This window comes from Pseudomonas arsenicoxydans (assembly GCF_900103875.1).
GTDB classification, from domain to species: Bacteria; Pseudomonadota; Gammaproteobacteria; order Pseudomonadales; family Pseudomonadaceae; genus Aquipseudomonas; species Aquipseudomonas arsenicoxydans.
In genome coordinates this window covers 5805615-5861518 of the sequence record NZ_LT629705.1, presented here as the reverse complement: position 1 = coordinate 5861518, position 55904 = coordinate 5805615, and the positions used below count along the sequence as shown (strand labels likewise).

Annotated in this window: 52 protein-coding genes, 4 tRNA genes and 1 pseudogene (2 of these 57 cut by a window edge); 39 read left to right on the top strand and 18 right to left on the bottom strand. The window is 60.1% G+C overall.

Translation table 11 applies throughout. The annotated features are described in order from the left end of the window. The 4 genes from rlmD to BLQ41_RS27420 all read left to right on the top strand — a co-directional run. A protein-coding gene (rlmD, locus tag BLQ41_RS27435) for a 23S rRNA (uracil(1939)-C(5))-methyltransferase RlmD (protein WP_090186919.1) crosses the window boundary here: on the top strand, positions 1-566 show its 3' portion. The gene continues 787 nt to the left of window position 1, outside the view; the window shows 566 of its 1353 coding nt (coding positions 788-1353); its start codon lies beyond the left edge, outside the window; it ends in the stop codon at positions 564-566. 122 nt (positions 567-688) lie between these two features. Then, complete coding sequence (gene relA / locus BLQ41_RS27430; RefSeq protein WP_090186916.1) at positions 689-2932, top strand: GTP diphosphokinase; 2244 nt, start codon at positions 689-691, stop codon at positions 2930-2932. Between the two features lie 121 nt (positions 2933-3053). Continuing rightward, the gene (gene mazG, locus BLQ41_RS27425) at positions 3054-3887 is read left to right on the top strand and encodes a nucleoside triphosphate pyrophosphohydrolase (protein WP_090188863.1); all 834 of its coding nucleotides are present in this window, start codon (positions 3054-3056) and stop codon (positions 3885-3887) included. A 28-nt stretch (positions 3888-3915) separates the two neighbouring features. Then, positions 3916-4458 (top strand): DUF2058 domain-containing protein, encoded by a 543-nt coding sequence (locus BLQ41_RS27420; RefSeq protein ID WP_090186913.1) that lies wholly within the window; start codon positions 3916-3918, stop codon positions 4456-4458. A gap of 70 nt (positions 4459-4528) precedes the next feature. Here BLQ41_RS27420 and BLQ41_RS27415 read toward each other — a convergent pair whose 3' ends face one another. From BLQ41_RS27415 to BLQ41_RS27390, 6 genes are all read right to left on the bottom strand, one after another. Then, complete coding sequence (locus BLQ41_RS27415) at positions 4529-4717, bottom strand: hypothetical protein (RefSeq protein WP_090186910.1); 189 nt, start codon at positions 4715-4717, stop codon at positions 4529-4531. Between the two features lie 311 nt (positions 4718-5028). Further along, entirely contained in the window at positions 5029-6249 is a 1221-nt protein-coding gene (fabB, locus tag BLQ41_RS27410) for a beta-ketoacyl-ACP synthase I (protein WP_090186907.1), read from the bottom strand. Between the two features lie 11 nt (positions 6250-6260). Continuing rightward, complete coding sequence (fabA, locus tag BLQ41_RS27405) at positions 6261-6776, bottom strand: 3-hydroxyacyl-[acyl-carrier-protein] dehydratase FabA (RefSeq protein ID WP_008148022.1); 516 nt, start codon at positions 6774-6776, stop codon at positions 6261-6263. A 248-nt stretch (positions 6777-7024) separates the two neighbouring features. Further along, positions 7025-8926, bottom strand: coding sequence for an ATP-binding protein (locus BLQ41_RS27400; RefSeq protein ID WP_090186904.1), 1902 nt, complete (start codon positions 8924-8926; stop codon positions 7025-7027). Then, positions 8923-9855, bottom strand: a complete 933-nt coding sequence (locus BLQ41_RS27395; RefSeq protein ID WP_090186900.1) for an ABC transporter substrate-binding protein — start codon at positions 9853-9855, stop codon at positions 8923-8925. Before BLQ41_RS27395 ends, BLQ41_RS27400 begins: the two co-directional genes overlap by 4 nt. Next, a complete protein-coding gene (locus BLQ41_RS27390; RefSeq protein ID WP_090186898.1) occupies positions 9856-11979 on the bottom strand; it encodes a TonB-dependent receptor plug domain-containing protein in 2124 nt (707 codons plus the stop codon). A 196-nt stretch (positions 11980-12175) separates the two neighbouring features. On the opposite strand from BLQ41_RS27390, the gene BLQ41_RS27385 reads away from it, so the two are divergent. The 10 genes from BLQ41_RS27385 to BLQ41_RS27340 all read left to right on the top strand — a co-directional run bounded on the left by BLQ41_RS27385 (position 12176) and on the right by BLQ41_RS27340 (position 20864). Beyond that, the gene (locus BLQ41_RS27385) at positions 12176-13201 is read left to right on the top strand and encodes an NAD(P)H-dependent glycerol-3-phosphate dehydrogenase (RefSeq protein ID WP_090186895.1); all 1026 of its coding nucleotides are present in this window, start codon (positions 12176-12178) and stop codon (positions 13199-13201) included. 31 nt (positions 13202-13232) lie between these two features. Beyond that, on the top strand, positions 13233-13580 hold the full coding sequence (locus tag BLQ41_RS27380) for a DUF4389 domain-containing protein (RefSeq protein ID WP_090186893.1): 348 nt from the start codon (positions 13233-13235) through the stop codon (positions 13578-13580). Next, complete coding sequence (gene sixA, locus BLQ41_RS27375; RefSeq protein ID WP_090186890.1) at positions 13577-14029, top strand: phosphohistidine phosphatase SixA; 453 nt, start codon at positions 13577-13579, stop codon at positions 14027-14029. The genes BLQ41_RS27380 and sixA overlap by 4 nt, the downstream gene beginning before the upstream one ends. A 181-nt stretch (positions 14030-14210) precedes the next feature. Continuing rightward, positions 14211-15878, top strand: a complete 1668-nt coding sequence (locus BLQ41_RS27370; protein WP_090186887.1) for an AMP-binding protein — start codon at positions 14211-14213, stop codon at positions 15876-15878. A 33-nt stretch (positions 15879-15911) separates the two neighbouring features. After that, on the top strand, positions 15912-16355 hold the full coding sequence (locus BLQ41_RS27365) for a hotdog fold thioesterase (RefSeq protein ID WP_090186884.1): 444 nt from the start codon (positions 15912-15914) through the stop codon (positions 16353-16355). Positions 16356-16557: 202 nt separating this feature from the next. Continuing rightward, positions 16558-17364: an alpha/beta fold hydrolase gene (locus BLQ41_RS27360; protein WP_090186881.1), complete on the top strand. Its 807-nt coding sequence runs from the start codon at positions 16558-16560 to the stop codon at positions 17362-17364. Next, on the top strand, positions 17361-18215 hold the full coding sequence (locus BLQ41_RS27355; RefSeq protein ID WP_090186877.1) for an alpha/beta hydrolase: 855 nt from the start codon (positions 17361-17363) through the stop codon (positions 18213-18215). The genes BLQ41_RS27360 and BLQ41_RS27355 overlap by 4 nt, the downstream gene beginning before the upstream one ends. Positions 18216-18265: 50 nt before the next feature. Beyond that, positions 18266-18925 (top strand): glutathione S-transferase family protein, encoded by a 660-nt coding sequence (locus BLQ41_RS27350; RefSeq protein WP_090186874.1) that lies wholly within the window; start codon positions 18266-18268, stop codon positions 18923-18925. 8 nt (positions 18926-18933) lie between these two features. After that, on the top strand, positions 18934-19740 hold the full coding sequence (locus BLQ41_RS27345) for a DUF4892 domain-containing protein (RefSeq protein ID WP_090186872.1): 807 nt from the start codon (positions 18934-18936) through the stop codon (positions 19738-19740). Between the two features lie 68 nt (positions 19741-19808). Next, positions 19809-20864, top strand: a complete 1056-nt coding sequence (locus tag BLQ41_RS27340; protein ID WP_090186869.1) for an AI-2E family transporter — start codon at positions 19809-19811, stop codon at positions 20862-20864. A gap of 127 nt (positions 20865-20991) precedes the next feature. On the opposite strand, the gene xopAW is transcribed toward BLQ41_RS27340, so the two are convergent. The 3 genes from xopAW to BLQ41_RS27325 form a co-directional block, all read right to left on the bottom strand. Next, positions 20992-21840 (bottom strand): EF-hand domain-containing protein, encoded by an 849-nt coding sequence (gene xopAW / locus BLQ41_RS27335; protein ID WP_090186867.1) that lies wholly within the window; start codon positions 21838-21840, stop codon positions 20992-20994. 235 nt (positions 21841-22075) lie between these two features. Further along, positions 22076-23125: a sensor histidine kinase gene (locus BLQ41_RS27330; RefSeq protein WP_090186864.1), complete on the bottom strand. Its 1050-nt coding sequence runs from the start codon at positions 23123-23125 to the stop codon at positions 22076-22078. Continuing rightward, positions 23125-23883 (bottom strand): response regulator, encoded by a 759-nt coding sequence (locus tag BLQ41_RS27325; protein WP_090186861.1) that lies wholly within the window; start codon positions 23881-23883, stop codon positions 23125-23127. The genes BLQ41_RS27330 and BLQ41_RS27325 overlap by 1 nt, the downstream gene beginning before the upstream one ends. Positions 23884-24176: 293 nt before the next feature. On the opposite strand from BLQ41_RS27325, the gene pyrF reads away from it, so the two are divergent. Beyond that, positions 24177-24875 (top strand): orotidine-5'-phosphate decarboxylase, encoded by a 699-nt coding sequence (gene pyrF, locus BLQ41_RS27320; RefSeq protein WP_167360510.1) that lies wholly within the window; start codon positions 24177-24179, stop codon positions 24873-24875. 130 nt (positions 24876-25005) lie between these two features. On the opposite strand, the gene BLQ41_RS27315 is transcribed toward pyrF, so the two are convergent. Further along, entirely contained in the window at positions 25006-26010 is a 1005-nt protein-coding gene (locus tag BLQ41_RS27315) for an NADP-dependent oxidoreductase (protein ID WP_090186855.1), read from the bottom strand. Positions 26011-26244: 234 nt separating this feature from the next. Here BLQ41_RS27315 and BLQ41_RS27310 point away from each other — a divergent pair, with 234 nt between their 5' ends. The 4 genes and pseudogenes from BLQ41_RS27310 (at position 26245) to BLQ41_RS31490 (ending at position 30655) form a co-directional block, all read left to right on the top strand. Then, complete coding sequence (locus tag BLQ41_RS27310; protein WP_090186852.1) at positions 26245-27006, top strand: SDR family oxidoreductase; 762 nt, start codon at positions 26245-26247, stop codon at positions 27004-27006. Positions 27007-27190: 184 nt separating this feature from the next. Beyond that, on the top strand, positions 27191-28573 hold the full coding sequence (locus tag BLQ41_RS27305; RefSeq protein WP_090186850.1) for an aminotransferase-like domain-containing protein: 1383 nt from the start codon (positions 27191-27193) through the stop codon (positions 28571-28573). Positions 28574-28690: 117 nt separating this feature from the next. Further along, positions 28691-29794, top strand: a pseudogene (locus BLQ41_RS31495) (HAMP domain-containing protein); the annotation flags it as partial. Further along, positions 29774-30655, top strand: a complete 882-nt coding sequence (locus BLQ41_RS31490) for a methyl-accepting chemotaxis protein (RefSeq protein WP_408003524.1) — start codon at positions 29774-29776, stop codon at positions 30653-30655. The pseudogene BLQ41_RS31495 and the gene BLQ41_RS31490, both read left to right, overlap by 21 nt. 612 nt (positions 30656-31267) lie before the next feature. Here the strand turns inward: BLQ41_RS31490 and BLQ41_RS27290 are convergent. Further along, positions 31268-32038: a hypothetical protein gene (locus tag BLQ41_RS27290; RefSeq protein WP_090186845.1), complete on the bottom strand. Its 771-nt coding sequence runs from the start codon at positions 32036-32038 to the stop codon at positions 31268-31270. Positions 32039-32417: 379 nt separating this feature from the next. Between BLQ41_RS27290 and BLQ41_RS27285 the strand changes: the two genes are divergently transcribed. The 4 genes from BLQ41_RS27285 to BLQ41_RS27270 all read left to right on the top strand — a co-directional run bounded on the left by BLQ41_RS27285 (position 32418) and on the right by BLQ41_RS27270 (position 32831). Then, positions 32418-32493, top strand: a tRNA-Glu gene (locus BLQ41_RS27285). Positions 32494-32495: 2 nt separating this feature from the next. Continuing rightward, a tRNA-Gly gene (locus BLQ41_RS27280) sits at positions 32496-32571 on the top strand. Between the two features lie 105 nt (positions 32572-32676). Further along, positions 32677-32752: transfer RNA gene (locus tag BLQ41_RS27275), tRNA-Glu, on the top strand. A gap of 3 nt (positions 32753-32755) precedes the next feature. Continuing rightward, positions 32756-32831, top strand: a tRNA-Gly gene (locus tag BLQ41_RS27270). A gap of 135 nt (positions 32832-32966) precedes the next feature. Here BLQ41_RS27270 and BLQ41_RS27265 read toward each other — a convergent pair. The 4 genes from BLQ41_RS27265 to BLQ41_RS27250 all read right to left on the bottom strand — a co-directional run bounded on the left by BLQ41_RS27265 (position 32967) and on the right by BLQ41_RS27250 (position 37031). Then, complete coding sequence (locus tag BLQ41_RS27265) at positions 32967-34706, bottom strand: dipeptidase (RefSeq protein WP_090186842.1); 1740 nt, start codon at positions 34704-34706, stop codon at positions 32967-32969. A gap of 196 nt (positions 34707-34902) precedes the next feature. Next, positions 34903-35541 carry a LysE family translocator gene (locus BLQ41_RS27260; protein ID WP_090186839.1) on the bottom strand — a complete coding sequence of 213 codons (639 nt, stop codon included), beginning with the start codon at positions 35539-35541 and terminating at the stop codon, positions 34903-34905. A 1-nt stretch (position 35542) separates the two neighbouring features. Beyond that, on the bottom strand, positions 35543-36313 hold the full coding sequence (locus BLQ41_RS27255) for a 2OG-Fe(II) oxygenase (protein WP_090186836.1): 771 nt from the start codon (positions 36311-36313) through the stop codon (positions 35543-35545). A gap of 91 nt (positions 36314-36404) precedes the next feature. Continuing rightward, positions 36405-37031, bottom strand: coding sequence for an alanyl-tRNA editing protein (locus tag BLQ41_RS27250; protein WP_090186834.1), 627 nt, complete (start codon positions 37029-37031; stop codon positions 36405-36407). A gap of 90 nt (positions 37032-37121) precedes the next feature. On the opposite strand from BLQ41_RS27250, the gene BLQ41_RS27245 reads away from it, so the two are divergent. Then, the gene (locus tag BLQ41_RS27245) at positions 37122-38120 is read left to right on the top strand and encodes a LysR family transcriptional regulator (RefSeq protein ID WP_090186831.1); all 999 of its coding nucleotides are present in this window, start codon (positions 37122-37124) and stop codon (positions 38118-38120) included. A gap of 174 nt (positions 38121-38294) precedes the next feature. On the opposite strand, the gene BLQ41_RS27240 is transcribed toward BLQ41_RS27245, so the two are convergent. Beyond that, on the bottom strand, positions 38295-38702 hold the full coding sequence (locus BLQ41_RS27240) for a PA2817 family protein (protein ID WP_010461909.1): 408 nt from the start codon (positions 38700-38702) through the stop codon (positions 38295-38297). 77 nt (positions 38703-38779) lie between these two features. After that, positions 38780-41227: an acyl-CoA dehydrogenase gene (locus tag BLQ41_RS27235; RefSeq protein WP_090186829.1), complete on the bottom strand. Its 2448-nt coding sequence runs from the start codon at positions 41225-41227 to the stop codon at positions 38780-38782. A 249-nt stretch (positions 41228-41476) separates the two neighbouring features. On the opposite strand from BLQ41_RS27235, the gene BLQ41_RS27230 reads away from it, so the two are divergent. The 4 genes from BLQ41_RS27230 to BLQ41_RS27215 all read left to right on the top strand — a co-directional run bounded on the left by BLQ41_RS27230 (position 41477) and on the right by BLQ41_RS27215 (position 44644). After that, positions 41477-42136 (top strand): transglutaminase-like domain-containing protein, encoded by a 660-nt coding sequence (locus BLQ41_RS27230; RefSeq protein WP_090186827.1) that lies wholly within the window; start codon positions 41477-41479, stop codon positions 42134-42136. A gap of 43 nt (positions 42137-42179) precedes the next feature. After that, a complete protein-coding gene (locus BLQ41_RS27225; RefSeq protein WP_090186825.1) occupies positions 42180-42803 on the top strand; it encodes a glutathione S-transferase family protein in 624 nt (207 codons plus the stop codon). Between the two features lie 132 nt (positions 42804-42935). Beyond that, entirely contained in the window at positions 42936-43868 is a 933-nt protein-coding gene (locus BLQ41_RS27220) for an ABC transporter ATP-binding protein (protein ID WP_090186822.1), read from the top strand. Further along, positions 43865-44644, top strand: coding sequence for an ABC transporter permease (locus BLQ41_RS27215; RefSeq protein ID WP_090186819.1), 780 nt, complete (start codon positions 43865-43867; stop codon positions 44642-44644). Before BLQ41_RS27220 ends, BLQ41_RS27215 begins: the two co-directional genes overlap by 4 nt. A 68-nt stretch (positions 44645-44712) precedes the next feature. Here BLQ41_RS27215 and BLQ41_RS27210 read toward each other — a convergent pair whose 3' ends face one another. After that, complete coding sequence (locus BLQ41_RS27210; protein WP_090186817.1) at positions 44713-45228, bottom strand: DUF2062 domain-containing protein; 516 nt, start codon at positions 45226-45228, stop codon at positions 44713-44715. Between the two features lie 136 nt (positions 45229-45364). On the opposite strand from BLQ41_RS27210, the gene BLQ41_RS27205 reads away from it, so the two are divergent. The 11 genes from BLQ41_RS27205 to BLQ41_RS27155 form a co-directional block, all read left to right on the top strand. Further along, the gene (locus BLQ41_RS27205) at positions 45365-47599 is read left to right on the top strand and encodes a DNA internalization-related competence protein ComEC/Rec2 (protein WP_090186814.1); all 2235 of its coding nucleotides are present in this window, start codon (positions 45365-45367) and stop codon (positions 47597-47599) included. A gap of 98 nt (positions 47600-47697) precedes the next feature. Continuing rightward, a complete protein-coding gene (locus BLQ41_RS27200; RefSeq protein WP_167360509.1) occupies positions 47698-48336 on the top strand; it encodes a MotA/TolQ/ExbB proton channel family protein in 639 nt (212 codons plus the stop codon). Then, entirely contained in the window at positions 48333-48761 is a 429-nt protein-coding gene (locus BLQ41_RS27195) for an ExbD/TolR family protein (protein ID WP_090186809.1), read from the top strand. Before BLQ41_RS27200 ends, BLQ41_RS27195 begins: the two co-directional genes overlap by 4 nt. Beyond that, the gene (gene lpxK / locus BLQ41_RS27190; protein WP_090186805.1) at positions 48761-49771 is read left to right on the top strand and encodes a tetraacyldisaccharide 4'-kinase; all 1011 of its coding nucleotides are present in this window, start codon (positions 48761-48763) and stop codon (positions 49769-49771) included. The genes BLQ41_RS27195 and lpxK overlap by 1 nt, the downstream gene beginning before the upstream one ends. A 23-nt stretch (positions 49772-49794) precedes the next feature. After that, positions 49795-49980 carry a Trm112 family protein gene (locus BLQ41_RS27185; protein WP_090186803.1) on the top strand — a complete coding sequence of 62 codons (186 nt, stop codon included), beginning with the start codon at positions 49795-49797 and terminating at the stop codon, positions 49978-49980. After that, positions 49977-50741 carry a 3-deoxy-manno-octulosonate cytidylyltransferase gene (kdsB, locus tag BLQ41_RS27180; protein WP_090186800.1) on the top strand — a complete coding sequence of 255 codons (765 nt, stop codon included), beginning with the start codon at positions 49977-49979 and terminating at the stop codon, positions 50739-50741. Before BLQ41_RS27185 ends, kdsB begins: the two co-directional genes overlap by 4 nt. Further along, positions 50741-51205, top strand: a complete 465-nt coding sequence (locus BLQ41_RS27175; RefSeq protein WP_090186798.1) for a low molecular weight protein-tyrosine-phosphatase — start codon at positions 50741-50743, stop codon at positions 51203-51205. Before kdsB ends, BLQ41_RS27175 begins: the two co-directional genes overlap by 1 nt. After that, positions 51202-52221 carry a UDP-N-acetylmuramate dehydrogenase gene (gene murB / locus BLQ41_RS27170; protein ID WP_090186795.1) on the top strand — a complete coding sequence of 340 codons (1020 nt, stop codon included), beginning with the start codon at positions 51202-51204 and terminating at the stop codon, positions 52219-52221. Before BLQ41_RS27175 ends, murB begins: the two co-directional genes overlap by 4 nt. A 246-nt stretch (positions 52222-52467) precedes the next feature. After that, on the top strand, positions 52468-52938 hold the full coding sequence (locus BLQ41_RS27165; protein ID WP_090186792.1) for a (2Fe-2S)-binding protein: 471 nt from the start codon (positions 52468-52470) through the stop codon (positions 52936-52938). Further along, positions 52935-55256, top strand: coding sequence for a xanthine dehydrogenase family protein molybdopterin-binding subunit (locus BLQ41_RS27160; protein WP_090186789.1), 2322 nt, complete (start codon positions 52935-52937; stop codon positions 55254-55256). The genes BLQ41_RS27165 and BLQ41_RS27160 overlap by 4 nt, the downstream gene beginning before the upstream one ends. After that, positions 55256-55904 carry the 5' portion of an XdhC family protein gene (locus tag BLQ41_RS27155; RefSeq protein WP_090186788.1) on the top strand. It continues 335 nt past the right edge of the window, so only the first 649 of its 984 coding nucleotides appear in the window; it begins with the start codon at positions 55256-55258; its stop codon lies off the right edge, out of view. Before BLQ41_RS27160 ends, BLQ41_RS27155 begins: the two co-directional genes overlap by 1 nt.

The following is a 55904-nucleotide window of genomic DNA, read 5'->3' as shown; positions in this document are numbered from 1 at the left end:
TGGGTTATCGCCTTGAGCAGTGGGACTTGAACCTGGCGTACCGGCCAGGAGATTTCATTCAGGTCAACGCCGGCGTCAACGAAGCGATGGTTGCCCAGGCACTGGACTGGTTGAAGCCGACATCGCAGGAGCGGGTTCTCGATCTATTCTGTGGATTAGGCAACTTCGCCTTGCCGCTGGCCAAAGCGGTTCGCGAAGTGGTGGCGGTCGAAGGCGTGCAAGCGATGGTCGAGCGGGCGGCCGAAAATGCGGCTAGCAATAATCTGCATAATGCGCATTTTTTTCAGGCCGATTTATCCCTGCCTTTGACCGATGCCGAGTGGGCGCGCGAAGGCTTTTGTGCGGTACTCTTGGACCCACCGCGTGACGGTGCTTTCGAGGTCGTGCGCACGCTGGCATCGCTGGGTGCCAAACGGTTGGTGTACGTGTCGTGCAACCCGGCAACTCTGGCGCGCGACACGGTCGAATTGATCAAGCAGGGCTACCGGTTAAAACGTGCCGGGATTCTCGATATGTTTCCTCAGACGGCACATGTCGAGGCCATGGCGTTATTTGAAGCGAGCTAGGACGGCTCGTCTGGTCCGACTGGCCGCCCGTGCAGCTCTCGCATTAGCCCCGTGAGGGCAATCGGGCAATGAAGGTCAGCGAATTGACGCATTGAATCTGCGTCGTAGGGAAGGTAAGCAAGATGGTACAGGTGAGAGCACACCAGCCGATCAACACCGACGGCAGTATCAATCTCGAGGCTTGGCTCGATCATGCGGTCAGTGTCGATCTGGCACTGGATCGCGAAGCCTTGAAGGAAGCGTGCGAGTTCGCTCGTACGTCTGAACAACAGGCCAATGCGGCGAAAAACCTGTGGTCCGAAGGGACCTCCAGTTTCCGCACGGGCCTTGAGATCGCCGAGATTCTCGCCGACCTCAAACTTGATCAGGATTCGTTGGTCGCAGCGGTCCTGTACCGCGGCGTGCGCGAAGGCCAGATCGAACTGCCGGCCGTGAGCCAGCGCTTCGGTCCGGTGGTCGCCAAACTCATCGACGGCGTGTTGCGCATGGCGGCGATCAGCGCCAGCCTGAGCCCCCGTCAATCGCTGGTGCTGGGCACTCAGGGCCAGGTCGAAAACCTACGCAAGATGCTCGTGGCCATGGTCGACGACGTACGCGTCGCGCTGATCAAACTGGCCGAACGCACCTGCGCGATCCGTGCGGTTAAAACCGCTGACGATGAAAAGCGCAATCGCGTGGCCCGTGAAGTCTTCGACATCTACGCGCCGCTGGCTCACCGTCTCGGTATCGGTCACATCAAGTGGGAGCTGGAGGACTTGTCCTTCCGTTACCTCGAGCCCGATCAGTACAAGCAGATCGCCAAGTTGCTCCACGAGCGGCGACTGGATCGCGAGCGCTTCATCGCCGATGTGATGAGCCAGCTGAAGAATGAGCTGACCGCGACCGGCGTCGACGCCGACATCAGTGGCCGGGCCAAACACATCTATTCGATCTGGCGCAAAATGCAGCGCAAGGGTCTGGAGTTCAGCCAGATCTACGACGTGCGTGCCGTGCGCGTGCTGGTGCCGGAAATGCGCGATTGCTACACCGCGCTCGGCATCGTCCACACCTTGTGGCGGCACATCCCGAAAGAATTCGACGACTACATCGCCAACCCGAAAGAGAACGGCTACCGCTCGCTGCACACCGCGGTGATCGGCCCTGAAGGCAAGGTGCTGGAGGTGCAGATCCGCACCCACGCCATGCACGAGGAAGCCGAGCTGGGCGTTTGCGCGCACTGGCGCTACAAGGGCACCGACGTCAAGTCCGGCTCCAATCACTACGAAGAGAAAATCTCCTGGCTGCGTCAGGTGCTCGAGTGGCATGAAGAGCTGGGCGATATCGGTGGTCTAGCCGAGCAACTGCGTGTCGATATCGAACCAGACCGTGTCTACATCTTCACCCCGGACGGTCACGCGATCGACTTGCCCAAGGGCGCGACACCGCTGGACTTCGCCTACCGCGTGCACACCGAAATCGGTCACAACTGCCGTGGCGCGAAAATCAACGGGCGCATCGTTCCGCTCAACTACAGCCTGCAAACCGGTGAACAGGTCGAGATCATCACCAGCAAGCACGGCACGCCGAGTCGCGACTGGCTGAACCCGAACCTGGGTTACATCACCACCTCGCGGGCGCGGGCGAAGATCGTTCACTGGTTCAAATTGCAGGCTCGCGATCAGAACGTCGCAGCCGGCAAAACCTTGCTCGAACGTGAGCTGAGTCGCCTCGGTCTGCCGGCGGTGGACTTCGACAAGCTGGCCGACAAGGCCAACATGAAGACCGCCGAGGACATGTACGCGGCGTTGGGCGCCGGCGATTTGCGCCTGGCGCAACTGGTGAACCTGGCGCAACAACTGGTCGAGCCGGAACGCGGCAACGAACAGCTGGAACTGATCCCGCGCAAAGCCACCGGTTACAAGCCGGGCAAACGTGGCGACATTCAGATCCAGGGCGTCGGCAACCTGATGACGCAAATGGCCGGCTGCTGCCAGCCGTTGCCGGGCGATGCGATCGTCGGTTACATCACCCAGGGTCGCGGCGTGAGCATTCACCGTCAGGACTGCGCCTCGGTGCTGCAACTGGCCGGGCGCGAGCCCGAGCGGATCATCCAGGTCAGCTGGGGGCCGGTGCCGGTGCTCACCTATCCGGTGGACATCATCATCCGCGCCTACGACCGTTCCGGTTTGCTGCGTGACGTGTCGCAGGTGCTGCTCAACGAGCGGATCAACGTGCTGGCGGTCAACACCCGCTCGAATAAAGAGGACAACACGGCGTTGATGTCCCTGACCATCGAGATTCCCGGGCTGGATGCACTGGGGCGGTTGCTGGGGCGGATTTCCCAGTTGCCGAACATCATCGAAACCCGGCGTAACCGGACACCTTGAAGATGTACCCGTGTGGGAGCTGGCCTGCCAGCGATACAGGCGCCTCGGTCTTCCATTAAAGTCGAGGTGATGCCATCGCTGGCAGGCCAGCTCCCACAGGTTTTGTGATGAGACATGAATGATGTACAGCCTTGAAGACTTGCTGCACCTGATGAGCCGCTTGCGCGACCCGCAATTCGGTTGCCCGTGGGACATCAAGCAAACCTACGCCACCATCGTCCCGCACACCCTTGAGGAAGCCTACGAGGTCGCCGATGCCATCGAGCGCGGTGACTTCGATCACTTGCAGGGTGAACTTGGCGATTTACTGTTCCAGGTGGTTTATTACAGCCAGCTGGCTCGGGAAGAAGGGCGCTTCGAATTCGCCGGCGTGATCGACAGCATTACGCGCAAGCTGATCCGTCGTCATCCTCATGTGTTTCCGACAGGCGATCTGTACGCGCCACTGGATGTCCCGCGCCTGAGTGAAGAACAGGTCAAGCAGCGCTGGGAAGAGATCAAGGCCGAAGAACGTGCCGAGAAATCTGTCGCGCCGCAGCAGCTGTCATTGCTCGACGACGTGCCTGCCGCATTGCCAGCGTTGTCTCGTTCGGCCAAATTGCAAAAGCGCGCAGGGCAGGTCGGTTTCGACTGGCCGCACGCCTTGCCGGTGCTGGACAAGGTTCGCGAAGAGCTCGATGAAATACTCGAAGCCATGGCCGATAACGATCCGGTAGCGATTGCCGATGAAGTCGGCGACTTGCTGTTTTCCGTGGTCAATCTGGCGCGTCATCTGAAGGTCGATCCGGAAACTGCATTGCGTGGCGCCAACAGCAAGTTCGAAAGACGCTTCCGTTTTATCGAACAGGCATTGCGCGATACCCATCGTCCCATGGAAGATTGCACCCTCGAAGAGTTGGACGCCTTGTGGGGCGAAGCCAAACGTCAGGAAAAGAATGTGTCCAGCTGCGGTTGAGCAGTGGCCTAAGTGAGAAATAAGCACCATGAGCATTTCCCTTCGCGACCAGTTGCTCAAAGCAGGGCTGGTCAACCAGAAGCAGGCCAAACAGGTCGGCAAAGAAAAGCAGAAGCAGCAGCGCCTGGCCCATAAAGGTCAGATCGAACTCGATGACTCGCAGCAGCGTGCGGCCCAGGAAGCGATGGCCGAGAAGGTCAAGCGTGACCAGGAGCTGAACCGTCAGCAACAGGAGAAAGCCGAGGCGAAGGCCCGTGCGGCCCAGGTCAAGCAATTGATCGAAGTCTCGCGCCTGCCGAAGCTGACCACCGAGGACTACTACAACTTCGTCGATGACAAGAAGGTCAAGCGCATCTGCGTCAATACCTTGATGCGCAACAAGCTCAGCAATGGTTCGCTGGCGATCGTGCACCATGCCGGCGGCTATGAAGTGATCCCGCGTGAAGCCGCCCTGAAGATTCAGGAGCGCGATCCGCAGCGCATCGTGCAGATGAACGTGAAGACCGAAGAAGTCGCCGCCGAGGACGATCCATACGCGGCCTATCAGATTCCTGATGATCTGATGTGGTAAGGCCGTAGAGGCTGCAATAAAGACAAACCCCGCTCATGGCGGGGTTTGTCGTTTTCAATGCTGTCATTGCTTATGCGGATCGGAGCTCTCGTTGTTGCTCCAGTTTTTCAAGTTCGGCCTTGTAGCTGTGGGCATCGGTCTCGGAGTGGAACATCCCCACCAGCATGTCTTGTTGGTGCACGTCCCAGATGCGGATACCGGCGGCTACGCCTTCATGGGATTTATGTGAATCGTCGCGTTCAGTTACTTTTACAGTCATCTGCTAGCTCCAATCTCTGTTATCTGCAGCAAGGCGTGTGCAGGACTCCGTTATATGTTTTGTTAGCCTGCTAAGTAAATAACCGAGTTTTGTAACGGACAATTGCCGATTCTGCAAAAGTCCTGCAGCCCTTCAAGACCGCGGCATTCGGTCGCAGGGCGTTGAGTATCCTGACAAAAGCTTCATGTTCGCATTGAAGAAAATGTCTGGCTTCACGCAAACCTGTGGGAGTGGTGTTCTCCATTATTCAGGCACAAAAAAAAACGCCCCGAACCAGTCGGGGCGTTTTTTGTGCTGCGAGACGGCGGGTATTACTTGCCGGTCCAGCGCTTCAGTACCAGTGTGGCGTTGGTGCCACCGAAGCCGAAGCTGTTGCTCATCACGGTGTTGATGGTGGCGTCTTCGCGCGTCTTGGTCAGGATCGGCATGTCTGCCACTTCCGGGTCCAGTTCGTCGATGTTGGCGGAACCCGCCATGAAGTTGCCTTCCATCATCAGCATGCAGTAGATCGCTTCGTGAACGCCGGCGGCGCCCAGGGAGTGACCCGACAGGCTCTTGGTAGAACTGATGGCTGGAGCCTTGTCGCCGAACACTTCACGCACACCTTTCATTTCCATGACGTCGCCGACCGGAGTCGAGGTGCCGTGGGTGTTCAGGTAGTCGATTGGAGTGTCAACGGTGGACATGGCCATCTGCATGCAGCGGATGGCGCCTTCGCCGCTTGGAGCGACCATGTCGTAGCCGTCGGAGGTCGCGCCGTAGCCAACGATTTCCGCGTAGATCTTCGCGCCGCGAGCCAGAGCGTGTTCCAGCTCCTCGACCACGACCATGCCGCCACCGCCGGCGATGACGAAACCGTCACGGTCGGCGTCGTAGGCGCGGGAGGCTTTTTCCGGGGTGTCGTTGCGCTTGCTGGACAGTGCGCCCATGGCGTCGAACAGGAACGATTGGCTCCAATGTTCTTCTTCACCGCCGCCGGCGAACACGACGTCCTGCTTGCCCATCTGGATCTGCTCCATGGCGTTGCCGATGCAGTGAGCACTGGTAGCGCAGGCAGAAGCGATGGAGTAGTTCAGGCCCTTGATCTTGAACGGGGTGGCCAGGCAAGCGGAAACAGTGCTGCTCATGGTCCGCGTGACGCGGTATGGGCCAACGCGCTTCACGCCTTTCTCGCGCAGGATGTCCAGCGCTTCCATCTGGTTCAGCGTGGAGGCGCCACCGGAACCGGCGATCAGGCCGGTACGCGGGTTGGAGACTTGCTCCTCGGTCAGACCGGAGTCGGCGATGGCGTCTTTCATGGCCAGATAGGCGTAAGCCGCCGCGTGGCCGACGAAGCGATAGATCTTGCGATCGATCAGCTCTTCGAGTGGAAGGTCGATGGAGCCGGAAACCTGGCTACGCAGACCCATTTCAGCATATTCCGGGTTGAACCGGATGCCAGGGCGGCTTGCACGCAGGTTAGCGGAGACGGTCTCTTTGTCATTGCCCAGGCACGAAACGATGCCCAGACCAGTGATAACGACGCGGCGCATGCGGATAACCCTTAGAAGTTGTCAGTGGAGGTGAAAACGCCGACCCGAAGGCCTTCGGCGGTGTAGATCTCGCGGCCGTCGACACTGACCGAACCATCGGCGATGGCCAGGTTCAGCTTGCCCTTGAGCACGCGCTTGATCTGAATGTTATAGGTGACTTTCTTGGCGGTTGGCAGGACCTGGCCGAAGAATTTCACTTCGCCCGAACCCAGCGCACGGCCACGGCCCGGCAGACCTTGCCAGCCGAGGAAGAAGCCGACCAGTTGCCACATGGCGTCGAGGCCCAGGCAGCCTGGCATCACCGGATCACCTTCGAAGTGGCAGGCGAAAAACCACAGGTCCGGAGTGATATCCAGCTCGGCGACCAATTCACCTTTGCCGTACTTGCCACCCTCGGCACTGATATGGGTGATGCGATCCACCATCAGCATGTTCGGGGCGGGCAGTTGTGCGTTACCTGGGCCGAACAGCTCACCGCGACTGCAGCGCAGCAGGTCTTCCCGAGTAAAGGCGTTTTGTTGGGTCATGCGAGCTCCTCAATAGTCCCATGCGGCAGGGTGGGGCAAATCTTCCCGGCCGATCGAGGCGTTCATGCCTCGAGTCAGCAGCCTACTCATAGACTATTGCGTTGTGGTGAAAGTCACAGCACCAAGGACATGAATGTACACTTGTGCACTGAAATTATTATTCAAGCCCCTTTTCGGGCTTGTTCGGGTGCCTAAGACTGCCGCACTTTCGACTTTCACGCCAGTCGCAGATGGTCGAAAGGCCTGCACTACTGCACCCAGCGCTGCAGAATTTGTTGCAGATCCGTGCGTTTGAACGGCTTGGCCAGGTAATCGTTCATTCCTGCCGATAAACATGCTTCCCGGTCGCCCTGCAAAGCGTTGGCGGTCAGGGCGATGATCGGCAGGTCCGCGCAGCCCGGCAATTGGCGAATCTGGCGAGTGGCTTCATAGCCATCAATGATCGGCAGCCGGCAGTCCATCAGAATCGCTTCGAAAATCAGGCTTTCGGCACTGCGCACCGCTTGCGCGCCATCGTTGGCGACGCTGACAGTAAAGCCCAGGCTGCGCAACATTGTTTCGATGACGGTCTGGTTGACTGGGTTATCTTCCACCAGCAGCACATTGCGACCCTCGCCATGGCCGTCTCCGCTCAGGGCACGCGGCAACCGTTCCGGCAACGACTGCTTATAAAGCGCCAACGGAATTTCCAGGGTGAACACCGACCCCACGCCTTCTTCGCTCTGCGCACGCAAGGTGCCGCCCATGCGTTCGGCCAGGGTGCGGGCAATCGGCAGCCCCAGGCCGGTGCCGCCGTAACGCCTTGAAATAGAGCTGTCGGCCTGCTGGAACGCGTCGAACATCAATTCCAGGCTTTCGGCCGAGATGCCAATCCCGCTGTCGCGCACGGTGCAGGTGAACCACAGCAATTCATGATCCAGCGATTGCCACTTCGGCTCGATGCTGACTCGGCCGTGCTCGGTGAATTTCAGCGCATTGCCCACCAGGTTGACTAGAATCTGCCTGATTCGTGTCGGATCGCCCTGGACCTGCAACGCACGCATGTCCTCGGGGATCGTCAACGCCAGGTCGAGCCCGCGTTGCGCCGCGCCATGCGAGAACGATTGGGCGCAGCTGCTGATCAGGTCCGCGAGGTTGAACGGAATGTGTTCAAGCTCCAGTTCCGAGCGCTCGATGCGCGAGAAGTCGAGAATGTCATTGATGACTTTGAGCAAGTGTTCGGTCGACTCTGAAGCCAGTGCCGCGTATTCCACCTGCTCCTCGGTCATGTCGGTGGTTTCCAGCAGTTGCAGCATGCCGAGCACGCCGTTCATCGGGGTGCGCAGTTCGTGGCTCATCATCGCGAGGAAGTCGGATTTGGCGTTGTTGGCTTTTTCCGCTTCTTCACGCGTCTTGATCAACTGTGCCATGGCCTGATGCTGCTCGCGGCTGGCTTGTTCGAGGCCGTGGGCAAGGTTATTGATGTGTTGTGACAGCGCGCCCAATTCAGTGTCGTCGACTATCGGCAGCGGCGTCTTGTAGTCGCCCTCCTGAATCGCTTTCACGGCGTGGCCGATGTCGCGGATCGGCTGCGACAAACTGCCGGCCAGGCGTCGGGCCACCAGAAAGGTGAACAGCAGGGCGAACAGGGCGAGGATCCCGGCCTTGAACAGGATTTCCTGCTGGCGCTGGCTGAAGGCGTCGTTGGACAGGCCGACAATCACCCGGCCCAGATAGTCCTCGGGCGGCGCGGTATTGGCCACTTTACTGCCCTGGAAGAAATCAGTGTTCAGGGCGATCCGTTGCAGCCGTACCGGTGCCTGAAACACTTCGACCTGGTGCGAACGCGTGTGGGTTTCCGACGGTTGCTCGACGTACACCAGAATGCGGTTGGCACTGTCCTGGACTTCCAGAAAGCGCACGTTGGGCGTGGCCAGTGTCGCCTTGAGCAAGCTTTCGAGGACGTCGTTGTTGCCTGAAATCACCCCGTATTCCGTGGCCGGTGCCAGTTGGTTGGCGATTAGCTGACCGGTGTGATTGAGTTCCTGACGCAGGTCCTGAAGGCGCACGAAGGTGAAGAAGCTGATCAGCAACAACGTCAGCAGCAGGGCAGGGCCGAGGCTGATCATCTGGGTGCGGGTGTTGATGTCCCAACGGCGTCGGAAGGTCATGGACGGTTTTCTCCTTCAGCCAGCTGGGTGGCGACAGTCGCTTCATTCATCTGCTCAATACCTAATGAACGAGCCACCTGCGGGTTGCTCAAGACTTTGAAGTGTTGCGGATAGAACATGCGTGGCCAACTGCTGGTCGGGCGGTCGAGCAATTCGTTGAGCACTGCCAGCCAATCCTGTTGATCGCTGTAGGTGCTGGTCAGGCTGCCGGCCTTGACGAAGGCGGCGTTGGGGCCGATCAGCGCCAGTTGCCGCGCATAGCTGCTCAGCAACAGGTTTTTCGCGGTTTTGGGGTTGTATACATCGGGGTCGTCGAGCCCCAGCAGCACGTCGCTGCTTTTCAGCAGAGTCTGCAAGGGGCGACTGTCGCTGGTGTTATCCCAGCGCTCGCTGACCAGTTCAAGTCCCAAAGTCTGGGCGGCCTGATGCAATTCTTGCAAAAGGAATTCACTGTGACTGTCGTACAGCACGCCGACCCGGTGGGCCTGAGGCAGGATGAGCCGGATCAGGCGCAATTGCCGATCCAGTGGCGGATCACTCCAGAGCAGGCTCAAGTGCGGCGGCAGGTGGGTGCCGAAGCGTTGGTGAGCCTGCAAGCGGCTGATGCGCAAGACCAGCGTCGCCGGGCCTTGGGCGTCTTGCAGGCGCCAGTCGAGACTCGGCAGGTCGAGCAGGATCAGCCGGGTGCCGGCGGGCAGCTTGCCGGGGACCGGAAGACTCGCCAAGGCCTGGAAACGCACGGTGTCGGCGGGGCGCAGTTCGCTCAGTGCGTGGACGAAGGCTTGCACGCCGGGACTGTCTTCGGCTCCGGTCAGCAGAATGTCGGCGGCTTGTGCTGGCAGGCAGCCAATCAGGCCGGTCAGGAACAGGCACAACCCTGCCAGCAGGCTGCCAAGGCTTGGCGACTTCCGTGACAGGCGATGCGCCATTTAAAACGTCAGCTCCGCGCTGAAGTAGAGCACCCGACGCTCGTCGTAGTTGTTGTCGACGAACGTGGTGGGTTGATCGTCGAGATGCTGCTGAAGAATCCCGGCCAGTTCCAGGCTGGCCTTGCCCAACCCGATGCGTTTGGCGATGCGCGTGTCGACACGCTCGAAGCGGTAGCCGTTGAGGGCGTCGTCACCATAGTAGAAGAGGGCGCTGTTCCAGCCCTGGCCCCAGTCGCGCAACCAGCCGGCGGAACCGCTGTTGCGTGCGGTCAGTTGCTCATCAGGCGGATTGCTCGCCTCGGCGTCGACGTAGGCGTAGGTCAGGCGCAGGCGATCGGCGCTGCCGAGACGCCAGTCCAGCTGGGTTTCCGTGCCCTTGAAGCGCGCGTTATTGGAGTTGCTGGCGATGTACTGATTGTTGCGCAGCGGCTCGCTGATCATGCCGGTGATTTCGTCGTAGAACAGCTTTACGTCGACCGTCAGGCCCGGTCCTGCGAAGTAGCCGTTGTAGCCCAGTTCGCGCGAGCGCATGCGTTCCTGTTCGAGGTCGCCGGGGCCGCGAGTCTTGACGAAATAACGGGCGCTGGTCTGGCCGTACGCACTGGGTCGCAGGTTTTTCACCTGGTAACTCCAGTTGACGTTGTTCTCGAACATGTCCGGCGAGCGGATGGCTTCCGAGTACACGGCGCGCAAGCCGTGGCGTGGGGTGATCAGATAGTTGACGGCGACCCGCGGGGTCAGTGAGCTGCCAGTCAATTGCGTGTCTTCGAACATTGCTCCGCCCTGCAGCAGCCAGTGTTCGGTGGCACGCCACTCGAGTTGGCCGAAGGTTCGCCAGGTGGTGTCGTCGAGGGTGCCATTAAAGTAGGTCTCGGAATCTGCCCGGTCGTAACGATAGTTCATACCGCTGACCAGTCGCAGACTGTCAGTCAGGCTAAGAGTGTCCTGCAACTCGAGGTCGTAACGCGACTCCCGGGCGCTCTGGTCGATGTCGCCACAAAGCGTTTGCCGGGCGCCGTTGCGCCATTGTTCCAGGGCTTGATTGCCCAGCGCTTGTTCCGCCGCCGTGCCCGCCGGTGCGCCGGGGCCTGCGTAGCGCTCCATGTTGCGCGCCAGGCGTTCGGTGTAGTTCGGATTGAGCTGCCAGAGTTCGGTCAGTTGCGGACTGAACGAGACCTCGGCGTCGCAGGCGCGCCAGGTCTGCTGACGGTCCCAATGCTGCGCGGAGCCCTGGATATAAAGGCTGTGATCTGGATTGATGTCCAGATTCCAGCGCAACGAGCCGGCGTAGTCCTTGGCCGTGACGTCGGAATTATTCCCCGCAGCGGTAATCCCGGGGAACACTGGGTGGTAGGTGTAAGGCCGCTGGTTGGTGCCGTCCTTGGCGTTCAATTGCCAGTCGATGCTCTGATTGTCATTGAGCGTCTGGCTGACGGCGAGGTTTAAACGGTTCAAACGGCGACTGTCACGATAGTCGTCCCCGAACTGGTTCGAATCGAAGCCGTCGTCTTGCTGGCCGGACAGTGACAGGCGCAAGTCACCGTCGTCCCAGCCCACACCCTGGCTGGCATAAAAGTCGTCGATGCCGCGTTGGCCACGGGTGACTTTCATTCGAGTGCCGTGGCTGTCGGCGGGGTGGCGGGTGATGATGTTGACCACCGCCATCAGCGCATTGGCGCCGTAGCTGACGGTGTTCGGGCCACGGAAAACCTCGATGCGTTCGATGTCTTCCATGGCCACCGGAATATCACTCCAGTCCACCGTGGCCAGGCCGGCGCGATAGACCGAGCGGCCATCGATCAGCACTTGCATGCGCCGCGCCTCGGTGGCGTTGGTGCCGTGGTAGTTCACGGCCGCCTGATTGCCGCTGATATTGCCGACCATCATGCCCGGCACCAGCCGCAGCAATTCGCTGATGTCCCGCGCACCGCTGGCATTGATCAGTTCGCTGTCAATCACGGTCATGCTTCCCGGAACCGCAGCCGGCGATTGCTTGAGGCGAGTGGCCGTCAGCACTTGCGGCAAGGGTTTGTTGTCGAGGAACAAGTCGTCGGGCAGCGCTGGCGAGCTGAAAATCAGTGCCAGGACCAGCGGCGAGCGAGGTGAAGGAGCGCCAAACGACACGAAACATCCCTGATAGCGATTAGTTGGCGCGCATGTTAACCGAGCGCTACGACTTTTGAAGTCACGATGAAGGCATTTTCCTCGGATTTGTTGGTCTTCTTCCTACATATGCCGGTAATTGACGCGGGGACTGGCCGCCACTGGGCCGCTCCGTATAATGCCGACATCGCCACTGGTATGGATTAACGGATTACATATGACTGAACAGCGCCCAATTGCGGTCCTGGGAGGCGGAAGTTTTGGTACCGCCGTGGCCAATCTACTGGCCGAGAACGGGCATCAGGTCCGGCAGTGGATGCGTGACCCTGAACAGGCCGAGTCCATTCGGGTCAATCGCGAGAACCCGCGTTACCTCAAAGGCATCAAGATTCTGCCGGCCGTGGAGCCGGTGACCGACTTGCAGGCAACCCTGCAAGCCTGCGACCTGTGTTTTGTCGCGCTGCCGTCCAGCGCGCTGCGCTCGGTGCTGGCGCCGCATGCCGAGCTTTTGAGCGGCAAATTGCTGGTGAGCCTGACCAAAGGCATCGAAGCCCACACCTTCAAGCTGATGAGCGAGATTCTCGAAGAGATCGCACCGCAAGCGCGCATCGGCGTGTTGTCGGGGCCGAACCTGGCCCGTGAAATCGCCGAACACGCGCTGACCGCCACGGTGGTTGCCAGCGAAGATGAAGAATTGTGCCAGCGGGTCCAGGAAGCGCTGCACGGCCGCACCTTTCGTGTCTACGCCAGTGCCGACCGCTTTGGCGTGGAGTTGGGCGGGGCGTTGAAGAATGTCTACGCGATCATCGCCGGCATGGCGGTGGCGCTGGGCATGGGTGAAAACACCAAGAGCATGCTGATCACCCGCGCGCTGGCGGAAATGACCCGATTCGCGGTCAATCAGGGCGCCAACCCGATGACATTCCTGGGGCTCGCCGGTGTCGGTGACCTGATCGTGACCTGCTCCTCGCCCAAAAGCCGAAATTATCAGGTCGGTTATGCCCTCGGTCAGGGCTTGAGTCTTGAGGAGGCGGTGACCCGCCTGGGCGAAGTGGCCGAAGGCGTGAATACGCTGAAAGTGCTCAAGGCCAAGGCTCAGGAAGTCGGCGTCTACATGCCGCTGGTCGCCGGATTGCACGCGATCCTGTTCGAAGGGCGCACGCTTAATCAAGTGATTGAGCTGTTGATGCGCGGCGAACCGAAAACTGACGTCGACTTTATTTCGACCAGCGGTTTCAACTGAGCACGCTTTCCAAAAGGAGCAGGAGATAGCTATGAACGATCCGAAAACAGAATCCGGTTACGAATCCATCTTGCTGCGTGTGCTGTGGATGATCGTCTTCTTGCTGGTCTGGCAAGTGGCGCAGTTCATCCTTGGCGCGGTGGTGCTGGTCCAACTGATCTATCGTTTGATTTATGGCGCCCCGAGCGCCAGCCTGATGAACTTCGGCGACAGCCTGAGCCAGTTTTTGGCGCAGATCGGTCGTTTCGGCAGCTTTCACAGCGACCAGAAACCCTGGCCGTTCGCCGACTGGCCGACGCCGCGTACTCCGGAAGGTGAAGCGCCGCACGTCGTGGCGCCTGCGCCACATCCGGTCCGAGATGAGGAGCCCAAGCTATGAAACTCTGGGTATTGCGTCATGGTGAAGCCGAGCCACACGGTTCCCGTCCAGACTCCGAACGAGCACTGACCCCCCACGGTCGCGAAGAAGTGTTGCGCACCGCTGCCGAGTTGCTCGGCAAGCCGATTACCGCGATTTATGCCAGTCCTTTCCTGCGAGCGCAGGAGACCGCGCAGCTGGTGCGTGAGGCGCTGGGCTTCCAGCCAGAGATTCGAACCGTCGAATGGCTGACCCCCGACAATCGCCCGCAAGCGGTGGCCGAGCAGTTGGTGTCTGTCGATCACGCGCTGCTGGTCAGCCATAACCCGCTGGTGGGCAATTTGCTGGGTTACCTGCAGCATGGCCATGTGCAGGATCCGGAAGCGGTAAAAACCGCCGGCCTCGCAGAACTTGAGGGTGAAGGCCCGCTGGCTGGCGCGATGAAACTTAAAGGCATCAAGCACCCTTAAAGGCAAAAAGATCGCAGCCTCGTTGCACTCGACAGCTCCTACAAGGAACACAAAACCGTGTAGGAGCTGTCGAGTGCAACGAGGCTGCGATCTTTCGATCTTGTTTTTGCAATAAATAGTCAACCAAGCAACCGCTTGGTTGACTACGCTTGCTCCAGACCAAAAAAAAGGAGCGAGTCGCATGCCTGCTGCTGTTCGTTTGCCGCTGGACGTCTTTTACGAGCGTGAAGCCCGTCATCCCCGCCAGCGTTTTCTGGTCCAACCCACGGGCGGCGGACACGTCGAAACCCTGACCTGGGCTGACGTCGGCCATCAGGCCCGCTGTGCTGCGCACTGGCTGCGAGCCCGTGAACTGCCACAAGGCAGCCACATCGCCCTGATCTCGAAAAACTGTGCCCACTGGATCATCGCCGACCTGGCGATCTGGATGGCCGGCCACGTTTCGGTACCGCTGTACCCCAACCTCACCGCCGAGTCCGTGGCGCAAGTGCTCGAACACTCCGAAGCGGCGCTGGCGTTCATCGGCAAGCTCGATGATTGGCCGAGCATGTCCCGCGGTGTCAGCCCTGATCTGCCGACGATCAGCCTGCCGTTGCACCCGCCCGGGCGCTTCGATTTCAGTTGGGACGATCTGCAAAAAAGCTCGCCGATCCAGGACGACCCCAAACCGTCGGCCGATCAGTTGGCAACCATCATCTACACCTCAGGCACCACCGGGTTGCCCAAGGGCGTGATGCACAGTTTCGGCAATCTGGGATTCGCCACCACGCATGGCACCCAGTTGTTTGGCCTCAATGAATCGGACCGTTTGTTGTCCTACCTGCCACTGTGCCACGTCGCGGAGCGCATGTTCGTCGAACTGGCGTCGATCTACACCGGCCAAACCGTGTTTTTTGCCGAAAGCCTCGACACCTTCCTTACCGACTTGCAGCGCGCCCGCCCGACCGCGTTGTTCGGTGTGCCGCGCATCTGGACCAAGTTCCAGATGGGCGTGTACAGCAAGATCCCGGCGAAACGCCTCGACTTCCTGCTCGGCCTGCCCTTCATCGGCAAGCGGGTAGGGCACAAAGTGCTTGCCGGGTTGGGGCTGGATGCGTTGCGCGTCGCCTTGTCCGGCGCCGCGCCCGTGCCGCAGACCTTGTTGCTGTGGTACCGCAAACTGGGGCTGGATGTGCTGGAGGTCTACGGCATGACCGAGAGCTGCGGTTACTCCCATATCTGCCGCCCTGGCGAGAACAAACCCGGCTGGATCGGTAAGCCCTGCCCGGAGGTCGAAGTGCGGATCGCCGAATCCGGCGAGGTTATGGTGCGCAGTGGCGCGACCATGCTCGGCTATTTCAAGGAACCCGAGAAAACCGCTGAAACCATCACCGAGGATGGCTTCCTGCGCACCGGCGATAAGGGCGAGCAAGATGCCGAGGGCAACCTGCGACTGACCGGGCGGCTGAAGGAAATCTTCAAGACCAGCAAAGGCAAATACGTTGCCCCGGCGCCGATCGAAAACCGTCTGGCGGTGCATTCGCGAATCGAACAGGTGTGCGTGGTTGGCGACGGCTTGAGTGCGCCGCTGGGGCTGTGCGTGCTGTCGGCGGTCGGCCAGCAGGATGCCAGTGGAACGGCGCGGGCGGGGCTGCATTCAAGCCTGGAAAAACTGCTGGAGGAGGTCAACGGTGTGCTCGACAAGCACGAACGCCTGCGCCGGTTGGTGGTGGTCAAGGACAGTTGGGCGGTGGAAAACGGCTTTCTGACGCCGACGCTGAAGATCAAGCGCAACGTGATCGAGGCGGCTTACGGCGCGCGCTTCGAAGAATGGAGCGAGCGCAGCGAGGCGGTGCTGTGGCAGGATTGAGCCACGAACAAAATCCAATAAAGGAAAGCAACGATGAGTCTGTGGCGTACTACTCCCAACATCGAGCAGTTGAACGCAATCCAGAAAAACACCATCGGCGAAGTGCTGGATATTCGCTTCGAAGCCTTCGACGAAGAGTCTCTGACCGCCAGCATGGTCATCGACCACCGTACTCACCAGCCTTACGGGTTGCTGCACGGCGGCGCGTCGGTGGTGCTGGCCGAGTCGGTCGGTTCAATGGCCAGCTACCTGTGCATCGATGCGAGCAAGTTCTATTGCGTGGGCCTGGAAATCAACGCCAACCATTTACGCGGATTGCGCAGCGGGCGGGTGACCGCGGTGGCCAAGGCGATTCACATCGGGCGCACGACGCATGTCTGGGATATTCGCCTGACCAGCGATGAGGGCAAGGCCAGTTGCGTGTCGCGGCTGACCATGGCGGTGGTGCCGCTGGGTGAGAATCCGCCGGCGCGTTGATGTTTATTAATTAAAAGATCGCAGCCTCGTTGCACTCGACAGCTCCTACACATTTCCCTGTAGGAGCTGTCGAGTGCAACGAGGCTGCGATCTTTTGATCTGCGCGATATCTCCTACCACCATTCCTGGCAGTTATGGTCATTGCTGTAGGACGTGGTCTTACGGACAATCAGCCTTTGTTTTCGTTGATGGATCGACCGGTATGTCGCAACAGATCTTTTTCGCCCACGCCAATGGCTTTCCTTCAGGAACCTACGGCAAGTTGTTCGCGGCGCTGGCGCCCGAGTACCAGGTGACGCACCTGGAACAGCACGCCCACGACCCGCGTTTTCCGGCGGACGATAACTGGCACAACCTGGTGGACGAACTGATCCATCACCTCAAGCAACAACCGGAACCGGTGTGGGGCGTCGGCCATTCCTTCGGTGGCGTGTTGCACCTGCACGCGGCGTTGCGTTGCCCAGAGTTGTACCGGGGTGTGGTGATGCTCGATTCGCCGGTGCTGACCCGCGCCGATCAATGGGTGATTCGCGCCGCCAAGCGCTTCGGTTTTATTGATCGCCTGACGCCCGCTGGCCGCACGCTGGGGCGGCGGGAAGAATTCGCTGACCTGGAAGCGGCGCGACTCTATTTCGCCGGCAAAACCCTGTTCCGTGGCTTTGATCCCGAGTGCTTCGACGCCTACCTGCAACACGGTTTGCAAAAGGTCGGCGACAAGCTGCGCCTGCGCTTCGACCCGGCCACGGAAATCAGCATCTACCGCGGCGTGCCGCACACCAGTCCCGGCCGTGCCCGACAGTTGAAAGTGCCGCTGGCGGTGGTTCGCGGGCACAAGAGCCGCGTGGTGATGCGCCATCACGCAAGCTCCGTCGGGCGCATGCCGCTGGGTGAGTCCTTGACGATGCCCGGCGGCCACATGTTTCCCCTCGAACGTCCACAGGACACCGCCACGCTGCTGAAAAACCTGTTCAGCCGCTGGGAAGGTCGTCGTCAGCAGGATTGCGCATGAACCACGTCGTCGAAGAAGTTCGCCTGAGCCTGCCGCACATCGAACTGGCGGCGCACTTGTTCGGCCCCGAAGACGGTTTGCCGGTGATTGCCTTGCACGGCTGGCTGGACAACGCCAATAGCTTCGCCCGGTTGGCGCCAAAGCTCAAAGGCCTGCGCATCATCGCGCTGGACATGGCCGGCCACGGTCATTCCGGGCATCGACCGCCCGGTGCCGGTTACGCGATGTGGGACTACGCCCATGACGTGCTGCAAGTCGCCGAACAGCTTGGACTGAAGCGATTTGCCCTGATGGGGCATTCCATGGGCGCGATCGCTTCGTTGATCATCGCCGGGTCGATGCCGGAGCGCGTTACGCACCTGGCGTTGATCGACGGAGTCATTCCTCCTACAGACAAAGGCGAAAATGCCGCTGAACGCATGGGCATGGCCCTGCAGGCGCAACTGGATCTCCAGGAGAAGCGCAAACCGGTTTACACCACGCTGGACCGTGCCATCGAGGCGCGCATGAAAGGTCTGGTGGCGGTCAGTCGCGAGGCTGCCGAACTGTTGGCCCAGCGCGGATTGATGCCCGTGCCGGGCGGTTACACCTGGCGCACCGACAACCGCCTCACGCTGCCATCGCCGCTGCGTCTGACAACCGAACAGGCCATGGCCTTCGTCCAGCGGGTCAGTTGTCCTGCGCTGTTGGTGGTTGCAGCCGACGGCATGCTCGCCAAGCATCCTGAATTGCTGGAGCGTCTACCCTTTAGCCGTGAACAGCTGCCAGGCGGCCATCATTTGCACCTCAATGATGAACCCGGCGCCGACCTTGTCGCAGACTGTTTCAATCGGTTCTTCGCCGTTCCTTGACTTGCGCCGGGCAACTGTCGAGGCTGGGCGGGTTGAAATGGGAGACAACCATGATAGATCTCTACACCGCTGCGACCCCGAATGGCCACAAGGTCTCTATCGTGCTCGAGGAACTCGGCCTGCCCTACACGGTGCATGCCTTGAGTTTCGACAAAAAGGAACAGAAGTCCGAGGATTTCCTCAAGATCAATCCCAATGGCCGGATTCCGGCGATTGTTGACCGCGACAACGGCGATTTTGCCGTGTTCGAATCCGGCGCCATCCTGATTTACCTCGCAGAACTCAGCGGCAAGCTGATGCCCCAGGACCCCAAAGGGCGCTCGGTGGTGTTGCAGTGGCTGATGTTCCAGATGGGCGGGATCGGTCCGATGCAGGGCCAGGCCAATGTGTTTTTCCGCTATTTCCCGGAAAAGCTCCAGGGCGCCATTGATCGTTATCAACATGAAACCCGTCGCCTCTATGAAGTGCTCGACACGCGCCTGCAAGCCGTGGAGTTTCTGGCCGGCGAGTACAGCATTGCCGACATCGCCACCTTCCCGTGGGTCCGCGGCCATGAGTGGTCCGGTGTCTCGGTGGAGGGCCTGACGGCCTTGCAACGCTGGATGGCGACCCTGGAGGCGCGTCCGGCGGTGCAGCGTGGTTTGCTGGTGCCGGAGCGTACCGATGACGCCAGTATCATCAAGGGTGCCCAGGCCATGCTGATCCGATGAGTCCATTCATGCGTTCATTCAGTGTGTTGGCGCTGTGTTGTTTCAGTCCCTTGTTGTTTGCCGCCGATGTCCCGGGCAGTCAGGACTTGCCGATCGTGCCGCGTCTGGCCGATGCGCAGATCGTCGACTATCGTCCGGCGGTGGAACTCGAGCGGATCTATCCGCTGGGCTCGATCCGCAAGATCAGCGGCCAGCTGCGTTTCGACGGTCAGGTCAGCGCCCGGGGGCAAACCACGTCGGTGACCTACGAGCTGCCGGCGGAACACACCTCCACGGAAGCCTTTACGGCCGCCCGCGAAGCCTTGCAAAAGCAGGGCGCCGAGCTGCTGTTCTGGTGCCAGGCGCGCGATTGCGGCGAAAGCAGCCTGTGGGCCAATGAAGTGTTCACCAACGCCAAACTCTATGGTGCCGACGACCAGCAGGCGTACTTGCTGCTGCGTCTGGCCGCGCCAAAGGACAACACGCTCGTCGCGCTTTACGGCATCACGCGCGGCAATCGCAAAGCGTATCTGCATGTCGAACAATTCGACGCCGCAGCGCCGCTGGGTGATTTGCAGCCGACCTCGGCAACCTTGCTGCGACAGCTCAAAAGCACGGGTGAACTCGATTTTCCCAAGCTGAGTGCCGATCCTGATGAGACCTGGTTGCGTTTGATTTCCCGTGGGTTGAACCTGGACACCACGTTGCGCATCAGTGTTTCAGGGGCCAAGGCCGAAGCCTGGCGACAAGCGCTGATCGGGCAGGGCGTGCGTGCGGCGCGCATGGAAACCGGTAGCGCCGAAGGCTCTGGCCTGCACATCGAACTGTTGCGATAAGCTTGATAGGCGAACGCGCACCCCGCGTTCGCTTACTTTTGATTGACTGACTTTTCTTGAGACTTTACATGCCCAATAACGATCGGCTGTTGGTGCAGATTCTGCTCCTGGTGCTGTTTGGCGCGAGCTTCTGGGTGATGGCGCCGTTTTGGTCGGCGCTGTTCTGGGGCGCGGTGCTGGCGTTTGCCAGTTGGCCGTTGATGCGTTTGCTGACCCGCTGGCTCAACGGTCGAGAGTCCCTGGCGGCGGCGCTGCTGACCCTCGGCTGGATGTTGCTGGTGGCGGTGCCGCTGGTATGGCTGGGCTTCAACCTGGCAGACCATGTGCGCGATGCCACGGCATTCATCAAGGATGTACAGGTCGACGGTCTGCCTGAAGCACCGGTCTGGCTGGGCAGCGTTCCCTTGGTCGGCGCACGGCTGGTGGTGATCTGGAACAGTATCGACCAGCAGGGCGCGGCGGCGATGGTGGCCGTCAAACCTTATCTGGGGCAGGTCGGCAACTGGTTGCTGGCGCGCAGTGCACAGATCGGTGGCGGGATTCTCGAGCTGACGCTGAGCATTGTTTTCGTGTTCTTTTTCTACCGGGACGGGCCACGGTTGGCGGCATTTGTTCATGGCTTGCTGGAACGGCTGATCGGTGACCGCGCCGGTTATTACATCGAATTGGTGGCGGGGACGGTGCAGCGGGTGGTGAACGGGGTGATCGGGACAGCCGCGGCGCAGGCGCTGCTCGCGTTGATCGGGTTCCTGATTGCCGGGGTGCCCGGGGCTCTGGTGCTAGGCATCGTGACGTTCTTGCTGAGCCTGATTCCGATGGGGCCACCCCTGGTCTGGATTCCGGCCACCGCGTGGCTGGCCTGGAAGGGCGAATACGGAATGGCGGTGTTCCTCGGGATTTGGGGGACATTCATCATCAGCGGCGTCGACAACGTGCTGAAGCCGTACCTGATCAGCCGGGGCGGAAATTTGCCGCTGGTGATCGTATTGCTTGGCGTGTTTGGCGGGTTGATTGCTTTCGGGTTTATCGGGTTGTTCATCGGGCCGACGTTACTGGCGGTTGCGTACAGTCTGTTGACTGACTGGAGCAAAAGTCAGGCGCGGGTCGAAGATCGCCGACCTTAAGGTTTTTCGTTGAGGCTCAGGGCCTCATCGCGGGCAAGCCCGCTCCCACAGTATTGCGCGGTGTTCACACGTTATGTGTTTTCATCCGGATTCCTGTGGGAGCGGGTTTGCCCGCGGTGCTTTTGATTCAGGTCGACATGTTCAGGTACTTGCCCACACTCGCCACGTTATCGAGCGAATACTGCTTGCTCAGATTGGCGATCATCTTGTTCAGCGCTTCATTGACGTTGAACTGACCGGTGGAACTGTCGCTGGTTTTCTCGCGACCTGCTTGCAATGCAGCTTTGAGTTCATCGCTGCTGACGCCACCGCTGCTGTCACTGTCCAGCGCTTTGAGTAACGCCGTGCTGGTGTCGGTGCTGGTCGATGACGTGCTGTTGCTCGCCTGCAACGCGCTGCTCAGTTCAGTGGCGGTCACGCTGCCATCGCTGTCGGTATCGAGCTGGCTGAACAGTGCGTCGCTGGAGACCTGTTGCGGCGGTGGAGGCGGCGTCAGGCTGGCGGTCAGCTCATCCTTGCTGACGGTGCCGTCTTCGTTCTTGTCCAGGGCCGAGAAGATGTCTTTGCTGTTGGCACTGCTACCGGCGTTGCTCAGGCCGTTGCTCAGTTCGTCGCTGCTGATGGCACCGTCACCGTTGGCGTCCAGGGCGCTGATCAGTGTGTCGGCCAGTTCAGTGCTCGGTGGCTGGTCATGCTGCGATGGCGTCGGCGGCGCCATTGCGGCCATTTCTTCGCTGCTCAGGTTGCCGCTGCTGTCGCTGTCGAGCTTGGCGAAGTTTTTGCTCAGGCTGACCAACAGGCCATCGTCGGATTTTTGCGAAAGCGCGCTTTTCAATTCGCCCTGATCCACCGCCCCGTCGCTATTGCTGTCGAGCTTGGCGAACAGTTCTTTCTGGAATTGTTGGCTGCGGGCACTGTTGGTTGTGGCGGTGCTGGCGCTGGTATAGGCGGTGTAATTGCTGACGCTACCGATCATTGGACTCACTCCCTGGAATGGAAAACCGGTGGGTGCACCGGCTTATGCAGCCTCAAGGGGCAAGTTGTCGTCGGTATGTGGGATTTGTACCGTTCGCAACACACAAATCTCAGGTTAAACCCCGACCCTGTGGGAGCGGGCTTGCCCGCGATAGCGGTGTATCAGGCAACATTGATATCGACTGACACGCCCTCATCGCGGGCAAGCCCGCTCCCACAGGGTATGTATGTTTGGTTCAGGCGCGGGGCAGGCGGATGACGGCGGTCAGGCCACCACCGAGGGTTTCTTCCAGACTCAATTGCCCACCTAGCCGTTCCGCCGCTTCGCGGGCGATGGTCATGCCCAGGCCGACGCCACCGGAGTTGCGGTTACGCGAACCCTCCAGGCGAAAGAACGGCTCGAACACCGCTTCACGTTTATCCGCGGCAATACCCGGGCCGTGATCGATGACTCGGATCACCAGAAGGTCACGATTGTCTTCAAGTGTGATCAGCGCCTGCCCGGCATAGCGCAAGGCGTTGTCCAACAGATTATTGATGCACGAGCGCAAGGCCATCGGCTGCACTTGCAGCGGCGCGCAGTGGCCGCTGGCCTGGACGTCGGCGCCCTGGTCCTGGGCGTTTTCGCTCAAGGACTCCACCAACGCTTGCACATCCATCCACTGCCGAGCCTCACTGGTGCGCTGCTCGTGCAGATAAGTGAGGGTGGCGTCGAGCATGCCGATCATGTCATCCAGGTCCTGACGCATCTGGCCCTGCAACTTGTCGTCGTCGATTTTCTCCAGCCGCAGCTTGAGACGAGACAGCGGCGTACGCAGGTCGTGGGATACTGCGCCGAGCATCCGCGAGCGCTGCTGCACTTGTTCGATAATGCGTTTTTGCATCAAGTTAAAGGTGTAGGCCGCTTGCCGGGCTTCCCGTGGCCCGGACTCCTCCAGTGGCGCGCTGTCGAGGTTTTCACTCAGGCGCTCGGCGGCGTCGCTTAAACGCTGGATCGGCCGGCTGAGCAACTTGGCGCCGTACCAGGCGGCAATGATCAACGAGACACACTGGAAGGTCAGTGGTACCAAGGGGCCGCCGAACCACGGTCGCGGTGGCCGGTTTTCGAAGCGCGGGCCCATCGGTGGACGCTGCCCGTCGATGCCTTGGGAAAACTCAGGCGGCGGTGGGGGCGGCGGCGGGCCGTAATGGTGAAACCAGGCAAACGCCAACAGGTGCGCCAGGATGATCGCCAGCAGCAGCACGCCAAACAGACGGCCGAACAGCGTATCGAAGCGCGCCCGCATCAGCCGATGTCTCGTGCGTCGAACAGGTAACCTTCACCGCGAACGGTTTTGATCAACTGTGGGGCTTTGGGGTCATCGCCCAGCTTCTGGCGCAAGCGCGAGACCAGCAAGTCGATGCTGCGATCAAAGGCTTCGATCGAGCGCCCGCGGGCGGCATCGAGCAGTTGTTCGCGGCTGAGCACCCGGCGCGGACGTTCGATGAACACCCAGAGCAGGCGGAATTCGGCGTTGGACAGCGGCACGACAAGGCCATCGGCCGCGATCAATTGGCGCAGCACGCTGTTCAGGCGCCAGTTGTCGAAGCGAATGTTCGCACGCTGTTCAGTACGATCGTCGCGCACCCGACGCAGAATGGTCTGAATCCGCGCGACCAGTTCGCGCGGTTCGAACGGTTTGGCCATATAGTCGTCGGCACCCAGCTCGAGGCCGATGATCCGGTCGGTGGGCTCGCAGCGCGCGGTCAGCATCAGGATCGGAATGTCCGATTCTGCGCGCAGCCAGCGGCACAACGACAATCCGTCTTCGCCAGGCAGCATCAGGTCGAGCACCACCACGTCGAAATGCTCGGCTTGCAGCGCCAGGCGCATCGCGGCACCGTCGGTGACGCCGCTGGCGTGAATGTTGAACCGGGCGAGATAGTCGATCATCAACTCGCGGATCGGGACGTCATCGTCGACGATCAGGGCGCGAATGCTCCAGCGCTTGTCGTCGCCGGGCGCTTTTTGATCGTCGTTCAAAGGTGCTGGGGTGCTGTGCATGCGTGCGTTCATCTGCCAGGTAGGCTGCCAACCACAAAGATGGGCTGCGAGGTTGTGGCTTCAGCATAGGCGTCCGGCCCGGAGGCGGGAAGTGCTGTAAGGACGTGTTGCGGCTGCCGAAGGTAGCGATGAAGGGTGTTGTGGGCGTGTCGGGTGTGTATCAGGCTCGACACAATCGGCGCAGCAGCTAGTCTTGCCTGAGTCTTCGGGACGATTTACCGATCATCGGGTCCCGCAGCGGCGCTGGTTCCGCTACAATGCGCGCCGATTTCGTCCTGCCTGAGAGCCCGCACATGTCCGTCTGCCAGACTCCTATCATCGTCGCCCTGGATTTCCCCACCCGTGACGCCGCACTGAAGCTGGCCGATCAGTTGGACCCGAAACTGTGCCGGGTAAAAGTCGGCAAGGAACTGTTCACCAGCTGCGCCTCGGAAATCGTCGGCACCTTGCGCGACAAGGGCTTCGAAGTGTTCCTGGACCTCAAGTTCCACGACATTCCGAACACCACCGCCATGGCGGTCAAAGCGGCAGCGGAAATGGGCGTGTGGATGGTCAATGTGCATTGCTCCGGCGGCCTGCGCATGATGGCGGCCTGTCGTGAAGTGCTCGACCGGCGCACCGGCCCCAAGCCGCTATTGATCGGCGTGACCGTGCTGACCAGCATGGAGCGTGAGGATCTGGCGGGTATCGGCCTGGATATCGAACCGCAGGAGCAAGTGCTGCGCCTGGCAGCACTGGCGGAAAAAGCCGGAATGGACGGTCTGGTGTGCTCGGCCCTGGAAGCCCAGGCCTTGAAATCGGCTCACCCGTCGCTGCAACTGGTGACCCCGGGGATTCGCCCGGCGGGCAGTGCCCAGGACGATCAGCGCCGTATCCTGACACCGCGTCAGGCGCTGGATGCCGGTTCCGATTATCTGGTGATCGGCCGTCCGATCAGCCAGGCGGCCGATCCGGCCAAGGCGTTGGCCGACGTAGTGGCTGAAATCGCCTAAACACCGCGGACCCTGTGGGAGCGGGCTTGCCCGCGATGAGGGCGTGTCAGTCGATTGTAATGTTGACTGATATACCGCCATCGCGGGCAAGCCCGCTCCCACGGGTTTTGTGGTTTTTTCAGATACTGGGTTAGACCTTCAGTACGAGCTTCCCGAAATTCTCGCCGCTGAACAATTTCATCAGCGTCTCCGGGAACGTCTCCAGACCTTCAACGATATCTTCCTTGCTCTTGAGCTGCCCCTTGGCCATCCAGCCGGCCATTTCCTGTCCGGCGGCGGCGAACTGCGCGGCATAGTCCATCACCACAAAACCTTCCATTCGCGCGCGATTGACCAGCAATGCCAGGTAGTTGGCCGGACCCTTGACCGCTTCCTTGTTGTTGTATTGGCTGATGGCACCGCAAATCACTACCCGCGCCTTCATGTTGATGCGGCTCAGAACCGCGTCGAGAATATCGCCGCCAACGTTGTCGAAGTACACGTCGACGCCTTTCGGGCATTCACGCTTGAGTCCGGCATGCACGTCTTCGTTTTTGTAGTCGATGGCGCCGTCGAACCCCAGTTCGTCGATCAGGAATTTGCACTTGTCCGCGCCGCCCGCGATGCCAATCACGCGACAGCCTTTGATCTTGGCAATCTGCCCGGCAATGCTGCCCACTGCACCGGCCGCGCCTGACAGCACTACGGTGTCACCTTCTTTGGGGGCGCCGACTTCGAGCAGGGCGAAATAAGCGGTCATGCCGGTCATGCCCAGGGCGGACAGGTAGCGCGGCAGTGGCGCCAGTTTAGGATCGACCTTGTAGAAACCCCGTGGCTCGCCAAGGAAATAATCCTGCACACCCAAGGCGCCGTTGACGTAGTCCCCGACCGCAAAGCCGGGATTGTTCGAGGCAACGACTTTGCCTACGCCCAATGCGCGCATGACTTCACCGATACCGACCGGTGGAATGTAGGACTTGCCTTCGTTCATCCAGCCACGCATCGCCGGGTCGAGGGACAGGTATTCGTTTTTGACCAGGATCTGACCCGCGGCCGGTTCGCCGACCGGTACTTCCTTATAGGTGAAGGTCTCGCGGGTCGCCGCGCCCACCGGTCGTTTGGCGAGCAGGAATTGGCGATTGGTCTGGGTAGTCATGACAGGCACTCAAGATGAATGAAGCCTTGTTGATAGACCTTCATGATCGAAGCCGCAAGGTCGGCTGATGTGGCGAATGCACATCAATCCAGTGCAGTGATAGTCGATGCGGCAGTTCTATCACTGCAACTCATGGTCACCCAACCGGGCCTCTGATAGTGCTGCCGTGTCGAAAGCCCTGTGCCTAGACTGGGAACACGTGATCCCCCGCATCTTCTTCCAGAGGACATAACAATGAGCATGACGTTTTCCGGCCAGGTCGCTGTTGTGACCGGCGCTGCCAACGGTATTGGCCGCGCGACCGCCCAGGCATTCGCCGCTGAAGGGTTGAAAGTGGTGGTGGCCGACCTCGACACGGCCGGAGGCGAAGGCACCGTAGCGTTGATTCGTACGGCGGGCGGCGAAGCGACCTTCGTGCGCTGCAACGTCACGGTGGAAAGCGAAGTCAAACATCTGATGGACGAAGTGGTGAAGACATACGGCCGTCTGGACTATGCCTTCAACAACGCGGGCATCGAGATCGAGAAAGGCAAATTGGCCGACGGCACCCTTGACGAGTTCGACGCGATCATGGGCGTCAATGTCAAAGGCGTCTGGTTGTGCATGAAGTACCAGTTGCCCTTGCTGCTGGCCCAAGGCGGCGGTGCCATCGTCAACACCGCTTCGGTAGCAGGCCTTGGAGCCGCGCCGAAGATGAGCATTTATGCGGCATCGAAACATGCGGTGATCGGCCTGACCAAGTCAGCGGCCATCGAGTATGCCAAGAAAAAGATTCGCGTGAATGCGGTCTGCCCGGCGGTGATCGACACCGACATGTTCCGCCGAGCCTACGAAGCGGACCCGAAGAAGGGCGAGTTTGCCAACGCGATGCACCCGGTCGGGCGCATCGGCAAGGTCGAGGAAATTGCCAGCGCCGTGCTGTACCTGTGCAGCGACGGCGCGGCGTTCACCACCGGTCACTCGCTGGCGGTAGATGGTGGCGTCACGGCGTTCTAAAAACCAGGACTTGCCGAGTAGGAAAAAGCCCGCATCCGTGCGGGCTTTTTCATGGTCGCGGGAAAGGGCCCGACAATGTGTTTCAAATGGTTAGAACCGAGGGTTTTGGCGGCGTTGTCGCACAGCCGATCCGGCACACCTGTGATTAACTGTTTCCCGCAAATGGACAGGAGTTTGCTTGCTCATGGAATTGAGAATTGATCGACAGGCATTGGTGCCGGTCGTACAGCAAATCGTTGACGCATTGGCTGGCTGGGTGCGTCATAACGAGCTGATGCCGGGAGCGCGTCTGCCTTCGGCGCGGCACATCGCGAGGGTCAATCTGCTCAGTCAGTCTTGCGTCGTCGAAGCCTGCGAGCGCCTGGTGGCCGAGGGCGTTCTGGCATCGCGCCATCGCGCCGGTTTCATTGTTGCCATTCCTGCGCCGGTCGCTCAGGAACAACAGGATTGTCCGTGGTTCGAGGGCGCTGAGATGAAGCACGGCGGCGCTGCGGGCGAACTCAAACTGGGTTGCGGCGGTTTGCCCGAACGCTGGCGGGAAACGGACGATCTGAGCTACGCGATTCGTCAGGTCAGCCGTACCGATATGGCCGGGCTGTTCAGCTACAGCACCTCCCTGGGGTTGCCGGTCTTGCGCCAGCAGATTCGCAAACGCCTCGAACTGCTCAGCATTGAAGTCGACGAGAACCGCATCCTGACGACAGCCGGAGCCAGTCACGGCCTCGACCTGATCGTGCGCACTTTGCTCAATCCCGGGGATTGCGTGGTGGTGGAACGTCCGGGTTATTCGCTGTTGTTCGATCTGCTCAGGCTGCACGGTGTGCAGATGATCGAGGTGCCGCGCACCCCGCTCGGGCCAGATGTGCAGGTGCTTCAAACGCTGTTGGCGAAGTACCGCCCCCGTGCGCTGTTCATCAACAGCTTCTGCCACAACCCTACGGGCAGCAGCCTTGCACCCGTGGTGGCGCGGCAAATTGCGCAACTGACCAAAACCCATGGGGTGCTGGTGATCGAAGATGACGTTTATGCGGACTTGCACAGTGGCCCCGGCACTCGCCTCGCCGCGTTGGGTATCGATGACCACGTGATTTACGTCGGCAGCTACTCCAAAACCCTCAGCAGTTCATTGCGGCTCGGCTTTGTCGTGGCCGGTAGCGAGGTTATTTCGCGGCTGGCCGAGGTCAAGATGATCAGCAGTATGGGTGCCTCAAGGTTCGGCGAATCGGTGCTGGCTTGTCTGTTGGCCAGCGGCGCCTATCGCAAACTGGTTCAACGCCAGCGCCTGCGTTTGAACACTGACCGGCAGGCCGCCCTGCAAGTGCTCGAGGACGCCGAATGGGAGGTCTTCGGCAAGCCCGACGCAGGCTTGTTCATCTGGGCGCGATCACGGATGTCCGACTATGCTCAGGTGCGCACGCAAGCCCGGCGTTTTGGTGTGTTGCTGTCTTCCGCCAGCGCATTCAACCCCGGCGGTGAACCTGGCGACTGGCAGCGTATCAACGTGGCGTATGCGTGTGATCCTCGCGCCCGGGCATTTTTTCAGGCCACTACTCTGAATCGACCTTAAGCGTTCTGAAAACGACGTGGGCGTAGCTTTTTGCCATTATTCCGACGCCAGAGACTTGTGTTGGCGTATGCCCATTGCGAATCTGCTTCAACAGACTATGTCAGGGGACTAAGCGCAATGATTTCGGCCGTGCAAGGACGTTTTGCCAACCTCGGTATGGCGAAAAAAATGGGTGTAGGGTTTTTATTGGTGCTGCTGCTGACAGCACTGGTGGCAGCCATCGGCGTATGGTCCCTGCAAACCATCAGTCATCGCTTCGACGGGCTCAAGCAGATGTCGTCGCTCAACAGTGGCTTGCTCAAAGTGCGACTGCTGGAGCAGGAGTACGCCTTGCACGGCAATCCGAAGACCGCTGATGCGCTGCGCGAAGGCGTAGACGCCTTGGTCGCCCTGGCGACTCAACTCAAGGCTCAAACGGCCGCCAATGTGCCGGTGATGAACGACGTCGAGCAGTCTCTGGGGGCTTATCGCAAGGCGTTCGACGAGTTCGTCTCGCTGAGCCAGGCCAAGGATCTGGCGCTGGAAATGGCCAGTTGGTCGGTGTCCAGCGTGGCCAATAACCTTGATGTGCTGCAGTCCGGGCTGGCTGATGACGGCGCCTATACCTTGAAACAGTCCGAGGGCAAGGACGGCGGGCAATTTATCGAGCAGGCCAGTCAGGTCAGCCAGGTGTCACGGTTGATGCTACAGGCCATGAATGAAGCGCGCGTGCGTCTGGACCAGAGCCGCAAGGGTGACGACAGCGCAGGCCAGGGCAAGATCGAGCAGGCCGATCAGGCGCTGGCTCAGGCCGAGCAGTTGAAAAGCACGGTCAAGGATGAGGGCTATCTGACAGTCCTTAATGAAGTGTCTGGCCACATCGGCGGTTTCAGCGAAAAGCTGGCTGAATACACCGGCCTGTTGGCCCAGGAAAAAACCGTCTACGAGCAGTTGCACCAGCGCGCCGCGCAGGTGATGGAGCGGGTGGATCAGGCCTATGTCGCCGAAGATCAGTCGATGCAGACCGAGCTGAAAAAGAATTCAATGCTGATCATCGGGTCGTCGGCGCTGGCGTTGCTGGTGGGGTTGATTGCGGCATGGGTGATTACCCGTTTGATCGTGGCGCCGCTGCGCAGTGTGATCCGTGTGGCTCAGCAGATCGCCGCTGGCGACTTGAGTGCAACGGTCGAAGTGACGCGCCGTGACGAGATCGGCCAGTTGATGCAGGCGATGCAACAGATGGGGGCTGGCCTGAGCACCATCGTTAGTGGCTTGCAGGCCGGCATCGAGCAGTTGGCGAGCTCGGCACAGTCGCTGTCGGCGGTGACCGAGCAGACCAACCTTGAGGTCAGCAGTCAGAAGGAAGAAACCGAGCAGGTTGCCACGGCGATGAATCAGATGACGGCGACGGTGCACGATGTTGCGCGTAACGCCGAGGAAGCTGCGCAAGCTGCGCAGACGGCCGATGACAAGGTTGAAAGCGGCCAGCAGGTGGTGCGTCAGAGTATGGCGCGGATTGAGCAGCTGGCGGATTCGGCGACTTCGGCGAGTTCGAGTATCGAAAGCTTGAGTGCGGAAATTCAGAACATCGGCACGGTGCTCAGTGTGATCAAAAGTGTTGCCGAGCAAACCAATCTGTTGGCGCTCAATGCGGCTATCGAGGCCGCGCGGGCCGGTGAGCAGGGCAGGGGGTTTGCGGTGGTGGCTGATGAGGTTCGGGCACTGGCCAAGCGGACTCAGCAGTCGACTGAGGAGATCGAGCGTCTGGTGAGTGCCCTGCGTTCGGCGGCGCAGTCGTCGGTGCGACAGATTCAGAGCAGTGGTGAGTTGGTTAAGCTGGCGGTGAGTGACGCTTTGCAGACTGAGAGTGCGTTGGGGAGTATTGCGGCGGCGGTGTCGTTGATTCAGCAGATGAACCAGCAGATTGCTGCGGCAGCCGAGGAGCAGAGTTCGGTGGCTGAGGAGATTAATCGCAGTGTGACGAGTATCCGTGCGAGTGCGGATCAGTCTTCGCTGGCGATGCAGGGGAATGCGGCGTCGAGTATTGAGTTGGCGCAGTTGGGGGTTGAGTTGAAGGGGATGGTGGGGCACTTTCGGCTCTGACCATTTGCGCGGTGTAGTGGCGGCCTTTGGGCCGACCATGCTGTTGTTGAATGGGTGTATATCCGTTGCTGCGGTGATGGCGGCTGGCGGTTTCGCCCTTACGGCGAGTCCCTTTTGGCAAACGCCCCAAAAGGAACCAAAAGGTCTTGCCCCGGCGTCCGGCCCCTCGCTGGGGCTCGGTGTTCCTTCGTTCCGGCATTCATCTGGGGGCATCGCCTCCGGTTGGCTTCGCTTCAACCTCCTCTCGATGTGTTCGACTTCGTCGAACGGCGCTACGCGCCTGCCCCCCAGATGAACGCCTCCACTCAGCCTCCCGAAGGGGCGGGTGGATCAAGATCAAGAGCTGCAGGCGAGCTACCGCTCGGCCTATTGAGTGGTGAAGAGCGGGCGGTACGCCTCGATTTACTGTGGGAGCTGGCCTGTCGGGTCGCAGCATCGCAGCGATGGCGGCCTGCCAGCCGACCAATCTCTTGCAGGTGTACACCGAACCTGTGGGAGCTGGCTTGCCAGCGATGGCGGCCTGACAGCCAACCCTGTCTCTTCGGATGTATTTCCTAATCAAATCCAACCCAAAAAAAAGCCACCTTGCGGTGGCTTCTTTAATTTTTTTGATCAGTCGTAGATCACTTTCTTCTTCCAGTCCGCATCTGCCTCGACTTCTTTGAGGCCTTCGTTCAATTGGTTTGTTTCGCTTTCAACCGCTGCGATGTTGTCCATCACCATGGCGTTGGCGCGTGCCAGGAGTTTTTCCAGGTATTCGAGTTGTTCGGCGTAGGCCTGGGGTTCCTGTTGTTTGCGCAGGTATTGCACGCCGCGTTCGAAAGCAAGGCGGGCCTGGCCTGGCTGGTTCTGTTGCAGGCATTGCTGGCCAAGGTTGTTGAAGAACTCGATGTGCAGCAGCACCAGAATGTGGCGCACTTCGCGGATCCAGCGCTTGGCTTCGTTGGTCGGCAGGAAACCGTCTTGGGCGGCACGGGTGATTTGGCCATGCAGGGCTTCGAGCAGAAAGCGCACGTCCTTGGCTTTGGCTTCGGTCTGGATCGGGGCCGGTGGGTTGTTGACCGGGATCGATTCGCCTTGGGCGACGAGGGCCTGCAGTTCGCTGATGCGGGCCTTGAGGTTGGTGCTGGTTTTTTCCAGGTTGAGCAGGCGCTGGCAGACGTTCAGTTCCAGGCGAGTCAGCAGCAGCTTGAGCGCCGGCGTCATCAACTGGCCAGGGAAGGTCTCGGTGATTTCACCACAGCGACGCAGGCGGTCGTTGAGTTCAACCTTGGTACGGGCCTTTTCCAGCTTGTTGTTTTCCACCACATGGTTCATGTAGCCAATGGCGATCAATAGTGCGATCCCGGCTACGACTAGCAGGGTGATCATGAGTGGTGTCACCGGTAAGACCTCTTTATAGGGTTCGCGATCGAGTGTAGTAGCTTGGCATTTGGACGCATAGGGCCGCTCGACGAGTTGGATCGGTTGTGGCTCTATCTGTATCGGCCGCGATTGCGCTTATATAAGTGGTGGCAAATATGAAGCAGATTGCCATTACTCCGTTGCCGTCGACTATAACGTCTTGCCGGGTATCGGAATATAGCCACTCAAGGCCGTCAGACGGAAAAGCCCGAATCGCTTCGTAAAGCAGGGCGAAGTCATTGATTTAAATAAATTTATATCAGGGGGTTGACGACCCCTCAATCCATCCATAGAATGCGCGCCACTTACAGCGTAAAGCACACAGCGAAACGCGGTAGGGAGTGAATGTTGTACGTGTGTCCCCTTCGTCTAGTGGCCTAGGACACCGCCCTTTCACGGCGGTAACAGGGGTTCGAGTCCCCTAGGGGACGCCAATGCGGGAATAGCTCAGTTGGTAGAGCACGACCTTGCCAAGGTCGGGGTCGCGAGTTCGAGTCTCGTTTCCCGCTCCAATTTTAAGCAGCGTTGCTTTCGGGCAGGGCTGAGTGAAGCCAGAGCCGACATCTTCGGATGCGGATTTGGGCACTGAAATACACACCATGTGTTTCAGTTAGCGTGTCCCCTTCGTCTAGTGGCCTAGGACACCGCCCTTTCACGGCGGTAACAGGGGTTCGAGTCCCCTAGGGGACGCCATTTGCGGGAATAGCTCAGTTGGTAGAGCACGACCTTGCCAAGGTCGGGGTCGCGAGTTCGAGTCTCGTTTCCCGCTCCATATTTAACGAAAACGCCGCTCAGTAATGAGCGGCGTTTTTGTTTGTGCGTTTTTTGCCTTTTGCTGATCGACTGCTCGTCGCAATCAAGTCGCTCAAACGTTGGGCCCGCCAGAACAGCGGACCCAACAAGGCAATCAGAGCGTCGGCAACTGCCCGATACGTCCCATCATCTCGGTTACGATCTGCAGGTCCAGCAGGAACTGGTCGACGGTCTTGAACTCATTGTCGGTGTGTCCCGTGTATTTATTCTCGGGTCTGGCCAAACCAAATTGCACGCCATTGGGCAATTCATGGACCGAAGTGGCGCCGGCGGAAGTACCGAACTTGTGCTCCATGCCCAGGTTTTCGCTGGACACGGCCAGCAAGGCCTTGACCCATTCGCCCTCAGGATTGCGGTACATCGGCTCGGCGATCGAGTAGTCGATCGCAGGAGTGATGTGGGTCTTGTTGCTCCAGGCACTCAGCTTGTTGGCGATTTCGGTCTTGAGCGTTTCCGGGGATTTGCCCTTTGGCACCCGCAGATTAACTGCAAGCTTGAAGACTTTTTCATCCATGGCGACGTAGGTCAGGGAAGCGGTCAGCGGCCCCATGAACGCATCGGAGAAGCCGACGCCCAGATTTGTGCCCAGGTAATCCAGCCCCCAGTTGTCGGCGGCATAGCGGGCAGCGTCGGTGATGTGGTTGTGCTTGAGCGCGACTTTGCCGTCAAGGCTGTTGATGAAACCCAGCATCCTGGACACCGGGTTAACGCCTGACTCAGGCTCGGAGGAGTGGGCTGAAACGCCGGTGACTGTCAGCTTGACGTCTTTGCCGACGACTTTGGCGCTGACCTCGAAGTTGCCGCCATTGCCCTTGGCATAAGCTGCGCCAGCCTTGTTCAAGCTGGCAGCCAGTTCGGCAGGCTTATCGCTCAAAAGGGTCGCAACCGATGTCGACGGAATCTGGTTGGTGGCCATGCCGCCCGTCATCGATATGATCTCAGCGCCTTTGCCATCCGCCTTGCGTTTGGCAAAGTTGGCCATGACGGTGCCGTAGCCTTTCTCGGCAATCACTACCGGATAGCCGCCATCCAGCGCCAAGTTGTAGTTGGGTGTTGGGTTATGTTCGAAGTAATAGGGAATGGCGTCGCCGGTGGTTTCTTCGGTGGTGTCGACCAACAGCTTGAAATTCCTGGCCAGCGGCAGCTTCTCTTCCTTGATCACTTTCATGGCGTACAGCGCCACCACGATGCCGTTTTTGTCATCCTCGGTGCCCCGGCCATACATGCGGTCGCCGATCAGCGTGACCTTGAACGGATCGAGTTTGGTGCCGTCTTTCAATACCCAGTTCTCCGGTGTCACGGGGACTACGTCGGCATGGGCGTGAATGCCCACGACTTCGTCACCACTGCCTTCGAGGGAAATTTCATAGACGCGGTTGTCGATGTTGCGGAAGTTCAGGTTGAACGCCTGGGCCAGGCTCTTGATCTTGTCGGCGATCTTGATGAATTCCGGATTGTCGTGCTGGGCAACGCCGTTCACTTGGAAGGTCGGAATGGCCACCAATTCGCGCAGGGTCTCGGTGGCAGCCTTGCCATATTTCACCCGCGTATACAGGCCCAGCAGGCGATGGATCTCGTTCTGCTGTTCAGCTGAAAGGGTCTTGTTGTCGAGGAAGGCACTGATGGCCGGATTGAGGTCACTGGTGTTGGCCAGGTCGCTTTTGGCCAGCCCACCCAGGAACTGCCTGAAATCCGTGACTGATGCATCACTGAACGTCTTGAGGATGGCCGCGCTCTGTTGCTGGGTGATGTTGGCGTGTGCGGTCAGTGCGAACGACGACAGGCTGGCCATTATCAGGGTTGACGCAGCCAGGTGCTTGAATGAGAAATTCATTGTTGAGGGCATTCCTTTGCAGGCAATTTGTGAGAAATATCTGATCGATGAGACAGAAACGTTTCCAAGCTAACTCATGAAGGCGCTATAGGGCAGCCCTTGAAGCGGGATCTGTCGCACAAAAATGCAAAAGCGACGCACAAACGAAAAAGGCCCGCCAGTCAGACTGCGCGGGCCTTTTGCGTGGGCGCAGGTCTTACATCGACAGAATCAGGCGCCCGGCGAACAAAATCAGAATCACCCCCATGGTCCGTTCAAACCAATGCCCCATGCGCATGAACAGCAAGCGCACCCGGGCACTGGAAAAGAACAATGCGACGATCACAAACCACAACGCATTGACCAAGCACATCCACACGCCGTAGAGCGCCTGGATCTTCAGTGGCGTCGTGGCACTGATGATGGTGGTGAAAATCGCCAGGAAAAACAGGGTCGCCTTGGGGTTGGTCGCGTTGGTGAGAAACCCGGTGGTGAATGCCTTCAGCAGCGTTTGCTCGATGACCGGTTCGTCGGCGACCTTGTCACCCTCAAGCGCCGACTTGGGTTTGCTGCGCAACAGGCTGACACCGAGGTACAAGATATAGGCGCCACCGATGACTTTGGCCACGGTCAGCAGCCAGGGCGTCGAGTGCATCAGCGCCCCGACCCCGAGCAGGGTGTAAAGCACATGCACGGAAATGCCCGCACCGATGCCCAGCGCTGTGCAGATTCCGACCAGTCGACCGAAACGCACACTCTGACGGATGGTGACGGCGAAGTCCGGTCCGGGTGCGACGACTGCCAGGAAGTGAATAGTCGCCAGCGCCAGGAACTCGCCCAGGTAATTCGAAAGCATCTCAACTCCAAAAGGTAAGGGGTGACGCATTGCCGCGATAGCCGACAAAGAACGAAAGGCTCAAGCGCGGATCTTCCAGCCCCGGCGTCACCGAGTGCATGCGGCGCGAATTGAACATGATGAAATCACCCGGCTCGGGACGAATCTCCAGTGTCGGAGTGCCGAGCAGGTCGGGGTCGATGCCGTAACTGTCGCCGCGCATTTCGTCGAACTGGTCCGCAGAAATGTCGTGGTCCCACATCTGCAATGCACCGCCCTGGGTCGGCATGCTCAGGTAGACGTTGCAGGCGAACTGCGCTTCCAGGCTCCTGGCCTGAAAACTGTCCGGGGCGTCCTTGGCGAAAATGTCGTGATGGGCAAGGAAGCAGACCCCGGGTTTCACCACCCGGGACAGCCCGACATACATTTTGCGACCGTAGAGATTTTCCAGATGCGCACCCGCAGGCCAGGTTTCATCGAGCATGCAGCGCAGGGTGTCGACCGGGGACGAGTAAGGCGCGCAACGGTTGCGCAACTCGGCGATGTTGCGCGAGGCACGCTCGAAGTAATCCTCGATCAGCAGCGGCTGGTTTTCCGCTTCATAGAACGCCATGCCGATGCGGCCAATACTGGGCGCATTGATATAGCCTTCGAAGCCCGGCGCAAGGATCTTGTCGCCAATCTGCTTCGCCAGCGGCTGGGGCAATAAGCCTTTGACGCGGATGGCGAGGACTTCTTCGTTGGCCAGCTTTTTTATGCACGTCTCATCGAGACGCTCGACGTCAAGCATCATGTCTTAGGTCCATCTATCAGATAGTCAACAGAACCCGCGAACGCAGGCTCCCCCGGCGTCAGGCGATGCGGGGACGGCATCGCCCGAAAGCTCAATCCACGCTGTAGTGGACTGACAGCGTTCCCTTCTTCAGTGAAAGGGACGCGATCGTGACCGTGCCCAAATCCTTCAGGCTACGTACATGGGTGCCACCGCAGCCGTAGGCGGGCAGTTCACCGAATCCAATTTCCCGGGAGCCTTCGCGTAAAGACGTCAAGCGCGGCAGGTCATCGGCCACCCATTGCGCGATGCACTGTTGAATCATCCCGGCATCAACCTCTTTTGCCGACTCGGCCGGTTTGAACTGCACGCGTCCTTCGCCCGGCCAGTGATGGGCCTTGATCGGCATCCAGCCCAGTGCCTGGACAAAATGGCCAATCAGGTGGCCGGCCGAATGCATGCGCGAATTGAATTGGCGACGTTGCTCATCAATCCGGATCTGGGTCATGCCCGGTTTTACCGGGCGGTCGACGAAATGAATGATGCGGTCCGGGTCCTGGACCACGCGCAGAACCTGGCTTTCGCCAATCCAGCCGGTATCGCACGGCTGGCCGCCACCTTGGGGGTGAAACAACGTGGCGCGCAGCACCACCGCGAATTCGTTCTCCTGGGGGGTGCAGTCCAGGACTTCCACATTGGCCTTGAGGTCATCACTATGGAAAAAGAGGCGAAGCGTCATATTCCATGTCCTCATTAGAGTTTCTTTTTTTATTATATGAAGCGTGGAATTGCGTGATAATCCGTTCAAACATCAAAGGACTGTTGCGCTGTGAGCATAAATCTTCCACTGCCGCTGCTCGGTGAAATGGCGATTTTCGTCAAGGTTGTCGAGACCGGCAGTTTTTCCGAAGCAGCGCGTCAATTGGGTTCTTCACCCTCGGCGGTCAGTCGCAGCATTTCGCGACTGGAAAAGGCGTTGGCCACACGTCTGCTGCAGCGAACCACGCGCAAACTGCGGTTGAGCGACGGCGGCGAGGAAGTGTTCAAGCGTTGCCAGGAGATGGTCAGCGCAGCCAAGTCGGTGATGGAAATCAGCGGGCAGTTCACCCATGAAGCGGAAGGGCTGGTGCGCGTCAGCGTGCCCAAGGCTGTCGGTCGATTTGTGATTCATCCGCACATGCCGGAATTTCTGCGGCGTTACCCCAAAGTGGACGTGGAGTTGTTGCTGGAGGATCGGCAGGTGGACCTGATCGACGACAACGTCGATCTGGCCATTCGCATTACCGATCGACCACCAGCCGGCCTGGTCGGGCGGCAGTTGCTGACCATCGACCATCTACTATGCGCGACACCGCAATACCTGGCCGAACATGGCACACCTACCCATCCGCACGACTTGCTCAACCATAGCTGCATCTACCTGGGTGAAACTCCAAGCGATGCGCGCTGGAAGTTCAAGAAGGGCACCAAGGCCGTCACAGTCGGTGTGCGCGGACGCTATGCGGCGAATCACACCGGCGTGCGATTAGGCGCGGTGTTGCAGCACATCGGGATTGGCAGCCTGCCGTACTTCACCGCGCGTTATGCACTGGAACAAGGTTTGATTGTGCAGGTCTTGCCGGACTGGACCTTTCTGGCGTCTTACCATGGCGGCGCCTGGTTGCTGCATTCGCCAACGCGTTATCTGCCACCGAAATTGCGGGTCTTCATTGATTATCTGGTGGAATGCCTGGAGAAGGAGCCGACGCTGAGCAAGCCGGGCAAGCCAAGTGCGTTGGGCCAGGGGGCGGCGGAGTATGAGTTACCCGAGAGTGATGGGTTGCTCTGAAGGCCTCTTCGCGGGCAAGCCCGCTCCCACATTAGATTTGTGAACGCCGCAGAGCCAATGTGGGAGCGAGCCTGCTCGCGATGGGGGCTGCCCAAACACTACATCACTCGGAGATGCCACAAAAAAAGGCCCGCATGAATCACCATGCGGGCCTTTTGCATTTCCAGCCGGGAATCAGTGCTTGGGCTCGTCGTTCGACATCGCCAGCAGCTGTTTTTCCTGGTTCCAGTCGAACGGTTCGTCGTTCTGCTCGGCTTCGAAACGACGTTCTTCCAGGGCCTGGTACAAGTCGATTTCATCATCGGGCATGTAATGCAGGCAGTCCCCGGCGAAGTACCACAGCAGGTCACGAGGGACCAGATGGGCAATTTGCGGGTAACGAGTGATCACCTGGCACAGAATGTCCTGGCCCAGGTATTGGCTTTCGATCGGGTCGACCGGCAGTAATGCACGCAGTTCGTCGAAGCGCTCCAGGAACAAGGCATGGCTTTCTTCGGGAACCTGTTCGGCCTCACCCACGGCGACCAGGATGCTACGCAAGTGGTCAAGCAAGACGAGATGATCGGCAACGACGTTGGACACGAGATAAGTCCTCAAGAGCAAAACGGGCGCGGGAGTATAAAGCCCCCGCGCCCATTTTTACATGATAGTCGACTTGATCAGCGGACCTTTCCTTCGGCCCGCGCCAGCTCTTCCTTGGCGAAATCATCGACGTCGATCACTTTGCGCCGCGCTACTTCGGCCTCACGCAGGGAGTGCGCCTCACCCGCCTGCAATACTCCGGCTTCCAGCGCCGCATCGATCGCGTGCTCCCCGGCAGCCGGTTTGACCTGGCCGCTTTTGAGCGCCACGTGCAGCTTTTTCTGCAACGGCTGGGCGGCGTTCAACAGGTTGCATGCATGTTGCAGCGCTCCGACGGCGTCATCGGCCGATTGCGGACGGTAGCAACCGGCCAGCAGCTCTTCGAGCGTCGGATCGCCCTTGGCCCGGCCAATCACTGCGGCCACTTCGGCAGCGAGTTTGTCCGACGGACCTTTGTGTCGACGACCCAGCGGGAACACGATAACGCGCAACAGGCAGCCCAGTACCTTGTTCGGGAAGTTGCTCAGCAACTCATCCAACGCTCGCTCCGACTGGCCAAGACTCTCTTCCATAGCCCAGGTAAACAGCGGCGCCATATGCTCCGGCGAGTCGAGGTCGTGGTAACGCTTGAGCGCGGCGGAGGCGAGGTACATGTTGCTGAGCACATCCCCAAGCCGTGCCGACAGGCGTTCGCGACGTTTCAGCTCACCGCCCAGCAGCATCATGCTCAAGTCCGCGAGCATGGCGAACGCGGCGGCCTGACGATTAAGGGCGCGGAAGTAACCCTGGCTGAGCTTGTTGCCTGGCGCGTGTTCTAAGTGCCCGAAGCCGAGGTTCAGCACCAGGGTGCTGGCGGCGTTGCCCACGGCAAAACCGATGTGCTTGAGCAGCAGGCCATCGAATTCGGTGAGGGCCTGGTCCTTGTCTTCACGACCGGCGAGGGCCATTTCCTTGAGCACGAACGGATGGCAGCGAATGGCACCCTGACCGAAGATCATCAGGTTGCGCGAGAGAATGTTGGCGCCTTCCACGGTGATGAAAATCGGCGCGCCATTCCAGCTGCGACCCAGGTAGTTGTTCGGGCCCATGATGATCGCCTTGCCGCCGTGAACATCCATGGCGTGGCTGATGCATTCGCGGCCGCGTTCGGTGAGGTGATACTTGAGAATCGCCGACAGCACCGACGGTTTCTCGCCGAGGTCGACTGCGTTGGCGGTCAGCATCCGCGCCGCGTCCATCATCCAGGCGTTGCCGCCGATACGCGCCATGGCTTCCTGAATGCCTTCGAACGCGGACAGTGGCACGTTGAATTGTTCGCGGACCTGCGCATATTGACCGGTCACCAGGCTGGTGAATTTGGCGGCGCCGGTGCCGACGGCCGGCAGGGAAATCGAGCGCCCGACCGACAGGCAGTTCATCAGCATCATCCAGCCCTTGCCGAGCATTTCCTGGCCACCGATGAGGAAGTCCAGCGGCACGAATACGTCTTTGCCAGAGTTCGGACCGTTCATGAATGCTGCACCCAGCGGCAGGTGGCGGCGGCCGATTTCAACACCGGCTGTGTCCGTCGGGATCAGCGCCAGGCTGATACCCAGGTCTTCCTTGTCGCCGAGTAAATGGTCCGGGTCATAGGCCTTGAAGGCCAGGCCGAGCAGGGTCGCCACCGGGCCCAGCGTGATGTAACGCTTTTCCCAATTGAGGCGCAGGCCGAGGGTTTCCTTGCCTTCCCATTCACCTTTGCAGATCACCCCGGTGTCGGGCATGGCACCGGCGTCGGAACCCGCCAGTGGACCGGTCAATGCGAAGCAGGGAATGTCGTCGCCGCGGGCCAGCCGTGGCAGGTAATGGTTGCGCTGTTCCTCAGTGCCGTAATGCAACAGCAGTTCGGCCGGGCCGAGGGAGTTGGGGACCATCACGGTGGACGCGAGGTCGCCGCTGCGGGTCGCCAGTTTCATCGCCACCTGGGAGTGGGCATAAGCTGAGAAGCCCTTGCCACCAAACTCCTTGGGGATGATCAGCGCGAAGAAACCGTTTTCCTTGATGTGAGCCCAGGCCTCGGCGGGCAAGTCCATGTCTTGTCCGATCTGCCAGTCTGTGACCATTGCGCAGAGCTCTTCGGTCGGACCGTCGATAAAGGCCTGTTCTTCTTCACTCAACTGCACCTTTGGATAAGACAGCAGTTTGTCCCAGTCCGGACGACCGCTGAACAGTTCGCCGTCCCACCACACCGTGCCGGCGTCTATTGCATCGCGTTCGGTCTGTGACATGGGCGGCAAGGTTTTCTGAAACCAGTTGAACAGCGGCGCGCTGAAGTATTTGCGACGCAGGTCGGGCAGCAACAACGGCGCCGCGACGGCAGCGATCAACACCCAGAGAACCAGCAGCAGCCAGCCAGGCGCGCGGCTGAAGGCACCCATCGCGACGACAAAGACCGCGACGATGCACAGGGCGGGCAGGGGGGCGATGCGGCGGTGCGCCAAATAGGCTATCCCGACAACCAGAACCAGTATCCACAACAGCAGCATATTTAATCCTCCGTGAACCAGGGCAAAACCAACCTTCAGAGCTTAGACGGCATCCGCAAAACAGGGTGGTCAGAGCGAGGTGATTGAATTCGTGGGAAATCATGGGTGAGTTTTGTAGGTTGGGTTGGCAACACGCCCGGTAATTCGTTCGTTTCCTACGCGGCTATACGCCCATGTTTGGCCGAAACGTCGTTATCTCTGTGCTGATGGTCTCGCTAGACTCGTGGCTTCCTCAAGGAGATTGTTCTCATGCGCGAGTACCTGACACCCGGTCGCTTCATCGATAGTGACCACCCGTCGGTGGTGGAGTTCGCCGAAAAACATCGCGGTGCAAGTCGCGACCCGCTCGAGCAGGCGATCAATCTCTATTACGCAGTCCGTGAAGCCGTGCGCTACAACCCCTACACCTTCAGTCGCGACCCGCAGACCTTGCGCGGCAGTCATGCGTTGGCAACCGGCGAGAGCTATTGCGTGCCCAAGGCCACGCTGCTGGCAGGGGCCGCGCGCCATTGCGGCATCCCGGCGCGTATCGGCCTGGCGGATGTGCGCAATCATTTGTCGACCCCACGTTTGCTCGAGTTGCTCAGGAGCGATGTGTTCGCCATGCACGGTTATACCGAGCTGTACCTGAACGATCGCTGGGTCAAAGCCACACCGGCCTTCAACCAGAAACTCTGTGAACTGTTCAATGTGGCGCCACTGGAGTTTGACGGGATCAACGACAGTGTTTTCCACCCTTTCAATCGCGATGGCGAACAGTTGATGGAGTACCTGGTCGACCACGGCCAGTTCACCGATGTGCCCGAAGCATTTTTTTTCGAGCACCTGGAAAAGTGCTATCCGCATCTGTTCAGCGACACACTGCCGGTGCTCCTGGGTGATATGCAGAGCGATTTGAGCCGCGCCTGATCCGGCGTATGCTGCCTGCGCATTCATCCATAAAGAGGCGGTCATGCTGAAGATCTGGGGTCGGAAAAATTCGTCGAATGTCAGAAAGCCATTGTGGGCCGCCGAAGAGCTGGGCCTGGCGTACGAGGCCATCGATGCGGGCGGGGCCTTTGGTGTGGTCGATACGCCAGAGTATCGCGCGATGAATCCCAACGGCCGCGTGCCGGTGATCGAGGACGACGGCTTTGTGCTGTGGGAATCCAACGCCATCGTGCGCTACCTGATGGCCCGGCATGCCAGCGACACGGCCTGGTATCCCGCGGATTTGAAAGCTCGGGCCTCGGCTGACAAGTGGATGGACTGGGCCACCTCAAGTTTCGCCGGCCCGTTTCGCACGGTGTTCTGGGGTGTGTTGCGCACGCCCAAGGATCAACAGGATTGGACCGCGATCAACGCCGCAATAAAAGAATGCGATGGCCTGCTGTCGATGGCCGACCAGACGCTGGCGGCCCAACCGTACCTGTCGGGTGACGCCATTGGCATGGGTGATATCCCGCTCGGCAGTTTCATTTATGCCTGGTTCGAGATGCCGATCGAGCGTGCGCCGCAACCCAATCTTGAAGCCTGGTACGCCCGTCTGAAGCAGCGGCCGGCGTATCGCAAAGCGGTCATGACCGCGTTGACTTAATAATCACTATCGACACACTTGACTGTACTTGTGGGGCGGCGACACGCACCATTGCGCTCATGCGCCGTGGTTGTTTTAGTCGCCGCCCGCCCTTATTTATCCCTTTCTTCCCTTCTTGGTGCGTAATCAGATATGAGTTCCGCTCTGTCCATCCGGCAGCTAACCAAAACCTACGGCAACGGTTTCCAGGCCTTGAGTGGTATCGATCTGGACGTCGCCGAAGGTGACTTTTTCGCCTTGCTCGGCCCCAACGGCGCGGGCAAATCCACGACCATCGGCATTCTCTCGACCCTGGTGAACAAGACCAGCGGCACGGTGAACATCTTCGGTCACGACCTGGACAAGAATCCTGCGCAGCTCAAGCGCTCCATCGGCGTGGTGCCCCAGGAATTCAACTTCAACCAGTTTGAAAAGACCTTCGATATCGTAGTAACGCAGGCCGGTTACTACGGCATCCCGCCGAAAATCGCCAAGGAACGCGCCGAGCAATACCTGACCCAACTCGGGTTGTGGGACAAGCGCGATGTGCCGTCTCGTTCACTGTCTGGCGGCATGAAGCGTCGATTGATGATCGCCCGTGCGCTGGTCCACGAACCACGCCTGCTGATCCTCGACGAACCGACGGCGGGTGTCGACATCGAACTGCGTCGCTCGATGTGGACCTTCCTCACTGAGCTGAACCAGAAAGGCATCACCATCATCCTCACCACGCACTACCTGGAAGAGGCTGAGCAGTTGTGCCGCAACATCGGCATCATCGACCACGGCACCATTGTCGAAAACACCAGCATGAAACAGTTGCTCAGCCAACTGCATGTGGAAACCTTCCTGCTCGACACCAAGAACACCCTGACCAGTGCACCGCAGTTGCTCGGCTACCCGACCCGTCTGCTGGATGGCCACACGCTGGAAGTCCAGGTCGACAAGGCCATGGGCATCACCGCGCTTTTTACCCAGTTGGCGCAGCAGAACATCGAAGTGCTGAGCCTGCGTAACAAAACCAATCGCCTTGAGGAGTTGTTCGTGTCCCTGGTGGAGAAAAATCTGTCGAAGGTGGCGGTATGAGTTCCGAGCTGCAGCCCAACCTCGTCGCCCTCAATACCATCGTTTACCGTGAAGTCCGGCGTTTTACCCGGATCTGGCCGCAGACTCTACTGCCGCCAGCCATCACCATGGTTTTGTACTTCGTGATCTTCGGCAATCTGATCGGCAAGCAGATTGGCGGCATGGGTGGCTTCACCTACATGGAGTACATCGTCCCGGGGTTGATCATGATGTCGGTGATCACCAACTCCTACGGCAACGTGGTGTCGAGTTTCTTCGGCAGCAAGTTCCAGCGTTCCATCGAGGAATTGATGGTCTCGCCGGTGTCGCCGCACACCATTCTGATCGGCTACACCCTCGGCGGCGTCCTGCGTGGCTTGATGGTCGGGGTCATCGTGACGATGCTGTCGCTGTTCTTCACCGATTTGCAGGTCCATCACCTGGGCGTGACCATTCTGGTCGTGGTGCTGACGGCAACGATCTTCTCGCTGTTGGGTTTCATCAACGCCGTGTTTGCACGCAACTTCGATGATATCTCGATCATCCCGACCTTCGTGCTGACACCGCTGACGTATCTGGGCGGGGTGTTTTACTCGATCAGCCTGCTGCCGCCGTTCTGGCAGACCGTGTCCCTGGCCAACCCGGTGCTGCACATGGTCAACGCCTTCCGTTACGGCATTCTTGGCGTATCGGATATCAAGATCAGCGTGGCGATTACCTTCATGCTGGTGGCGACCGTTGTGTTGTACGTCGGTTGTGCGCGGTTGCTGGTCAGTGGGCGCGGCATGCGTACCTGATCAAGACTGAGTCGCCCCTTTCGCGGGTAAAAAAAAACGGCCTCCCAAGCGGAGGCCGTTTTGCATTTCTACATCCGGTTTTTCTTGCGCCGCCTCCATTGCCGCGCAACCCACCAACGCCAATACAGCATGGTCAGGCAATAGGCGAGGGCTCCCAGCACCAGCCCTGTCACCACCGATCCCAGCAGGAACGGTTGCCACAGCGTCGATAGCTCACCGCTGATCCATTCCCAGGTCAACTCGTCCGGCAAATGCCTGGCGGGAACGTCCATCAACCACGCCCCGGTCTGATACGTGCAGAAAAACACCGCCGGCATGGTGATCGGGTTGGTCAGCCAGACCAGGCTCACGGCAATCGGCATGTTGCCGCGCACCATGATGGCGAGGACGGCGGCCACCAGCATCTGTAACGGAATCGGCAGAAAGGCCGCAAACAAACCCACCGCCATGGCACGAGCGACCGAGTGACGGTTGAGGTGCCAGAGGTTCGGGTCATGCAGCAGGGTGCCGAGAAAGCGTAAGGATTTGTGTTCCCTGATGCTGGTCGGGTCTGGCATGTAACGTTTGAATAAGCGCCGGGGCATAAGGCTTCTCGGTCGGTTAAGGCGGCAAGTATGTCTGGATTCCGTGAACGGCCCATTCAGACTTTGTGACAATTAATAACCGTGCCTGTGCGATCCACCCGCTATGCCTAGGAACGGGACTCTCAAGGACGGGCTTATGCGCACAGGGATGATGGCGCTGGCGATGGGTTTGCTGGCGTTGCGTTTTTTACCGGAATTACCGCCGGTCTGGATTTGGATGTTGCTGCCAGTGGTGGGGCTGATGCTGCTGCCGTTTCGCACTTACGCGTTGGCATTCTTTGTGTTCGGCTTCAGTTGGGCCTGCGCGAATGCGCAGTGGGCGCTGGATGATCGTCTGCCGCTGAAGCTTGATGGCGAGACTCGCTGGGTCGAAGGGCGGGTGACCGGGCTGCCGCAGAATGCTGACGGTGTGGTGCGTTTTGAACTGACTGACAGTCAATCGCGACGCACCCGGCTGCCCAGGCATTTACGCCTGGCCTGGTACGACGGCCCCGCCGTCAACGCCGGGGAACGGTGGCGTTTGGCAGTCAAATTGAAGCGTCCCGCCGGGCTGCTCAATCCGCATGCGTTCGACTATGACGCCTGGTTGCTGGCGCAACGCATCGGCGCCACCGGGACAGTCAAGGCCGGTCAAAAGCTTGCCGATGCTCAATGGGCCTGGCGCGACAACATTCGTCAACGCTTGCAGGCTGTGGATGCCCAAGGCCGAACGGGTGCGCTGACGGCCCTGGTGCTGGGGGATGGCGCCGGGCTGAGTCGTGAGGATTGGCAAGTTCTGCAAGACACCGGCACCGTGCATCTGTTGGTGATTTCCGGGCAACACATCGGATTGCTGGCGGGATTGGTGTATCTGCTGATCGCCGGGCTGGCCCGTTATGGCCTGTGGCCGAATCGTTTGCCCTGGCTGCCGTGGGCGTGCGCGCTGGCGTTCGCGGCTGCGCTCGGGTACGGGCTGCTGGCCGGTTTCGAGGTGCCGGTGCGGCGCGCGTGCGTGATGATCGGCCTGGTGCTGTTGTGGCGGTTGCGGTTTCGTCATCTCGGTGCCTGGTGGCCGTTATTGCTGGCGCTCGACGCGGTATTGCTGCTGGACCCGCTGGCCAGCTTGCAACCGGGTTTCTGGTTGTCTTTCGCCGCAGTGGCCGTGCTGATCTTCACCTTTGGTGGTCGGCTGGGCCCTTGGCGATGGTGGCAAACCTGGACCCGTGCGCAATGGCTGATCGCGATCGGTTTGTGTCCGTTGCTGCTGGTGCTGGGCTTACCGATCAGCATCAGCGGCCCGCTGGTCAACTTGCTGGCGGTGCCCTGGATCAGCCTGGTCGTGCTGCCTCCAGCCTTGCTGGGCACGCTGCTCTTGTCAGTGCCTTATGTGGGCGAGGGGCTGTTGTGGTTAGCGGGCGGTCTGATTGACTGGCTGTTCAAGGGACTGGCGTTGATGGCGGGCCGGTTGCCAGCGTGGGTGCCGGTAGCGATCCCTTGGTGGAGTTGGGCGCTTGGCACGCTGGGGGCCATTTTTCTCTTGCTGCCCAAAGGCGTGCCGATGCGGCCGCTGGGTTGGCCGCTGCTGTTGCTGCTGGTTTTTCCACCTCGAGAACTGCTGCCCGAAGGCATGGCCGAAATCTGGCAACTGGATGTCGGCCAAGGGTTGGCTATTCTCGTGCGCACGCGTCATCACACCTTGTTGTACGACACCGGCCCGCGTTTCGGCGATTTCGACCTGGGGGAGCGGGTGGTGCTGCCGTCGTTGCGCAAACTGGGGGTGAACGGGCTCGATCTGATGCTGATCAGTCACCCCGACGCCGATCACGCCGGCGGCGCACGAGCGGTGGCCAACGGATTGCCGGTGACCCGGGTCCTCAGTGGCGATCATCAGGCGCTGCCGGCCGAGTTACAGGCCGAAGCCTGTGAAAGCGGTCGGCAATGGACCTGGGACGGCGTGAACTTCCAGCTTTGGCAATGGGCATCCGCCAGCGACAGCAATCAGAAATCCTGCGTCTTGCAGATCGAAGCCAACGGTGAGCGATTGCTGTTGACCGGTGATATAGATGTCGCTGCCGAACGGGCGCTGCTCGACAGTCCCCTCGCCGTGCCCACCGATTGGCTGCAATCACCGCACCACGGCAGCCGCAGTTCGTCGTCAATGGCGCTACTGGCTGTGCTTGCGCCCCAAGCGGTGCTGATCTCCCGTGGCCAGGGCAATTCCTTTGGCCATCCGCATCCCACGGTCATGGCGCGCTATCAAAAACGTGGCATGGCGATCTATGACAGTGCCGACCACGGCGCCATTCGTCTGCAACTCGGCCGCTTCAAACCGCCCTGGTCGATGCGTCTGCAACGGCGTTTCTGGCGTGATTCGCCGCCGCTCGCTCAATAACCCGGAGTTATTACAGACCGACCGGATGCGACATCACGGTCTTCGGTGCATCCACCCCCTATGTTAGAGTGGCGCACTTTTTCGAGGGGACTGTCACTGTGTGGGAATTGGTCAAATCCGGCGGCTGGATGATGCTGCCGATCATTCTGAGTTCCATCGCGGCCATGGCAATCGTCGCCGAGCGTCTCTGGACCCTGCGTGCCAGCCGTGTAACCCCGGAGCATCTGCTCGGGCAGGTCTGGGTATGGATCAAGGACAAGCAACTCAATAAAGAAAAACTCAAGGAGCTGCGCGCCAACTCACCTCTGGGCGAGATCCTGGCGGCGGGCCTCGCCAACTCCAAACATGGTCGCGAGATCATGAAAGAGTGCATCGAAGAAGCCGCTGCGCGGGTGATTCACGAGCTCGAACGCTACATCAACGCGCTGGGCACCATCGCCGCCATGGCTCCGTTGCTGGGGTTGTTGGGCACGGTGCTGGGCATGATCGATATTTTCAGCGCTTTCATGGGCAACGGCATGGGCACCAACGCCGCCGTGCTGGCCGGGGGTATCTCCAAGGCCTTGATCACCACGGCCGCGGGCCTGATGGTCGGTATCCCGGCGGTATTCTTCCACCGTTTCCTGCAACGCCGGATCGATGAGCTGGTGGTGGGCATGGAGCAGGAAGCGATCAAGCTGGTCGAAGTTGTGCAGGGTGATCGTGACGTGGACCTGTCCGAGGGCAAAAAAGCGTGAAATTCCGCCGTAAACCGCGGGAAACGGTCGATATCAACCTCGCGTCGCTGATCGACGTGGTGTTTATCCTGCTGCTGTTTTTCGTCGTCACCACCACGTTTACTCGTGAAACCCAATTGCGCGTCGATCTGCCTGAAGCGGTCAGCGGCTCACCGGCCGAAGACCAGCAGGTCAAGCATCTGGACGTTGCCATCAATGCCGAGGGCGTGTTCTCGGTGAACAATCAGGTGCTGCAGAAAAACGATCTGGCGACCCTGATGGACGCGTTGCAAAAAGAATCCAATGGCGACACCAACCTGCCGTTGTCCATCAGCGCTGACGGCAAGACCCAGCATCAATCCGTTATCACCGCCATGGACGCTGCCGGCAAGCTTGGTTTCAGCCACTTGCGCATGACCACGGTCGAGGCGGCGCCCGCGCCCTGATGGCCATGTCCGATCGTTTGCTCGCCGCGTGGTACGAAGGTCATCCGGCCCTGAAGCTGTTACAGCCACTGGAGTGGCTGTATCGGCGCGTGGTCATGAACAAGCGCAAACGCTTTCTGGCGGGTGAGGGCGAGATCTATCAGCCGCCGGTGCCTTTGATCGTTGTCGGTAACATCACGGTCGGCGGCACCGGCAAGACTCCCCTTATTTTGTGGATGATCGAGCATTGCCAGCGCAGTGGCCTGCGGGTCGGCGTGGTCAGCCGGGGTTACGGCGCCAAACCGCCGCAGTTGCCGTGGCGCGTCGAGGCAGATCAAGGCGCCGAATTGGCCGGCGACGAGCCGCTGTTGATCGTCCAGCGCACCGGTGTGCCGTTGATGATCGACCCGGACCGCAGCAGCGCCGTCAAAGCCCTGCTGGCGAGCGAACCGCTGGACCTGATTCTCTCCGATGACGGTATGCAGCATTATCGCCTGGCTCGCGATCTTGAGCTGGTGCTGATCGACGCCGCGCGTGGCCTGGGTAATCGTCGTTGCCTGCCCGCCGGGCCGTTGCGCGAGCCGGTCGAGCGTCTGCAAAGCGTCGACGCGGTGCTGTACAACGGCGCTGCCAATGATCGCGAAGACGGTTTTGCCTTCCAGTTGCAACCCACCGAATTGATCAATCTGCACAGTGGTGAACGGCGTCCTCTGGACCATTTCCCCCAAGGCCAGGCGCTGCACGCCGTGGCCGGGATCGGCAATCCCCAGCGTTTCTTCAAAACCCTCGAAACGCTACACTGGCAGCCAGTCCCGCATGCATTTGCCGACCACGCTGAGTACAGCGTTCAGGCCTTGAATTTCACGCCGTCATTGCCATTGGTGATGACTGAGAAAGACGCGGTGAAGTGCCGTGCTTTCGCCGGGACCGACTGGTGGTACCTGGCGGTCGACGCCGCGCCATCGCCGGCCTTTGTGGCGTGGTTCGATACACAGCTGATGCGCCTGTTGCCGGATCGTCTTCTGCCTTAACCATTTTTTTCCAGGGAATGTTCATGGACACCAAATTGCTCGATATCCTCGCTTGCCCGGTCTGCAAAGGCCCACTCAAGCTCAGCGCCGACAAAACCGAGCTGATCAGCAAGGGCGCAGGTCTGGCCTATCCAATTCGTGACGGGATTCCGGTCATGCTCGAAACCGAAGCCCGCACCCTGACCACCGAAGAGCGCCTGGATAAATGACCACAGCCTTCACCGTTGTCATTCCATCGCGTTATGCCTCGACTCGCCTTCCGGGCAAACCGCTGCTGTTGATCGCCGGCAAGCCGATGATCCAGCACGTCTGGGAGCAGGCGAGCAAAAGCAGTGCCCAGCGTGTCGTGGTCGCGACGGATGATGCGCGTATCGTCGAGGCCTGCAACGCCTTTGGTGCAGAAGTGGTGCTGACGCGTGAAGACCACAATTCCGGCACCGACCGTCTGGCTGAAGTGGCGGAGAAACTGGGCCTGGCGCCTGACGCCATCGTGGTCAACGTCCAGGGTGACGAGCCGTTGATCCCGCCGAGCGTGATCGATCAGGTCGCAGCCAATCTGGCGGCGCACACTGAAGCGCGGATGGCCACGTTGGCCGAACCGATCGAAGACGTCGAAACCCTGTTCAATCCCAACGTGGTCAAGGTTGTCAGCGACCTCAATGGCCTGGCGCTGACCTTCAGCCGCGCCACGTTGCCGTGGGCCCGGGACGCGTTCGCCAACACCCGCGAGCAAATGCCGCAAGGCGTGCCCTATCGCCGCCACATCGGCATCTATGCCTACCGCGCCGGTTTCCTGCATGACTTCGTCAGCTGGGGCCCGTGCTGGCTGGAAAACACCGAATCCCTCGAACAGCTGCGTGCGCTGTGGCACGGCGTGCGAATTCACGTTGCCGATGCGCTGATCGCACCGCCGACCGGTGTCGATACCGTCGAAGACCTTGAGCGCGTTCGTCGCCTGCTGGAGGCCTGATGCGCGTTTTGTTCGTGTGCCTGGGCAACATCTGCCGGTCTCCCACGGCCGAAGGTGTACTGCGTCATAAACTGCGTGAAGCAGGGCTGGCCGATCAGATCGAAGTCGCTTCCGCCGGCACCGGCGACTGGCATGTCGGCAAGGCGCCGGACAAACGCAGCCAGGCGGCCGCAAAGCTGCGTGGTTACGACCTGTCCGCCCAGCGCGCCCAGCAAGTGACCCGTGCTGATTTCGCCGCCTACGACCTGATCCTGGCAATGGACAACAGCAACCTGCGCCACCTCAAGGCCCTGCAACCGGCCAAGGGCAAGGCCGAATTGGACCTGTTCCTACGGCGTTATCAATCGGAACTCGATGAAGTGCCGGATCCCTATTACGACGGCGACCAGGGTTTCGAACAGGTGCTGGACCTGATCGAGCGCGCCAGTGATCTGCTGGTAATTGAATTGAAGGGGCGGTTATGAGTTTGCAGGTTCAACCTCAGGTTTCGCTCAAGCCGTTCAATAGCTTTGGTGTCGACGTCAAGGCGCGGTTGTTTGCCGAGGTGCACAGCGATGCCGATGTGCGCGAAGCCCTGACATATGCGACAGCGCATGACGTACCGCTGCTGGTGATCGGCGGTGGCAGCAACCTGCTTCTGACGGCCGATATCCCGGCGCTGGTGCTGCGCATGGCCACGCGCGGGATTCGGATCCTAAGCGATGACGGCAACAAAGTTGTCATCGAAGCCGAGGCCGGCGAGCCCTGGCACCCGTTTGTGCAACACACCCTGGCGCAGGGTTTGGCGGGGCTTGAAAACCTCAGCTTGATCCCCGGCACCGTGGGCGCGGCACCGATGCAGAACATCGGCGCTTATGGTGTCGAGATCAAGGACGTTTTCGCCGGCTTGACTGCGCTGGATCGCCAGAGTGGCGAGCTGCGGGACTTCACCCTGGCGCAGTGCAACTTCGCCTATCGCGACAGCGTGTTCAAGCAGGAGCCGGGACGCTGGTTGATCCTGCGCGTGCGTTTCACCCTGGACCGTGCCGCACACCTGCATCTGGAATACGGCCCGGTTCGCCAGCGCCTGACCGAGCAAGGCATCGATCATCCGACCGCTACCGATGTCAGCCAGGCGATCTGCAGCATTCGCAACGAAAAACTCCCGGACCCGGCCGTGTTGGGCAATGCCGGCAGTTTTTTCAAGAACCCTCTGGTGTCGGCCGCATTGGTCGCACAGCTCAAGATCGAATACCCGGACCTGGTGGCCTACGCGCAGCCCGATGGGCAGATGAAACTGGCGGCGGGTTGGTTGATCGAGCGAGCGGGCTGGAAAGGCTTTCGAGACGGAGATGCCGGCGTGCATAAGTTGCAGGCGCTGGTGCTGGTCAACTACGGCAGCGCCACCGGCCTGCAATTGCTGAACCTGGCGCAGCACATTCAGAAAGACATTTCGGAGCGATTCAAGGTCGATCTGGAAATGGAGCCGAACCAGTATTGAAGCTAAGCTTCAATGACTGATTTCAGAGCCCTGCACACCTTCAAATGTGCAGGGCTTTTTTGTTAATGCTGAGTTAACTTAGCCACCTAACGATGCAAGCATTTGCTCCACCAAAGGCCCGATGCAGACCTGTCCGTCCGCATAAGAGAGCCTCATTAGCCTGAGTCGATCTGCGTGATTCCAACCGCCAACCCCAGGCGGCAGATTGCTCGACCCCATAACCTGAATAAATATGCGGGCGTGCCCATGATTACCCTGAAACTCAATGGTCAAGACCATCAACTCGACGTCACCGAGGACATGCCGCTGCTCTGGGCTATCCGCGATGTGGCCGGCTACAACGGCACCAAGTTCGGCTGCGGCATGGGCCTGTGCGGCGCCTGCACCATTCATATCGACGGCGCTCCGGCGCGCAGTTGCATCACGCCGATCGGTTCGGTGGTCGGCCAGAACGTCACTACTATCGATAACTTGCACGTCGACCCGGTCGGGCAAGTCGTGCAACAGGCCTGGCTCGACACTGCTGTGGCCCAATGTGGTTTCTGCCAGGGCGGGCAAATCATGTCGGCCACCGCGCTGCTAAAGACCCATCCAAACCCCAGCGACGAACAGATTGAAGAGGCGATGGTCGGCAATATTTGCCGCTGCGGCACGTATAACCGAATCAAGACCGCCATCCGCCAGGCATCCACTCACCTGAAGGAGGCCAAGGTATGAGCCAGTTGCCGAATGATTTTGCGCTGAGCAACCTCAGTCGCCGTGGTTTCCTTAAAGGCGTCGGTGCGACCGGTGCGTTGGTGCTGGTGGCAAGTTGGGGCTGGCAAGACGCTTTCGCCGAAGAAAAAGAGAAGAAATTCGGCGCCGACGGCATGCCCAATGGCTGGATCGACGATCCCAAGGTTTACGTCAGCATCGCCGCTGACGGCATGGTCACAGTCATCTGCAACCGTTCGGAAATGGGCCAGGGCGTGCGCACCAGCCTGACCATGGTGGTGGCCGATGAACTGGACGCCGACTGGGCGATGATGAAGGTGCAGCAGGCACCGGGCGACGAAGTGCGCTTCGGCAACCAGGACACCGACGGCTCGCGCAGCATGCGTCACTGGTACGAGCCGATGCGCCGCTGCGGTGCTGCCGCGCGGACCATGCTGGAGCAGGCTGCCGCCGATCAGTGGAAAGTCCCGGTCAGCGAGTGCCATGCGCAACTGCATAAAGTGGTTCACCAGCCCACCGGACGTGAACTGGGCTATGGCGCCCTGGCCGCCGCTGCCGGTGCGCTGGCCGTGCCGGCTCGCGACAGTCTGCGACTCAAGCAGCCATCTGAATTTCGCTACATCGGCAAAGAGGGCACCAAGGCCATCGACGGCGCCGACATCGTCAACGGTCGTGCCGTTTACGGTGCCGATGTGCATTTCGACGGCATGCTTTACGCCACGATAGCCCGTCCGGCGGTCTATGGCGGCAAGGTTAAATCCGTCGATTCCAGCGCCGCGCTGAAAGTCCCGGGGGTGATCAAGGTCATTCAGATCGAAGGCCGTCCGCTGCCGTCCGAATTCCAGCCATTGGGTGGTGTGGCCGTCGTGGCCAGCAACACCTGGGCCGCGATCAAGGGCCGCGAAGCACTGAAAATAGAGTGGGATGACGGTCCCAACGCCAGTTATGACTCGATTGCCTACCGCAAGGAACTGGAAGCCGCGTCCCTGCAACCCGGCAAAGTGGTGCGCAATACCGGCAACATCGACGAGGCCATGAAAGGCGCCAACAGCACCGTCGAAGCCTCCTACTACCTGCCACACTTGGCGCAGGCGCCAATGGAGCCGATGGTCGCCATCGCTCGCTTCAAGGATGGCGTGTGCGAAGCCTGGGGGCCGAGCCAGGCACCGCAAGTCACCCGCGAGCGCATCGGTGAACGCCTGGGCATTCCCTTCGATAACGTCACGTTTAACGTGACCTTGCTGGGTGGCGGTTTCGGTCGCAAGTCCAAACCGGATTTCATCATCGAAGCGGCCATTCTCGCCAAGGAATTCCCGGGCAAGGCTGTACGTGTGCAATGGACCCGTGAAGACGACATCCACTGTTCCTACTTCCACACGGTGTCGGCCGAATACCTGAAGGCCAGCCTGAACAAGGATGGCTTGCCTTCCGGTTGGCTGCATCGCACCGTCGCCCCGAGCATCACGGCGCTGTTCGCGCCGGGCATGAACCACGAAGCGGCGTTCGAGTTGGGCATGGGGTTCACCAACATGGCCTATGCCATTCCCAATGTGCGCCTGGAAAACCCGGAAGCCGCGATCCACACCCGGGTCGGCTGGTATCGCTCCGTATCGAACATTCCTCACGGCTTCGCGATTCAGAGCTTCGTCGATGAGCTGGCGCACAAGGCAAAGCAAGATCCGCTCAAGTACCAGATCAAATTGCTCGGTCCGGACCGCCAGATCGATCCGCGCACCTTGAGTGAAGAGTGGAACTACGGTGAGTCGCCCGAGCGTTATCCGATCGACACTGGCCGGATGCGCACGGTGCTGGAAACCGCGGCCAAGGCAGCCGGCTGGGGGCGTGAGTTGCCCAAGGGCCGAGGTTTGGGGCTGGCGGTGCATTACAGCTTTGTCACTTACGTGGCGGCGGTCATTGAGGTCGAGGTCAAGGACGACGGCACGTTGATCGTGCATAAAGCCGACATTGCCGTGGATTGCGGTCCGCAAATCAACCCGGAGCGGATTCGCTCGCAGTTGGAAGGCGCCTGCGTCATGGGCCTGGGCAATGCGGTGTTGGGGGAAATCAGCTTCAAGGACGGCAAGGTCCAGCAGGACAACTTCCACATGTACGAAGTGGCGCGCATGTCCCTGGCGCCGAAGGAAGTCGCCGTGCATCTGGTGACGCCTCCAGGCGTGGTGCCGCTGGGCGGTGTCGGTGAGCCAGGCGTGCCACCGATTGCGCCAGCGCTGTGCAACGCCATCTTCGCGGCGACCGGCAAGCGCATCCGTACTCTGCCGGTTCGCTTTCAGCTGCAGGGTTGGCAGAAGGCACAAGCCTGATGGACAGCGCAGATCTGAACGTCCTGCGCAGCGTCCTCGAATGGCGCCTTGCTGGTCAGCGGGTGGTGTTGTTCAGCGTGGTCCAGACCTGGGGCACCGCGCCCCGGGCGCCTGGCGCCATGCTGGCGTTGCGTGAAGACGGCGTGGTGATCGGTTCGGTGTCCGGCGGTTGTGTCGAGGATGATCTGATTGCGCGGTTGCACGACGGGCGGATTGCGACTGACGGGCCGCCCGTGCAATTGATCACCTACGGCGTCACCCGCGAGGAGGCTGCGCGGTTTGGTTTGCCGTGCGGCGGCACGTTGCGCCTGACCGAAGAGCGCGTGGGCGATCCGGGGTGGGTGGCCGAGTTGCTGGCGCGTTGCGAAGCCCATGAAATCGTCGCCCGTTCGCTCGATCTTGAAACGGGAGCAGTGGTTTTACAGCCGGCGACCAAGAGCGATGTGCTGACGTTTGATGGCAAGACGCTACGGGCCATCTACGGTCCTCGTTGGCGGTTATTGCTGATCGGCGCAGGGCAGCTATCCCGGTACGTCGCCGAAATGGCCCGATTGCTCGATTTCGAGGTGCTGATCTGCGATCCGCGCAGCGAGTTCGTCTACGGTTGGGAAGAGCAGCACGGGCGTTTTGTCCCGGGCATGCCGGATG

What these genes read in the sequence shown, in the direction of transcription:
- fabB (WP_090186907.1), bottom strand. Translation starts at nt 6,249, where the DNA reads ATGCGCCGCGTCGTTATCACTGGTCTGGGCATCGTTTCGTGCCTGGGC.
- BLQ41_RS27260 (WP_090186839.1), bottom strand. Translation starts at nt 35,541, where the DNA reads ATGCTTTCGAATTACCTGGGCGAGTTCCTGGCGCTGGCGACTATTCAC.
- BLQ41_RS27385 (WP_090186895.1), top strand. Translation starts at nt 12,176, where the DNA reads ATGACTGAACAGCGCCCAATTGCGGTCCTGGGAGGCGGAAGTTTTGGT.
- BLQ41_RS27220 (WP_090186822.1), top strand. Translation starts at nt 42,936, where the DNA reads ATGAGTTCCGCTCTGTCCATCCGGCAGCTAACCAAAACCTACGGCAAC.
- lpxK (WP_090186805.1), top strand. Translation starts at nt 48,761, where the DNA reads ATGGCCATGTCCGATCGTTTGCTCGCCGCGTGGTACGAAGGTCATCCG.
- xopAW (WP_090186867.1), bottom strand. Translation starts at nt 21,840, where the DNA reads ATGATCGGTAGCGTCAGCAATTACACCGCCTATACCAGCGCCAGCACC.
- BLQ41_RS27225 (WP_090186825.1), top strand. Translation starts at nt 42,180, where the DNA reads ATGCTGAAGATCTGGGGTCGGAAAAATTCGTCGAATGTCAGAAAGCCA.
- BLQ41_RS27210 (WP_090186817.1), bottom strand. Translation starts at nt 45,228, where the DNA reads ATGCCCCGGCGCTTATTCAAACGTTACATGCCAGACCCGACCAGCATC.
- BLQ41_RS27235 (WP_090186829.1), bottom strand. Translation starts at nt 41,227, where the DNA reads ATGCTGCTGTTGTGGATACTGGTTCTGGTTGTCGGGATAGCCTATTTG.
- fabA (WP_008148022.1), bottom strand. Translation starts at nt 6,776, where the DNA reads ATGACCCAACAAAACGCCTTTACTCGGGAAGACCTGCTGCGCTGCAGT.
- mazG (WP_090188863.1), top strand. Translation starts at nt 3,054, where the DNA reads ATGTACAGCCTTGAAGACTTGCTGCACCTGATGAGCCGCTTGCGCGAC.
- BLQ41_RS27305 (WP_090186850.1), top strand. Translation starts at nt 27,191, where the DNA reads ATGGAATTGAGAATTGATCGACAGGCATTGGTGCCGGTCGTACAGCAA.
- BLQ41_RS27205 (WP_090186814.1), top strand. Translation starts at nt 45,365, where the DNA reads ATGCGCACAGGGATGATGGCGCTGGCGATGGGTTTGCTGGCGTTGCGT.
- murB (WP_090186795.1), top strand. Translation starts at nt 51,202, where the DNA reads ATGAGTTTGCAGGTTCAACCTCAGGTTTCGCTCAAGCCGTTCAATAGC.
- BLQ41_RS27380 (WP_090186893.1), top strand. Translation starts at nt 13,233, where the DNA reads ATGAACGATCCGAAAACAGAATCCGGTTACGAATCCATCTTGCTGCGT.
- BLQ41_RS27310 (WP_090186852.1), top strand. Translation starts at nt 26,245, where the DNA reads ATGAGCATGACGTTTTCCGGCCAGGTCGCTGTTGTGACCGGCGCTGCC.
- BLQ41_RS27400 (WP_090186904.1), bottom strand. Translation starts at nt 8,926, where the DNA reads ATGACCTTCCGACGCCGTTGGGACATCAACACCCGCACCCAGATGATC.
- BLQ41_RS27165 (WP_090186792.1), top strand. Translation starts at nt 52,468, where the DNA reads ATGATTACCCTGAAACTCAATGGTCAAGACCATCAACTCGACGTCACC.
- kdsB (WP_090186800.1), top strand. Translation starts at nt 49,977, where the DNA reads ATGACCACAGCCTTCACCGTTGTCATTCCATCGCGTTATGCCTCGACT.
- BLQ41_RS27250 (WP_090186834.1), bottom strand. Translation starts at nt 37,031, where the DNA reads ATGACGCTTCGCCTCTTTTTCCATAGTGATGACCTCAAGGCCAATGTG.
- BLQ41_RS27315 (WP_090186855.1), bottom strand. Translation starts at nt 26,010, where the DNA reads ATGACTACCCAGACCAATCGCCAATTCCTGCTCGCCAAACGACCGGTG.
- BLQ41_RS27360 (WP_090186881.1), top strand. Translation starts at nt 16,558, where the DNA reads ATGTCGCAACAGATCTTTTTCGCCCACGCCAATGGCTTTCCTTCAGGA.
- BLQ41_RS27265 (WP_090186842.1), bottom strand. Translation starts at nt 34,706, where the DNA reads ATGAATTTCTCATTCAAGCACCTGGCTGCGTCAACCCTGATAATGGCC.
- BLQ41_RS31490 (WP_408003524.1), top strand. Translation starts at nt 29,774, where the DNA reads ATGCAGGCGATGCAACAGATGGGGGCTGGCCTGAGCACCATCGTTAGT.
- BLQ41_RS27420 (WP_090186913.1), top strand. Translation starts at nt 3,916, where the DNA reads ATGAGCATTTCCCTTCGCGACCAGTTGCTCAAAGCAGGGCTGGTCAAC.
- BLQ41_RS27230 (WP_090186827.1), top strand. Translation starts at nt 41,477, where the DNA reads ATGCGCGAGTACCTGACACCCGGTCGCTTCATCGATAGTGACCACCCG.
- BLQ41_RS27215 (WP_090186819.1), top strand. Translation starts at nt 43,865, where the DNA reads ATGAGTTCCGAGCTGCAGCCCAACCTCGTCGCCCTCAATACCATCGTT.
- BLQ41_RS27365 (WP_090186884.1), top strand. Translation starts at nt 15,912, where the DNA reads ATGAGTCTGTGGCGTACTACTCCCAACATCGAGCAGTTGAACGCAATC.
- BLQ41_RS27340 (WP_090186869.1), top strand. Translation starts at nt 19,809, where the DNA reads ATGCCCAATAACGATCGGCTGTTGGTGCAGATTCTGCTCCTGGTGCTG.
- BLQ41_RS27370 (WP_090186887.1), top strand. Translation starts at nt 14,211, where the DNA reads ATGCCTGCTGCTGTTCGTTTGCCGCTGGACGTCTTTTACGAGCGTGAA.
- BLQ41_RS27330 (WP_090186864.1), bottom strand. Translation starts at nt 23,125, where the DNA reads ATGCGGGCGCGCTTCGATACGCTGTTCGGCCGTCTGTTTGGCGTGCTG.
- BLQ41_RS27350 (WP_090186874.1), top strand. Translation starts at nt 18,266, where the DNA reads ATGATAGATCTCTACACCGCTGCGACCCCGAATGGCCACAAGGTCTCT.
- BLQ41_RS27415 (WP_090186910.1), bottom strand. Translation starts at nt 4,717, where the DNA reads ATGACTGTAAAAGTAACTGAACGCGACGATTCACATAAATCCCATGAA.
- relA (WP_090186916.1), top strand. Translation starts at nt 689, where the DNA reads ATGGTACAGGTGAGAGCACACCAGCCGATCAACACCGACGGCAGTATC.
- sixA (WP_090186890.1), top strand. Translation starts at nt 13,577, where the DNA reads ATGAAACTCTGGGTATTGCGTCATGGTGAAGCCGAGCCACACGGTTCC.
- BLQ41_RS27255 (WP_090186836.1), bottom strand. Translation starts at nt 36,313, where the DNA reads ATGATGCTTGACGTCGAGCGTCTCGATGAGACGTGCATAAAAAAGCTG.
- BLQ41_RS27175 (WP_090186798.1), top strand. Translation starts at nt 50,741, where the DNA reads ATGCGCGTTTTGTTCGTGTGCCTGGGCAACATCTGCCGGTCTCCCACG.
- BLQ41_RS27355 (WP_090186877.1), top strand. Translation starts at nt 17,361, where the DNA reads ATGAACCACGTCGTCGAAGAAGTTCGCCTGAGCCTGCCGCACATCGAA.
- BLQ41_RS27325 (WP_090186861.1), bottom strand. Translation starts at nt 23,883, where the DNA reads ATGCACAGCACCCCAGCACCTTTGAACGACGATCAAAAAGCGCCCGGC.
- BLQ41_RS27185 (WP_090186803.1), top strand. Translation starts at nt 49,795, where the DNA reads ATGGACACCAAATTGCTCGATATCCTCGCTTGCCCGGTCTGCAAAGGC.
- BLQ41_RS27160 (WP_090186789.1), top strand. Translation starts at nt 52,935, where the DNA reads ATGAGCCAGTTGCCGAATGATTTTGCGCTGAGCAACCTCAGTCGCCGT.
- BLQ41_RS27345 (WP_090186872.1), top strand. Translation starts at nt 18,934, where the DNA reads ATGCGTTCATTCAGTGTGTTGGCGCTGTGTTGTTTCAGTCCCTTGTTG.
- pyrF (WP_167360510.1), top strand. Translation starts at nt 24,177, where the DNA reads ATGTCCGTCTGCCAGACTCCTATCATCGTCGCCCTGGATTTCCCCACC.
- BLQ41_RS27395 (WP_090186900.1), bottom strand. Translation starts at nt 9,855, where the DNA reads ATGGCGCATCGCCTGTCACGGAAGTCGCCAAGCCTTGGCAGCCTGCTG.